Genomic DNA, 56,950 nt, shown 5'->3' with positions numbered 1-56,950 from the left:
ATCGGAATCTTCTCATCGACCGCTTCCTGCATGGTCGACCGGTTTCCCTTTTCGTCGAGAAGGTCGAGGATCAGACCATCGGGATGTGTCGCGATGGCGCGTTCGATGATGTCGTTCTGGGTCGAGACATCGGCGGTTTGCGGCGCGCGATATTCAACCGTGATGGTGCGTCCCGTGGACTTGCTCAGCAGGGCCGCGGCGGCTTGCGCGCCGTTATTGGCCTTGTCGAACCAAGGATGAACGGCTTTCGGTATCATGACAAACCGCATCGGCGCATTGTCCGCCGCCGCATGGGCGGCGAGCGGGGCGAAGAGCAGGGTTGCGGTGGCGAGCAGTGCTTTTTTCATGAGATCAGACCTTATGGTCGCGTTGACCCATTATTTGCAGGAATTTGGTGAATATTTACGATCGAGCGCATCGATACCATCGACATTGCGCGCCGAGGCGCTGGCCGGGTCGAATTTTTTGGAAAGGAACGAATCAACAATGGTCTTGGCGAGTTCAGCACCGACAACGCGCGCACCCAGTGTGATGATATGGGCGTTGTTGGACAGCGCTGCACGTTCCGCAGAGTAGCTGTCGTGCACCTGTGCTGCGCGGATGCCGGGGATCTTGTTGGCCGAAATCGCAACCCCGATGCCCGTGCCGCAGCACAGAATGCCGCGCTCATACTCTCCGGAAAGAATAGCAAGGCCGACGCGTTCGCTCAGCTCGGAGTAGAGCTCGCTCTTGTCATCTGCAGGGCGTGAGAGGTCGACTGCATCGAGCCCTTTTGCCTTGAGATGCGCCACGATCTGCTGGGCCAGACCCTCACCGGCGCTATCGCCACCAACTGCAATTTTCATGATCGTCTTCCTTTTATGGTGTTCTAGAGAGGGACGGTGCGCGAGGCGGGCGGCGTGTCGTCAAGTGGAGCGACATGCAGATTGATGCCCGCATCGAGCATGCGGTTCTTCTGACTTTCAGAGACGCCTGAATCGGTAATCACAACGTCAAAATCAGAGAGATTGGCCAGACGGTTCAACGCGGTGACGTCAAATTTCTGACTATCGATCATCAGGATACGACGGTCGACAATTTCCATGAGTGCCATCTTGCACTTCACGATCTCCTGCTCCTGATGATAGGCACCGAGATCGCGTACCGCAGAGACAGACATGAACAGCGTGTTTGCCCGAAGCGACTTCGTGCCCTGTTCGCAGAGAATGCCGAGAAACGCGTCGAACCGCGGGTGATATTTACCACCGAGGCAGATCAGACTGATATCGCGCATGCCTGCAAGCTGGGTAGCAATACCCATGCTGTTGGTCAGCACTGTCAGAGGCATACCCGAGGGAAGGTTTTCCGACAGAATGCGTGACGTGGTGGAATCATCGAGGGCGATGATATCGCCCGCCTTGATGAAGCTCGTCGCGACACGCGCAATGGCCTGTTTCTCACGAGAGGCACGACGCAGGCGATGGACGACGCTTGTTTCCATCACGCCGCTGGCCAGCATGGTCACGCCACCATGAACCTTGCGTACCAGTCCCTGCTCGGACAGCGCGTGCAGATCGCGATGGATCGTCATGCGACTGGTCGAGAAACGATCGACGAGCTCCTCGATCTGGGCACCCCCGTTTTCGAGCACGTAATCGAGAATTTCGCGACGCCGTGCCGAGACGGCCTTGCTCTCTACGCCGGTCGCGCCGCTCATGACACAACCGACTGGATGATGGCGGCAAGACCCGAAGGATCCCAGGCGGAACGACCGATGAACACGCCGTCGACATCGGCCAGCGCTGTATAGCGTGCTGCGTTTTCAAGCGAGACGCTGCCGCCATAGAGGATAGGCACACGGCGCGCAGTCGTTTCCCCGACCAAGTCGGCCAGGACGTGGCGCAGGCGTGTATGCGCGGTTCCGACGAAAGCGGGCTCGGCGGCCCTTCCCTTGGCGCCAATGGCCCATACGGGTTCATAGGCCAGCAGAACAGTTTCAATCTGATCCGACGTCAGCCCATGGAGGGCCATCTTGGTCTGACGGGCAAGTGTCTCATGCGTCACGCCGAACTCATATTCCTCAGCGCTGTCGCCGATGCAGATGAGCGGGCGCAAAGCGTAGCGTATGGCGGCCTTGACCTTGAGATTGACGGTGATGTCTGACTCGCCGAAATGCTCGCGACGCTCTGAATGGCCGAGTTCGACAATATCGGCACCGCATTCGCGTACCATATGGGGCGAGATTTCCCCGGTCCAAGCGCCCTCGTCTTCCCAGTGCATGTTCTGCGCACCCACGCTCCAGCGCGTATCTGCGAGGCGGGACGCAACCATTTCGAGCGATGTGAAAGGCGGAATGACGAATGGCGTCACGGAGGAGGGTACGGCTATGGACGCGATCTGCTCGGCCGCTTCCCGGGCGGCGGCTGGCCCCTTGTTCATCTTCCAGCTTGTTCCGATCCAGAGCGACTTTAAGGGCATCATGTTCTCTCTCTGTGACGCAGTGACGATAAGTGTAACGTCCTGATGTTGTGATAGGGATTTAAATAACATTAGGGTAGATAAAATATCACCTATAGCGTTCACATTGATATGATTTAGCGCTAGGAGAAGCTTGGTTTTTCAGAAAAACCGAACAAAAGCAAAGTTCTGGATTTTGTGCGATTTTGTTATCGGGCGATCACTAAATCCTGTGATCAGCAGACCTTGCCGAGCACCGTCGTGTAGCCCACCCCCAGCGCCTTACAAGCGCTGAGGCCCTTGTGACTGGTCTGCGCATTATCCTGCTTTGTCAGGACTCTCGCGCCCGCGTTTCAGCTTGCCGCGTTGCCTGCAGTGCTGTCAGAAACACCATGTTGCTCAACCGCAATTTTCCAGACGCTGTCGATTTCGGATGCGCAAATGGCCTCTGTCCAGCCAAGGGCTGGCGCCATGATCGCGCAAACCTCTTCGACCACAGCACGGCTGATCTTGCCCGAGAGCGCGATCGGTGTGCGCCGGAAAAGAAGATCGGCAGCTTTGCGCACGAGTTCTTCCTTCGTGAGATACTGGATCTCGTTCCTCGTATAACCGGGAAGAGACGTGAGTTCTTGATCGGGTGTGCGTGCACAGAAAGCAGCAACGCGCTCTGCAGTAGTGCCATAGCGCTCGAATAACAGGGTCGCACGTGCCAATGACAGATCCTGCATCTCGGCAAGGTGCCGGATATAGGCGTTTCGTGATTTCTGCCCCGGGTAACCGACCCCGCCCCCGATCGCCCTCTCCCGCGAAGAGCGCGTCCGTTTACGGTGGAGAAGCCCCAGCACCTTATCGGCAGTTTCTTCCGCGAGGCCACGGAATGTGGTCCACTTACCGCCAACCAGAGACAGGACTGGGGTCGTCCCGGCATAATCGGTGTGGATGATGTGGTCTCTGCTGATCTCGCCAGGGTCGTCCGTGCGCGTGGCAGGAAGCGGTCTTACGCCGCAATAGCGATAGACGACATCGCTGTCGCTGAAATGGAAACCGGGAAACAGCTCCTGAAGCATGGCCAGCATGTAGCTCTGTTCTTCCTGTGAACAGATTGCCTTGTCGGCGTCCTTGCATGGGATATCGGTCGAGCCGATCAGAACATGGTTCATGAACGGATAGGCAAGGCAGATGCGACCGTCTGCCGTGCCGAAATAGACCATCTGCCCGTTGAGTTCGCGCAGCAATTCGGGATGGCGCATAACGAGATGCGATCCTTTCGTGCCACCAATATAGCGTGTGGAAAGGCCAATCCCGGCATTGACCTGATCGATCCATGCTCCACCGGCATTGACGACCAGATCGGTGTGGACATGCTCAACCTGACCGGTGATATCATCACGCAGGGTCACGGCCCCCTCATGGAATGACGTCACTCTCGAATAGGTTCTCACTGCGCAGCCCAAAGACAGGCGAAGCGCATCCTCGACGCATTCGAAACCCAGTCTTTCAGGTTGGGTGATGGCAGCATCATAATATCGTCCGGTCGCGATGACCTTTCGTGTCATATGCGGCCAATCGCGCCTGACAGAGTGCCCGAAAGAAAAGGTGTGGCGAGGCATCACGCGTGCGCGGCGGCCGAGATAATCGTAGATCTGCATGCCGACTTCGGTAATCGCGACTCCCCGATCGGCAAGCTTTGTCTTTAGACCGCAGAACCGCTTGATCGAAGGCAGAATCCCGCCAAACCAGGAATGGATCGGTATGATTGTCGGAAGCGGCTTGACCACGTGCGGTGCGTTGCGCAGCAGCAGATTGCGCTCGAGGGTCGACTGCGCAACCAGACGAAACTCGCCGGTCTCGAGATATTTGATGCCGCCATGGATCAGTCTGGATGGGGCCGCTGAAGCACCAGTGCAGATATCACCCTTGTCGATCAGGAGAACATTGAGCCCCTGAAGCGCCAGTTCACGAAAGAGACCCACACCATTGATGCCTGCCCCGATGATCGTGACATCGAAATGGGCAGAGTCGATTTGTTTGGCGGAGTAGGTCATCGGGTATCTCGATTTGTGAAGCGGTTCTGAAACGGGTTAGCGACCGCGCAGGCCTCAGGCCGTGGCGGCGCGCAAAGACTGTTCATGAGGGACAGGTGCGCTGTGCAGGGATGGCCAGAAGGGCTCGAGAATCTGAGCCAGCGTCGTGTAACGCGTGTATATGGCGTCGTAATAACGTGAGAGCGCCGGGTCGGGGGCGAAGCGTGTATGCTGCATATCGAGCCCGGCAACGGCGTCCTCGAGTGTTGGATGATTGCCACAGGCAACGCTGGCCGTCAGTGCGGCCCCGAGAGCCCCTGCCTCACGCACCGGCGACGTCATGACAGGTCTGCCGAAGATATCTGCAAAGAGCTGGCCTATCTCAGGGCGGCGACTTCCGCCGCCTGAAACGCCGATGCTGTTGACCGGCCCCGTGCGCATCAGATCTTCGACATGATGACGGTGGTTGAAGATCGTGCCCTCTATCATCGCCTGAAACAGATCGGCGCGGTCATGCCAGGATTGCAGCCCCAGAAAAGAGGCCGTGGCCGGTGTCTCGAAAGGCGAGCCGAACAGATACGGATGATAAAGCGGGATCTGCCGTTCAACACGCCCCTGCTCGAACCTTGCTATGGAGGCCTCAATGAGATGGGCAGCCGCGTCGGGGTCGTCGGGCGCGATATAACGCGCCATCCACTCGAGATTGCTTGCAGAGGCCGGTGAAATTGCCATGCAATTCCACAGGCCTTTTCGATAACCGGCGCGACAGGCCCACTCTGCACCAGTCACCGGTCGATCACGCAGCACCTCATTGATCGAGAACGTTCCGGCTGTCACGGTCATGTCGCCCGCCCGCACCTGACCCAACCCGACAGAGGCGGCGATGACATCATGCAGCCCTGCGGAGACAGGTGTGCCCTGCAGCAGACCTGTCATGAGTGCCGCTTCAGCGCTGACATGGCCTGCCCGGTCGCAGGAGTTCAGCATTGGCGGCAGCGCGCTCGCAATTTCCTGCAGATCGAGCGTCTGAAGGATTTTCTGACTGTAACTCTGCGTATGAAGATCGGTGAACGCCGTGCTCGCTTCGGTCAGATCGGTCGCAATCCGGCCTGTCAGGCAGAAGCGAAGCCAGTCCTTGGCGAAAAAGACGGTGCCGATGGCCCCGTAACGCTCAGGCTCGAAACGCTTTATCCAGGCCAGTAACGTGGTTGCTGAGTAAGGATAGGGCCTCTGGCCGGCAACGGGCAGGAGGTGGTCGAGAAGCCCCGCCTCTTTCCACCCCTCGTGCACACCAAAGGCGCGGCTATCGAGGGACATGATACCTCTGCCAAGTGGTTCGGCGTGGTGGTCGAGCAGGAAAACACCATCGCCATGGGCGGTCATGCCTATGCCTGCGATATCTGCCCCCGTGCAGCCAGCATCAGCCAGCGCATCACGGATGGTTTCGGCAACGAGGAGCCACGTCGCCTTCATATCGCGCTCAACCTCCCGAGGTGTGCTCGTCACTTGGGGAACACGCGCCTGCCCTATACCGACAATGCGCCCGCCAGGTGTGAAGACGACAGATTTCGCAGTGGTCGAGCCGCAATCAACGCCCAAGACATAACCTGCACCCATGATCGCCTCTTCGCTCTTTCGGCTCGCTATCGGTGCTTGATGTTCTAAAGTTGGTTGTTGTGTTAACAAAATCACAAATTGGTGCTATATATGATATATATGGGCAGTTCCGCGGAGAAGAGCATCCTGCATAAGGTAAGCCCGAGTGCTTACGCCTGATGACAAAACCTTGATAAGGACGGCTTGTGAGGATGATATCTTTGTGATATTTTTGTTATCTTATTTTCTGCTACGCTTGGTCCCAACAAAAGCAAGCATATCTGTCAAAGGCAGTTTCAGACCATGAGTGATGACATCAAGTCAGCGCCCTCCCTGGATGGTTTTTCAGGGATCAAACGTCAGAATCTCAAATCACGTCAGCAGCAAATTCTTGATCTGCTCTTTGAGCAGGGCAATGCGAGCATCGAATTTCTGGCTGAACATTTCGATGTAAGCCGTATGACGATCCATCGCGATGCACATGCGCTGGCCAGCCAGGGGCTGATTGACAAGATTCATGGCGGCATCACTCTCAAGAACCGCGCACGTACGGAAAAGAACGTTGCCTATCGTCAGCACCGTGCAGCCAATCTGAAAAAGACGATCATCCAGCGTGCCGTCTCGATGATCGAACCCGGTCAGGTCATCATTCTTGATGATTCGACGACCGTTGCTGAAATGCTGCCGCTTCTGCCTGCCAGAGCGCCTCTTACCGTCATCACCAATGCGGTTGGTGTAGTACAGGCTCTTGCGCCCTTCCCCGGCATCAAGATCATCTGCCTTGGTGGAGATTACAGCAATTCACGCAACGCGTTTTTCGGGCTTGTCTGCGAGCAGGCAGCGCGATCGCTGCGGGCCAATGTCATGTTCATGTCCACCTCGGTGATTTCGGGTGACACGGCATTCCAGAATGACCAGGACGTGGTGAAGGTAAAGCGCGCGCTCATGGCCATTGCCGATGACAGCGTTTTGCTGGTCGACAGCACGAAATTCCGTCAGGGCGGGCTGCATCGCCTCACCTCCCTCTCGGAATTCTCACGCATCCTGACCGACAACCAGATCAAGCCTGAGACATTGTCCGAGCTTGAAACGGCCGGTATTCCGATCGAGATCTGCTGAGTTTTCACCCCCGGTAAAAGCCGGGAGTGAAAAGGCTCATACCTCGATCAGGCGGCGTTTTCGAGCGTCGCCATATCGATTACGAAGCGGTATTTCACGTCGGATTTCATCATACGTGAATATGCCGTCTCGATCTCGTCCATGGCGATCATCTCGATATCTGACGTGATGCCATGCTCACCGCAGAAATCGAGCATTTCCTGCGTTTCGGCGATACCGCCAATCAGCGAGCCGGCGAAGTTGCGACGCTTCATGATGAGGCTGAACACAGAAACAGGCAGCGGCTTTTCCGGAGCACCAACCTGAACCAGTGTGCCTTCACGCTTCAGCAGGTTGAGATAGGCATTGATGTCATGGTCGGCCGCAACCGCATCCAGAATGAAATCGAAGCTGGCAGTCTCCTTCGCCATGGCTTCCGGGTCTTTCGACAGCACGACTTCATGGGCACCGAGACGAAGACCGTCTTCCACCTTGCTCTGTGAAGTGGTGAAAAGCACCACCTGGGCACCGAAGGCGCGGGCGAACTTAACAGCCATATGGCCGAGGCCACCCAGACCCACCACACCAACACGCTGACCGGGGCCAACCTTCCAGTGACGCAGCGGCGAGTAGGTTGTGATGCCTGCGCAAAGCAGCGGCGCGACAGCCGCGAGATCGAGGTTCTCGGGGACTTTCAGCACAAAAGCCTGATCAACCACGATAGCCTTGGAGTAGCCACCATAGGTGTTGCCACGACCCTGACGGTCTTCACCGTTATAGGTGCCGACGAAGCCGTTTTCGCAATACTGCTCCAGACCTTCCTTGCAGCTCGGGCATTCGCGACAGGAATCGACCATGCAGCCAACGCCAGCAAGGTCACCCACCTTGAACTTGGTGACCGATGCGCCAACTTCGCTTACGCGGCCGACAATTTCATGACCGGGAACGCAGGGATAGACAGTGTTGTGCCACTCATTGCGCGCCTGATGAATGTCGGAGTGGCAGACACCGCAATAGAGAATGTCGATACGCACATCTTCAGGCCCCGTGTCGCGACGATCGAACTTGAAGGGGGCGAGACGGTCTGACGCTTTCTGTGCGCCATATCCAATGCAGGACAGCATGGGCTCTCTCCGGTTTCGTTATTCTGAATATTACGGAAAAAGGCGCTTGGACCCCTTGGGGTACGCGCCTGCGTCTTCCGTAACATATCGTCCTAACGCTGCCAGCCCCTCGGGGTTCGATTTACGAAACTATTCGGTTTTCTTTTCTGTTTTCACGAAATCGTGAGAGCTTGATATAGAGCGTCGGCAAGACCAGCAGGGTCAGAGCGGTACAGGAGATCAGCCCGCCAATGACCACGGTCGCCAGTGGTTTTTCTACCTCTGCGCCCTCACTCATAGAGAAAGCCATCGGAAAGAACCCGAGACAGGCGACGGTCGCTGTCGCCATGACAGGACGAAACCGCTCACGCGCCGAACTGACGGCGGCAGATACGGCATCGAACCCGGCCAGTCTCTTGTCACGTATGTAGGAAATCAGCACTACGCCGTTGAGCGTGGCGACACCGAAAAGGGCGATGAAGCCTATGCCCGCCGAGATGCTGAACGGCATGGCACGCAGCCAGAGAGCGATAATGCCACCTGTTGCGGCAAAAGGCAGGTTCACGAACACCAGACCGGCAAGCCAGACATCGCCAAGGGCCAAAATGAGCAGGCAGAAAATCAGCACGAGGGTGATCGGTACAACGATTTCGAGACGGGCAACAGCGGTCTGGAGATTACGAAACTGCCCGCTCCATTCGACGCGATAGCCCGGCGGCAGCTTAATCTGGGTTTTGACCGCCTTCTGCGCCTCCTGGACGAAGGAACTCAGATCGCGCCCGCGCACATTGGCCTGCACCATCATGCGTCGCTCACCCTGATTGCGTCTGATAGCAGCGGGGCCGTCACGCAAGGTGATATCGGCAACCTGGTCGAGACGCACCGTATGATCGTCGCGTGTCAGCACCGGCAGAAGCTTGATGTCGTCAAGGCTGTCGCGTGCCTGCGGCATGATACGGACCTCGGTCGGAATCAGCGCATCCTGCAAGGAGACGGGCGGGCCGACATGACCGCCGATGGACTCAACCACGTCGAGCACTTCTGACGTATCGACATTCAGGCGTGCTGCGGCCGTACGATCGGCATCGATATGCAGATAGGGAATGGTGCCTACATCCTGCGGCGCCACGTCTGCGGCACCCGGCACGTTGTCGACTACCTTGGCTATCTGGGCAGCCAGCTTCATGAGCTTGTCGATATCGGGGCCATAGATGCCAATCGCAATCTGTGACCGCACGCCGGATTGCAGATCATCCATACGCATCTGGATGGGCTGGCTCCAGGAGTAGAGAGACCCCGGATTGTTCTTTCGCAGCGCTGCGTCGAAGGCGCGGATGAGCCCTTCCTGCGTGTCGGCTGTCTTCCATTCGGAGCGCGGCTTGAGCAGCACATAGGTGTCTGATTGCTCGCCGCCCTGCGGGTCGGTCGGAATGGCCGAGGTGCCGCTATTGCTCACGAGCATACGAATATCGGGAAACTGCTTGAGCGTGCGCTCGATCTGCTGAATCGATCGCAAGGAGGCATCGAGCGATATGCCCGGCAGGCGTGTGGAGGTGACGATAAGATCGCCCTCCTGCAGCTGCGGAATGAATTCGCCACCAAGCCGCGTGGTCAACCCGACGGACAAGATCAGGATGACCATCGCGATACCCATCACCATTTTGCCGTGGGCCATGCACCATTGCGAGGCGGGGGCAAAACCGCGCCGCAGAAAGCGGATGAAGAACGTGTCGTGCTCAGTTCCGCGTGTTGCTTCCTCAACCCCACCATTACTGTCGGCATGGTGGCCGGGTCCGTGACCGGGCTTGATCCGCATGAGCAGTGCCGCAAAGGCAGGCACAGCTATCAGCGCATAAAGCAGCGATGCGATCAGGGCGAGAATGACCGTTTGGGCCATCGGGCGGAACATACGCCCCTCAACCCCTTCGAGCGTGAGGACCGGCAGATAGACAAGAATGATGATCAGAATGGCGAAGATCACCGGTCTTGCCACCGAGGCAACCGTCTCGGCGATGCGTCGCGTCAATGGCACATCACCGGGTGCCTGGCTGGAGAGCACACTCTCGACAATAACGAGCGCACTATCGACAACCATGCCGAAATCGATGGCACCCAGACTGAGCAGATTGGCCGAGATACCCAGATGCCGCATACCAACCATGGCTGCAACGAGCGAAAAGGGAATGACCGAAATGATCACGACCGAAGCGCGCCAGTCACCGATCACGATCAGAAGGACAATCAGAACGAGCAGGGCCCCGAGAAGGAGGTTTTCCTTGACGGTGTGGATGGTCACATCGGTCAGGGTGGCCCGGCTGTAATAGGGTTCGAGCGTGACGCCCTGCGGCAGGGTCGAGACGATTTTGGGCAAGGCCGCGTCGATACGCGCGAGCGTGGCCTTGGCATTGGCACCTTGTTGCAGCAGGATGACGGCATTAACGATCTCGCCCTCACCGTCGCGCGTGACACCTCCCAGACGAGGAAGCGTGCCCTCCTGGACCGTGCCGACATCACGCACATGCACCACGCCACCATTGGGCATGGAGCGCACCTGCACCTCACCCAGCTCATGCAGGCTGTCGATCAGGGAGCGTCCGACAATGATATGTTGCTCGTCATTATGCTCGATCCAGGCGCCACCGGCCGCCTCGTTATCGCGATCGACCGCGTTGAAAACATCGGAAACCGAGACCTGGAACTGTCGCAGCGCCATCGGGTTGAGCGCCACCTCATAGGTTTGTGAGGCGCCGCCATTGATGTTGACGTCAATGACACCCGGGATGAGGCGAAGCTTTGGCACCACATTCCACGTCATGATCCGGTTCAGAGCAGCCAGAGAGCGCCCCTCGCCGTGGATCTGGAGCTGCAGGATCTCTCCCATCCCCGTGGCCATTGGGCCCATCGTGATCGACAACCCGCGCACCGACACGGCAGCGCGTGCCTGCGGCAGGCGCTCGGCGATAAGCTGGCGGGCTCGATAAATATCGGTGCCGTCGTCGAATTGGAGATAGAGGACGGACACACCCGTGCGCGAGACAGAGCGCATGGAGTTGACGCCAACCACGCCCGACATCACCGTCTCGATCGGGAACGTAACGAGACGTTCCACCTCTTCCGTTGGTAAGCCGGGCGCGCGGACAGAGATCAGAACCTGTTTGGGCGAGATATCGGGTACCGGCTCGACCGACAGCGATCTGAGATCGGCAATGCCAGCGATCATGAGCAGCACGACCGCACCCAGAATGGCAGCGCGGCCCCGCAGCAGGGAAAGCATGAATCGCATGATCAGCGCCCGCCCTCTCCGTGATTGGGTTCTGGCGCCAGAAGTGCCTGCGATTTCAGGACGAAACTGCCAGCGGTCACGACGATCTCGCCGGGCTTGAGGCCTTTCGTCACCACGATCATGCCGTCGAGATCGGGGCCGGTGCTGACCTTACGCGCCTCATAATGCGTATCGTCCAGTCTGACGAACACACAACTCTGACTGCCGATAGTCTGGATCGCCGCCTCGGGAATGAGCGTGCCCTTTACAGTTTCCGATGCGAAAAGGCGTGTCTTGACCAGCATCTCGGGCCTCAGGAGGCGTTTCGTGTTCTCGACCAGACTGCGCACCAGAACATGGCGCGTCATCGGGTCGACGCTGCCCTCGATCAGATCGATATGCGAGACGATGGGTTTTGTGTCCGGTGTCGGCCAGGTGAGCTGACGCCCGCCCCGGCTCAACTGGACAGCCTGCTGTTCTCCTACCTGCGACACAACCCAGACCCTGCTCAGGTCATCGACTTCGACAGCAGGGGCGGTGCGATTGGAAACCTCTTCGCCCACCCCGACGGTGATCTTGTCGACGATACCATCAATCGGAGAGATCACCGCGGAATGGAGCCCCTCGGTACGCTCTGAAGAAGAGCTGAACCGGGCAAGCCGCTCGCGCTCGTTCTGCACAATGGCCCGGCTGCGTTGTACCGTGCCCTCGGCCTCTTTCAGACGCGAATAGCGCCGCTGTGCTTCACCTTGCGATACCGCACCGCCTTGCAGCGCCCGACCCCGGTCATAGGATAACCGCGCATCGTCGCGCAGCGCCTGAGCCTGCTGAAGCGAGGCCTCGGCGGAAAGCAGGCGCTGATGCGCATCACTCAGGCTGAAGTCGTCATAGGTGAACAGCACCTGGCCCTTTTTGACCTGCTCCCCAGGCGTGACCAGAATGCTCTGTACCCGCCCCTGCCCGACCGGATGAATGCGCGCGCTGCGCCTGTCATCCTGATCGATATAGGCAGGCACATCGATATGCGGCGGCAGCCCGCCGCTCTGGGCTTTTGCCGTATGAATACTTTCGCTTTTGAGGGCTTCCTTCGTGATGGCAATCGGGCGGCTTGGCCAGTCACTATCGGTCTGGGCCCAGGCGGCGGGGGCGCAAAGTGGAAGCGCGACCAAAAGCCGCAGACAGGAATATTTCATGGATAACGCCCCGCCATCAGGCTCATTCTGATCATCGCCGCATGCCAGATGACATCGGCCTCAGCACTTCTTTGTCCTGCATCGAGCGCAGCACGGCGCGCACGCAGATATTCGATGACCGGGGTCTCACCGACACTCCAGGCATGTTCGAGATCCTGCGCGCGCGCATCGAGCGCCTGTCGCGCGGAATTCGTATGGCGCATCATGCTCAGCGCAGAGCCGAGACTTGCCCGAGTGCGCCGGTATTCGGTCGTGACCTGACGCTGCGCCAGCACTGCATCGCGCTCGGCGGCCCCCATGGCCTTGACTTCCTTCATGATCATGGGGGTGTTGCGTGCCTCGCTTGGCAGGGCCATCGAAAACTGCACGCCGACCTGCGTATCCCAGGGGCTGCCAAACTGTCCCTGTTTGACCACCTGCACCCCAACCTGCGGTGCGGGCATGTAGGAATGGCGTGCCAGCGCATAAGAGGCCTTAGCGCTTTTGCTGACAGCTTGCGCCATCTGGATACGCGGGTCCTGAGACGGATCGAGCGTCAGCGTCTGGTTGCCCAGAATACGCCCGTCCAGCGAAAGAATATCAGGAATATCATCTGTGCCCGTCAGGGACTCGAGCTCGGCACGGGCGCTTTCGAGCGCCTGCTCCGACTGGGCAATCTGGGCGTCGATATCGCCTTGTTCACCGATGACAGCATCGAAATCGGCCGCAGCAATTTCACCGGCTCGGAGACCCTGATGCGAACTTTGAGCCACACGGCTCAACAAGGCACTGGTGGCGCGCAGATTACCGATTTTCTTCTGGAGCAGGGTCGCGTTGCTGGCGAGATCGAGTACGCGAACCGCGCTCAGCAAATGCTGCACCTTGATACGTGCCTTGGCGACGGCCTCGTCGGCCAAGGCGGTACGCATGGTGGCTGTGCCTTGCCCCGGAAGCCAGAGTGGCACGCTGATGCTGCCCTGATAGGTCGTGTAACCGAGATTGGAGCCGATGAAATGGTCATCGAGATATTGCCCGGCAACGATCGGCCCATCGGGAAACCAGGATTGCGCAGCACGAGCGTTTTTGGCGGAAGCCTTCGCATCAACGGCGAAGGATTGATTGGCCGGATCTCTGTCCCATGCCGACTGGATGGCTTCGTGAAAGCTCTCGGCCAGGCATGGTGGCGCCATCGCAAAGGCACCCACGACGAAGAGTGCCCCCCTCAGTCGGGAGCTCCTGAAAGAGAAGGAATGAGCCCGCGCCTTGATGCGCTGCCTGTGCGACCTGGAAATCACTGACATGATTCCCGATCTTACGCATTAACCGCGCGTAATCCGCGACAAAACTTGGCTGAATGATAAATTAAATAATAAAATCTGCGGTAACCGGGAATTCCGGTGGCGGCACGAGCGCATCAGGTGAAATCCGGGCCGTATTCCGAACGTTTCCACGATGCGCTCATGATGCAGCTTGTGTCAGTTATCCAGCGTCTGGACGTGAGAGACCTTGCCGAAGCGATCATAATAGATCACCGCATTGCCACGGCGCTGAGCGTAACCATCAGGTGTCCCGTCCGGACGCTTGAACAGGATGCGATTGGCATCCGGCTGTTCGATTACCTTGTCACCCTTGGGGCGGAACTTGAACATGCTGAAATCGGCCTCGGCTTTCGGCAGAGCCGAAGACCGGGCGAGCTGGTGCATGTCAGGCTTCTTCTTGCTGTCATCGTCATCCTGGGCCTGTGCCAGACCGGGGAGAATAAACGCCCCGGCCGTCATCATACCCAGAACAGCGCCGAACAGTTTTCCCTGTTTCATTCTGGTTTCCTGTCTCAACCTTTACGCGGTGCACCCGGCTGGGCGCTGGCAGCAGCAACATCTGCCGCACTCCAGCCGCCGCCAAGGGCCCGGTACAACGTTACCAGATTCTGGTAACGCGCGAGTTGCACGACTATGAGATTCTGCTGCGCATCGTAAAGGCTGCGCTGCTGGGTCAGGGTCGTGAGGTACGGGTCGATACCGGTGTTGTAGCGCATCATGGCAAGATCAAAGGCCTGCTGCGATGAGCCGACAAGCGCCTTGAGATGCGTGTCCTGGGCAAGATAGGTCTCACGCGCCGTCAGAGCGTCAGACACTTCCTTGAACGCCGTCTGGACAGTTTTCTCATAGGTCGCGATCTGGGACAGGCGACGTGCCTTCGAGACCTTAAGATTACCTTCGTTCTGACCCCAAGTGAAAATGGGCAGCTCGATATTGGGCGAAACAGACCAGGTCTGGGCGCCGGGCGTGAAGAGATGCCTGAACTGAAGCGAGCTGACACCTTCCTGTGCGGTCAGGGTGACCTTCGGGAAGAAGGCCGCGCGTGCCGCACCGATATTCGCATTGGCGCCGATCAGATTATGTTCCGCCGCCTGAATGTCGGGACGCTGGGCAATCAGGTCTGAAGGCAGACCTGCGGGCAGATCGGTGAGCAGGGTCTGCGCACCGAAAGGCTGCGGCGCCGGAAGCGTGTCAGGCAAAGGCACACCAACCAGCAACTGAAGCTGATGCTCGTCCTGCGCCATCTGGCGCTCATATTGCGCCTTGTTGCTCGCGGCCTGTTCTACCTGGGTCTGGGTCTGGGCCAGTGTCAGAGCGTCGGCCTCACCATGATCGTATTTGAGCTTGGTAAGGTTGAACGTGTTGGTCTGCGAGGTCAGGGTCTCGTTCGTGACACGCACGAGCTCCCTGTCCGCCAGCCAGGACAGATAGGTATTGGCCACCTGCGACACAGTGCTGATGAGCACCGATTGCGCACTCATGCGCGAGCCGAGCACTTCTTCAGCCTGCTGTCTGGACAGGTTGCGGATACGACCGAAAAGATCGATTTCGTAGGACGAAAACCCGATCCCCATACCGTAATAGCGTAGCATTGAAGTGCCACGACCAAGGCCCGGCGCAAAAGAGAAGCCCGCAGTCTCGGACGGTGCAAAATACTGCCCCTGCCCTGTCACGCCGATCGGCGGGAAGAGCGAGGCATGCTGCACTTCGTAGCTGCCCTGCGCCTCCATGATCGCCGCAGCCTGGCTGCGCAGATCACGGTTGTTCTTCAATGCCAGCTCGATCAGCGCGCGCAGGCGCGGATCGGTAAAGAAGTGCTTCCAGCCGATATCGGAGGCAGCCTGGCCGACAAGCGGCTGCGTCTTGCCGGAATCACTCGGGAAAGCGTTCTGCACCGGTTGCGTCGGGCGCTGATATTTCGGCGCCAGATCGCAGGAGGCGAGCATGGTGAACGCCATCAGGACGCTCACCGTCTTGAGTTTCGAAAACTGGCTCATGCGCCCTCTCCTCGAGCGGCTTCATTGCGGTGTTCGTACGGGTCAACGCGATCTTTCATGCGTGTCACCTTGAACAGACGCAGGATCACTACAAAGAAAACCGGAACGAAATACACGGCCAGCAGGGTTGCGGACAACATGCCGCCAACCACGCAGGTACCGATGGCCACACGTGCTGCCGAGCCGGCGCCCGTCGCAATGGCAAGCGGGAAAACGCCGCAGACGAAAGCGATGGACGTCATCAGGATCGGGCGAAGACGCTCGCGACCGGCCTTGAGCACGGCATCTTCAAGAGAGTCACCCTGCTCGAAAAACTCTTTCGCGAATTCGACAATCAAAATGGCGTTCTTGACCGAAAGGCCGACTGTGGTCAGCAGGCCCACCTGAAAATACACGTCGTTGTCCAGACCACGCCAGAGCGTGGCACCAATCGCGCCGAGCACACCAAGCGGCAACACCATCAGCACTGCAAGCGGAATGGCCCAGCTTTCATAAAGCGCCGCAAGGCAAAGCAGAATGACGATCGCTGCGAGTGCGTAGAGCGGGCCAGTCGAACCGCTGGATGCGACCTGTTCATAGGAAATGCCGGTCCACTCATACCCGATACCCTTGGGCAGATGAGTCAGGATCTTTTCCATCTCCTTCATGGCATCGCCCGAGCTTGTGCCTGGTGCGCCCTGCCCCTGCAATTCGAAGGAGTTCAGACCATTATAGTCTTCCACCTTCTGTGGGCCGACAATCCAGTTGCCCGTGGCAAAGGAGTTGAACGGCACCATATTGCCGGCAGTATTGCGCACATACCATTTATTGAGGTCCTCAGGCGTCATGCGCGCCCAGGCTTCACCTTCGATATAGACCTGTTTGACACGGTCGCTGCGCATGAACTGGTTGACGTAGATCGAGCCAAACGCCCCCTGGATGGTGGTATTGATCTCGGCATTCGTCACGCCCTGTGCGTTGGCACGCTCACGGTCGATATCCAGATGGAACTGGGGCTGGTCCTCGAGCCCCATCGGGCGCACAGCCATCAGGCGCGGGTTTTTGGCAGCCTCGGCCAGAACCTGGTTTCGGGCGGCAAGGAGGGCCTTGTGACCCAGATGCCCGTTATCCTCAAGCTCAAGATCGAAACCTGCCGCGTTGCCGAGCTCCATGACAGCAGGTGGATTGATGGCGAAGATGATCGCTTCCGGATCCATCCAGAAGTGCTTCATGATTTCGCCAGCCACCGACATAGTGGTGTTCTTGTAACCCGGGCGCTCATCCCACGGCTTGAGACGAATGAAGAAGGCACCAGCGCTCTGGCCCTGACCGGCAAAATTGAAGCCGTTCATGGCAAAGACCGACTGCGCGATATCACCGTATTTGTGCATCACGTAATCGGTGATCTTGCGGTTGACCGCCGCCGTCTGGGCATTATTGGCACCCGGACGCATCGTGACCTGACCGAAGATAATGCCCTGATCTTCTTCCGGCAGGAAGCCGCCCGGAACGCGAAGGAACAGGAAAACAGCACCGGCAGCAAAAACCGCGAAGATGAGCATGCTCACCAGACGGCTGCGCACCAAGCGTCGCACGCCCTTCAGGTAGCCGTTAGTCATGCGATCAAAGTTGCGGTTGAACCAGGCGATCGGTCCGGTTTTGTGCTCCTTGTGGGTAGGCTTGAGCATTGAGCCGCACAATGCGGGCGTCATGACCGTTGCAACCAGTACCGAGAGCCACATGGCCGCTACGATGGTGATCGAGAACTGACGGTAGATCACACCGGTCGAACCGCTGAAGGCGGCCATGGGCAGGAACACCGCCGTCAGAACGAGCACGATACCTACGAGGGCACCCGTGATTTCGTCCATCGACTGACGCGAGGCCTCCTTGGGGGACAAGCCCCTCTCGCTCATCACACGCTCGACGTTCTCAACCACCACGATCGCGTCATCGACGAGGAGACCGACGGCGAGCACCATGGCCAGCATGGTCAGTGTATTGATGGAAAAGCCCAGCGCTGCGAGCACACCGAATGTACCCAGCAGCACGACCGGCACGGCGATTGTCGGGATAAGCGTGGCACGGAAATTCTGCAGGAAGATCAGCATCACGACAAAGACGAGCGCGATGGCCTCGAGCAGCGTGATGACAACGTCCTGGATCGACAGGGTGATGAACGGCTCGGTATCGAGTGGGTAAACCGTCTTGAGGCCCTGCGGATAGAATTTCTCCAGCTCTGCAACCTTGGCGCGCACCGCCGTCTCGGTTGTCAGCTGGTTCGCACCCGGCGCGAGCTTGAGAGCCATACCGACCGTCGGAAGGTTGTTGTAGAACGAGGTCAGGTTATAGTTCTGAGCGCCCAGTTCGACACGGGCGACATCGCTGAGCAGAACCTGTGATCCATCCTGCTGCACCTTGAGCACGATCTTCTTGAACTGCTCAGGCTCACTGAGGCGGGTCGGCCCAATGATGGTGGCGTCAAAGCCGATCTCCTTGGTGGAAGGCAGACCGCCGAGTTCACCCGATGAAACCTGGATGTTCTGCTGCTGGATGGCTGTCTGAACATCGCTGACATTAAGCGAGTATTTATAAAGCTTGTTTGGGTCCATCCACACGCGCATAGCGTATTCAGAACCGAACAGCGTATGGTCACCTACACCGGAAACGCGTGAAAGCGGATCGGATACGTTCGAAGCCACATAGTCGGCAATATCCTGACCCGACATACTGCTGTCGGTCGAGATAAAGGCGAGCACGAGCATGAAGTTCTTCACGGCCTTGGTGACGCTCAGGCCCTGATTGACAACTTCTGTCGGCAGGCGCGGCTGCGCCAGCTGCAGTTTGTTCTGCACCTGCACCTGCGCGATGTCAGGATTTGTTCCCTGAGCAAAGGTCAGGTCGATTTCCATATGGCCAGAGCCATAGGACGATGCTGAAAGATATTCGAGGTGATCGAGGCCGAACATCTGCTGCAGGATCGGCCGGACGGTGGTGTTGTTCACCGTCTCGGCGGATGCCCCGGGATAGTCAACCGTGATCGCGATCTGTGGCGGAGCAATGGAGGGGTACTGGGCAATCGGCATGCTGAAAATGGCAACGCCGCCCACCAGCATGATGATCAGCCCTATAACCCAGGCGAAGATCGGTCTGTCGATAAAGAAACGAGACATGGACTACTCTTATCCTGCGTGCGCGGGCTGGGCGTCGGCTGGCTTGCCTTCCTTGGCCTTATCGTCAGCTGATTTTTCGATCGGCTTTACGACGGCACCTGGATGGGCCTTTTGCAATCCTTCGACGATGATGCGGTCGCCATCGTTCAGGCCACCCATCACGACCCAGTCGCCATCGAGGGCACGGTCGAGCTGAACAAAGCGCATGGTCACCTTGTTGTCGCCATCGAGCGCATAAACGAAGGGATCGCCCTTGGAGTCACGCTGCAACGCCGGCTGAGGAATGGTGATCGCCTTGGGATCGACACCCTCAGCAACTTCAGCATGAACATACATACCAGGCATCAGCAGACGGTCAGGGTTCGGGAACTCCGCGCGCACGATCATGGTGCCGGTGGCCGGATCGACTGTGACTTCGGTCAGACGCAGTTGACCCGCCTTGTCGTAATGGCTGCCATCTTCAAGCGTAAGCTCTACGGCCGCGGCATTGCCCGAGACCTTTTCCAGCTTGCCGCTGGCGAATTCGCGTCGCAGGCGCAGCATGTCAGAAGTGGCAAGGTTGACGTCCACATAGATCGGGTCCATGCGCGTGACCGTGGCAATGGCCGTGGTCTGGCCAGCGGTGACGAGTGTGCCGGGGGTCACGAGCATACGTCCGATGCGCCCATCGATGGGGGATCGCACCTGTGTCCAATCCAGATTGACGGCGGCACTATCAACATTGGCCTTGGCCTGCGCAATATCGGCTTCTGCCTGGCGTGCCGAGGAAAGTGTATTGTCGTAGTCCTGTTTACTGACAGCATGGGCCGCAGCAAGAGGGCGATAACGGTCGAGCTGGGCGCGAATGCTAAGGGCGGCAGCTTCGGCGTGCAGGAGCTGCGCCTTGGCTTGGTCATAGCTTGCTTTGAACGGTGCAGGATTGATGACATAAAGCAGTTGCCCTGCCTTGACGTCTGTTCCCTGTTCGAAGGTCCGCTTTAGAATCACACCACCGACCTGAGGACGCACCTGCGCCTGTTCAAAGGCCTCGACGCGGCCCGGCAGGGACGTGCTCGTCTTGAGGGGGTGCGGATGAACCGTGTAAATGCCAACTGTCTGCGGCGGCGGCTTGGGAGCTGCAGCCTTGTGTTTGCAGCCTGAAAGATCGAGCGTCAAAAGAGCCAGGGGAATAAGGCGCAGGGAAAGGCTTGTTGTGGTCTTCAGGGTCCACGGCGAACGTGGAGAGAGAGACGATAATACTCGCATAGTGGCGCTATCCAGAAATAACGATGGCCCCAAGAGTTGCCGCCAACCTCGCGCTTGCGCCAAAAAAGGTTTTCGGAAACCCTTGAGTTTCTCATGCATAGGGAACTATACGGTTTCCGAACCCCGGTCAACGGACCGGACGCTGCCCTGGAGTGGTTTTTCACAGCATTATGTCAGATCTGGCCTCACCCTCTTCCACCGCCCTGCGTGATGAAAACTCTCTTCAGGGAAGGCGTCAGTGCGGGCGTCCACCCGTCCTGTGCGAAACGGAAAGGCGCGATCGAATCCTTGATGCTGCCGAGCAGGTCCTGCAGGAGCACGGCTATTCCGGTGCGTCGATGGACCGGATCGCCCAGTGCTCGAATATGTCGAAAAAGACGCTCTACCACATGTTCAGCTCCAAACAGGAGATGGTTGAGCAGCTTCTGCACGATCGCCTTCTCCTGTCAGGTCTGCGCGATCTGGAACTCAAAGGTGAAACGGTCGAGGACCAACTCGTCTATGGTCTGCAGGCCCTTGGCGCCACGATGATGGAAGAGAAGCGGCTCAATCTGATCAGGGTCGTGATTTCGGAGGTCTCCCGCAATCCGGAAGCCAGCCGCTTTGTTCGTGAGTTTTTTTCGAGCCAGAACGGCCCCTTTCCGCTCAGACTCTGGCTTGAGCGCCTCTGTGATCGTGGACTGCTGAAGATCGATGATGTCGAAGAAGCATCAGACATGCTGTTTGGCAGCGCGCTGGCCACATTCATACTCTGCGAATTGAGCCATTGCCGCCCGAAACAGTACTGGCGGGACAACCCGGATTATCTCCACCGTGTGGTAGCCATGTTTCTCAAGGGACTAGACAACAAAAACGGGGCCTGAGCCCCGTTTTTTTATGCACTTCGAAAAATGAGGGCGTTTCAGGTCAGGCGACCAGACGCCCTTCCTTGTCGACCAGCTCGATGGGATAGTCGCCAGTAAAGCAGGCGTCGCAATAACGGCCTTCAGCCCCGGTGCGGTCATCGTGACCGAGGGCGCGGTACAGACCATCGAACGAGATGAAGGCAAGGCTGTCGACGCCGATAGCCTCCGCCATTTCCTCTATGCTGTGCGTTGCAGCCAGGAGCTGGCTCTCTTCGGGCGTGTCGATGCCATAAAAGCAGGGATGCTTTGTCGGTGGGCTGCTGATGCGCATATGCACCTCTGTAGCCCCTGCGGCGCGCACCATGTCGACAATCTTGCGCGACGTCGTGCCGCGCACGATCGAATCATCCACCAGGACCACGCGCTTGCCCTGCAGCACCGGCGTATTGGCCGAATGCTTCATGCGCACGCCCAGATTACGGATCTGATCGGTCGGCTCAATGAAGGTTCGTCCGACATAATGGTTGCGGATGATACCCATCTCGAAGGGAATGCCGCTTTCTGCGGCAAAGCCCATGGCTGACGGCACGCCTGAATCGGGAACAGGCACGATCACATCGGCTTCGACACCGCTTTCACGAGCAAGCTCAACGCCAATCTGCTTGCGTGCCTCGTAAACCGAGTGGTTTTCAAGGATGGAATCGGGCCGCGCGAAATAGATGTATTCGAACACGCAAAAGCGCGGGCTGGTCTGGGCGAAGGGGCGCATGGAGCGCACGCCGTCATTATCGATAATGACCATTTCGCCCGGCTCGACATTGCGCACGAACTCGGCCCCAACGATATCGAGCGCACAGGTCTCGCTTGCCAGCATCCAGCCGCCATCTGCCGTACGACCGAGGATCAGCGGGCGGACGCCAAGCGGGTCACGAAGCCCGACGAGGAATTCCGGTGCCAAAGCAAGGACCGAATAGGCACCCTTCACCTGCTTTGCCGCGTCGACGAGCCGCTCGAGCACAGTGGCGTAAAGCGAGATAGCGATCAGATGAACAAAGACTTCGGTGTCTGTCGTGGACTGGAACAGGCAGCCGCGCTTCACAAGCGCTCGCCTCAGCGTAGCCGCATTGGTCAGATTGCCGTTATGCGCCACGGCAAGGCCACCGAACTCAAAATCGGCGTAGAGCGGCTGGACATTGCGCAGCAGCGTACCGCCCGTCGTGGCATAGCGGTTATGCCCGATGGCGCTTTTGCCCTTGAGCGTCGCCATGACACGGGCATCGCTGAATACGTCACCAACGAGACCAAGCCCCTTGTGCTGGCAGAAGCGCTCGCTGTCATGGCTGACAATGCCAGCGGCTTCCTGACCACGATGCTGAAGCGCATGCAGACCGAGTGCTGCGAGCGCGGCCGCATCGGGGGCACCCCAGATACCTACGACGCCGCATTCCTCATAGGGACGGTTCGAAGTTTCGAGTGTGTCAGGAATCATAATCTGGCGGCGCTCCTTTGCACGGTCACGCATTGGCGGTCGAGGCTGGGTCGATCAGAAGGCTGCGTCATGGCCTTTTGCGGACGGCAAGGCAAGATGAAGTTGCGGGAAATATGGCGTCAGCTCTTGCAGCACCTTCACGCCACTCAGGATGTAGGGACCCGAGCAGGTGCCTGCAACGAGGGAACGGGCAGTAATTTCACCCACAAAGGAGACAACCCCGAGATACAACACCACAAGGATAAGGGCGCCGCGAACCAGCCCGAAGCCGCAGCCAAGCAGGCGATCGGTGCCGCCGACGAGGACACTGCGCAGCCCTGTGGCAAAACGCTGGGCAATGGTCGAGAGCACCAGAACCAGCACGATGAAAGAAATGACATAGGCCAGCGCGCCTGCGGCCATGCCATCACTGATCTTCTCGGACAGCCAGGGCAGAATGAGCGGTGCAGTCTGGCCTGCCAGCACGAACGCGCCCCCCCATGCGGCAAGGCTGAAGATCTCGCGCGCGAAACCACGCGTGAATCCCCAGAGCGCCGAAAGCCCCAGAATGACGAGGCAGACGATATCTGTAGTATTATCCATCAGGGCAGCTTGGTTGATGAGGGACGCCAGAATTTGCGGGCGGTCTCGGGGCTGTGGGGGATATCGCTGTTGATCTGCGTCAGAAGATTGCCCAGCTGAAGCCGGTGATCTATTTCACGCCAGACTTCTGTCGCGTCAATATTGCGCTCTCCCCATAGACGCATCACGGCTTCAAGAAAGGCAGCGCTGTGGGCCACCAGCTCCTCCGGTTGCTCCAGCATATAGAAGCTCGTGCATCTGACGATCGAATGCGCCAGATCACGTCGCAAGGCTTCATCAGGCAGCGTGATGACGTCTGGGCGTTGCGTCTCCCGCTTCTTGCGCCCCTTGCCCTTCTGCTGGGCGGCAGCTTTCACCGTCGCATCTCCTGTCGGAATGCGATGCGCTTCTACCAGCCTGTCGAGAATATGGGGGGGAACCATGCGCGCCTTCATACACCAGCCATATGAATTCGCCATGGCCAGCGTCAATCAAATGAATGTTTGCGCCGCAAAAATCACGCGGATTAATCCTTAGTGCCCCACAGATTTTGAAAACACGTTAACGACCACCACGCCGACGATGATAAGGCCAAGCCCTATCATCGCAGGTGCATCGAGCGCCTGCTTGAACTTGACCCAGCTGATGGCCGAGATCAGCACAATTCCCACACCCGACCAGATGGCATAGGCGATACCGGTAGGCATGGTACGAAGCGTGAACGAAAGCGCGTAGAACGAGATGCAATAACCGAAGACGCTCAGCATTCCCGGCAGGGGGCGGACAAAACTATCCGAAAGTTTCAGCATGGTCGTCGCGAAAACTTCGGAGCAAATGGCGACGAAAAGAAAGAGATAGGTCATGATGTGTCTCGTCAGGGCCAGGGTGACGGTTACCGAGGGAACGGACACCTCAATTCGGTTTTGTCTGATCCGGCACTTTCTCTAACAACCCCCCCTTTCCCTGTCACGCAGGAAGAAAACGCGCACGCCGAGCGATAGTGCCTCCCCGCATGAGCAATCGAGTACGGCCTGGCGGGATGTCGTGCCGCCAGGCCAGATGGTCCTTGTCTCAGACTTTTTCGGCTTCCTCTGTGGCGACGTAAAGCTTGTTGCCCCCGCTTCTGAACGCTTCCTTCATCTGTTCCATGCCCTGCTCACGCTCGGCGTTGCGCCGTATGTCATGGCTGATCTTCATCGAGCAGAATTTCGGCCCGCACATCGAGCAGAAGTGAGCTGTCTTATGCGCTTCCTTGGGCAAAGTCTCGTCATGGAAGCAGCGTGCCGTATCAGGGTCCAGGGCGAGATTGAACTGGTCCTGCCAGCGGAATTCGAAGCGCGCGCGCGAGATGGCGTCGTCGCGGATCTGCGCTGCCGGATGGCCCTTGGCAAGATCTGCGGCATGGGCTGCGATCTTGTAGGTGATCACACCGACCTTGACGTCGGAGCGGTCGGGCAGGCCGAGATGCTCCTTGGGTGTCACATAGCAAAGCATGGCACAGCCATACCAGCCGATCATCGCGGCCCCGATGCCTGACGTGATATGATCATAACCCGGCGCGATATCGGTGGTCAGCGGACCGAGCGTATAGAACGGGGCCTCACCGCACTCGCGCAGCTGCTTGGTCATATTGATCTTGATCTTGTGCATGGGCACATGGCCCGGTCCTTCGATCATGACCTGACATCCCTTAGCCCAGGCGATGCGGGCAAGTTCGCCAAGCGTTTCGAGCTCAGCAAATTGCGCGGCGTCATTGGCATCAGCAATCGAGCCAGGCCGCAGCCCGTCGCCAAGCGAAAACGAGATGTCATAGCGACGCATGATGTCGCAGATCTCATCGAAATGCTCGTAGAGGAAATTCTCGCGGTGATGGGCAAGGCACCAGGCTGCCATGATCGACCCGCCACGCGAAACGATGCCAGTGGTGCGTCCCGCTGTCAGTGGCACATGGGCAATGCGCACGCCTGCGTGGATGGTGAAGTAATCCACCCCCTGCTCTGCCTGCTCGATGAGGGTATCGCGATAGATCTCCCAGGTGAGATCCTCGGCGATACCGCCCACTTTTTCCAGCGCCTGATAAAGAGGCACCGTCCCAATCGGCACAGGCGAATTGCGCAGGATCCAGTCGCGGATGTTGTGAATATTACGCCCAGTCGAGAGATCCATGACCGTATCTGCCCCCCAGCGGATCGACCACACCATTTTCTCCACCTCTTCCGCGGCCGAAGAGGTCACGGCAGAATTACCGATATTGGCATTGATCTTGACCAGAAAATTACGCCCGATGATCATCGGTTCGAGTTCCGGATGATTGATATTGGCCGGAATGATGGCGCGACCGGCAGCAATCTCGGAGCGCACGAATTCCGGCGTGATGAAAGCCGGAATCTCGGCCCCGAAATCCTCGCCATCGGCCCGTCGCTCTTCCGCCCCCTCAACCATGCTGGCACGGCCCAAATTTTCACGATGGGCGACAAAGATCATCTCTTCGGTGATGATTCCGGCGCGGGCAAACTCGTATTGCGTGACATAAGGCGCATCGACGCCATCGAATACCTTATGGGCGGCGGGACAATGAGGCACAGCCTGGGCGCCATTGGCAAAGCCATTATCCTCTGGCTTGATCGCCCGTGTTTCCGTCACGGCGGTCAGGCCGCGCCTGGTGAGCCAGGGTGCGCGCAAGGCAGGGAGCCCGAGCGCGACATCGGCGTGATAGGCCGGGTTGGTATAGGGGCCGGACGTGTCATAAACGCGTACAGGCGCCTCGTTGGCGCTCGGGTCGAGATCGATCTCGCGAAACGGCACGGTGATGTCCGATCGGCCATCCGGACTCGAGAAAATCTTGCGCGAGCCGGAAATCGGGCCTGTCGTCACCTTGCCATGAGCAGGCGCCTGATCGCGCGCAGCGACCTTGTTCTGGGTGGGAAGCGTTGAGTCGTCCATTTTCTGTCCCCTTGCGGTGTGGGGTTATGTCCGACAGCGCAAGAGCAGGATGAACGGGGTCGCAAGACGAGACTGGCCGCTCACACCAATCCCTACGCCGGTACGAACCGGATCAGGTTCTTCGCTCACATGCCGGAGCGAAAGGGTCGCTGCGCTGCGGTAAACCGCCAGCAGCCTCTCAGCCTCTTGTCGAGGCACCCCCTGGTATGGCGCGGAGTGTGACGTTGTCCGCAGGGTTCTGTCAACCGAATTAGATTGCCTGACCGTAAGGAAAGGCGTGACCTGCCTGCCGAAACCCGGCAGAAGGCGTTTTTTCAGGCACGCACGCGAGACGCACGCGCGCTCATGGGTTTGAGCTGACCGATTTCCTGGTCATGGCGACTGAGACCGGCGGGTGTGATGTAGAAGCGACCATCTGCGCCCAAGGTCACGAATCCCATCGCCTGAAGCCGCTCGAGGCAGGGCTGATCTCGCAACGCCTGGGGACGACCTATGCCTTCGCAAAGCAGCGCACGATGCAGTGTCGAGCGACAGCAGGTCTCCAGATAGGGTTCATCCCACATGATGGCATCTCCACGACAGACAGCAAGGCGGTGTCTTCACGACCGGGTGACCTCTTTCCATGAATGCCCCCGCCCCGCAACTGCTTTGCGCATGACAGGCGGAGGTTTGAAGCCAGACACCGCATCAGGGCTTATTGTTGAACGACGCATGTTCAGGGGTTAGCCCCGGCGCCCTGGCGGGCTATAGAACAGCCACGACGCTCTCAAGCTCAGGATGACACATGGCCCCCTCACCTTTTTCGCGCCTTGCGACGAAGCTCTTTCATGGTCTTGACCCGGAGGCTGCCCATGAGGCGGCAATCGAGACACTCGCTTTGGGTCTGGGTCCGACTGCGCCAAAGGACGTCCCTGCGCTCAGCACACGCTGCATGGGGCTGCGCTTTCCCAATCCTGTCGGCCTTGCCGCCGGGTTTGACAAGAACGCGCGCGCGCCGATGGGACTGGCCCGCATGGGATTTGGCCATGTAGAATGCGGAACCGTCACCCCGCGCCCGCAGGAGGGTAACCCCAAGCCCCGTCTGTTCCGCCTGACGGAAGATGCCGCCATCATCAACCGTATGGGGTTCAATGGCTGCGGTATCGAAAGTTTCACCCGGCGTATGGAGCGTTTCAGAACGCTTCAGGCCGGGCGTAACGCGGCGCTTCGCAGCGTGCCGGTCGGTGCCAATCTCGGCATCAACAAGATCGGCGCCCGCCCGCTGGAAGATTACCCGTATCTGGCGTCACGCGTCGCCCCTCTGGCCGACTACATCACCATCAATCTTTCCTCGCCCAACACGCCCGGCCTGCGAGACCTGCAAAGCGCATCAACGCTGAGGGACATCCTGCAGGCGATCACACGTGCCAATGCCAGTCTGCCCCCGCTTCTGGTCAAGCTGGCGCCGGATCTCGACCCCGATGCGCTGCCTGAGATCGTTGAAGCTGCCGTCGAGGGTGGAGCTGCCGGGCTGATTGTCAACAACACGACCATCAGCCGCCCTCACTCGTTGCGTTCACCCCTGGCAACCGAGACCGGAGGCCTTTCCGGGCGTCCCCTCGCCCAGCTTTCACTCCAGACGCTCAAGCGCGTCGTCCCGCTGGTTCAGGGACGGCTGGCCGTCATTTCCTGTGGGGGGATCGAGACGGGCTTTGATGTCTTCGAGCGGCTGCGGTCAGGTGCGGATATGGTGCAGATCTATACCGCGCTCATCTATCACGGCCCGGCGCTGGTCACGCGCATCAAGGCCGAGCTGCTGCAGGAAATCTACAAGGCCGGTTTTGACTCCGTCGACGACCTGAAATCTGCCAGGCACTGAGCGACTGCACGGCGTGTTGGAAAACCATGGGGCGGAAACACCGTTTCCATTCCCAGAACCAGAATTACAAAGAGAGGCGATCATCGGAATGTCAGCTTTGAAGAGGCAGCCAGCCCTCACTCTCATCTACGGGCTCTTCCTTATCCTCGCCCTTTCGATATCGTCAAAACCCTCTCTCGCGGCGCCACCCGGCAGCGCGGGCAGTAACACCCTCGTTCCGACTGCCGCCGATGGCTATGGCTGGACGACCGTCTCTGCAACGCTCAACCGGCAGATCACTTCGGCCCAGAACCGCCTGAAATATATCTACGGTCAGCTCAACAGAACGGACATCGCGCTGGGCAATGAAACATTGTCTTCCCTGTCCGATCAGATCGATGAGATCAGCGGCATCGCCCAGTCGATACAGACCCAGGCGGCGTCCTATCAGACCGTCTATCAAAGCTATCTCGAAATTATAGGGGCAAAGGTCGACGGAGAGAGCGCAACGATCGTCTCCCAGCGCAGCCGCCTTGAGGCCGTGCTTCAGGATATCAAATCCACAGTGACCCAGGGCAAGCTGCTCGGACTTCAGGCCAAGCAGGTACAGCTTGAAGTGCAGCGTCGCGGCACCGTCAGCCAGCAGGCCCTTCTCTCCGAGCGCATTGCCTCACCGCTTTCTCTCGGTTTCTGGCGCGACCTTGCGGATGAAGGCCCCGATCTGGCGCTTACCTTCGCCCCGCCAGTGAATAACGGATATGCGGGAGTTCTCTACAACTGGCCTGCCACGCTGTTTTCCCTGATCGGCGTTTTCGTCCTCACCGCATTGCTGGCGCGCCCTACCTTCTGGCTGTTCCGGCAGGCTGAGGGCAATATCGTACGACGCTTTACGGGCGACGTGCTTCCTGAGAACCACATTTCGTTTATTCCGGTCGCGCTCAGCGGTCTGATCTGTGGCATCATCATGTTCGTGGTCTGGGAGATCATCTCGAACGTCTTTTCGCTCGATGTCGGTCGCAGCCCCGTATTCGCCCATGGCATTGCCGGGATCATGCCTCTTTGCGGGTTCATTCTCGGGGCCGGTCTGCCCGCCCTGAGCCGCGCCACGGCTGTTGACGGTGCTGCTCAACGCTCAGCGCGTGCCCTGTGGGGTGTCGACTGGTGCGTTTCGATTTTTGTTCTGCTGCAGACTCTGTTCGTCATTGTCGGCTTCGAGAACGCATTTCCTGTCACGGCGCGCCGTCTGATTGAGGCTATCTTCACCCTTCTGGTGGAAATTCTCTTCGTCTGGATGTGCAAGCGCCTGACACAACGGACCGATGCGCGCCTGGCCCCGGCCATTTATGGCATCGGCTGGCTTCTTCTGGTCATCAGTTCGGCAGCGATAGCGCTTGGGTATCTCGCCTTTGCCTTCGCCTTGGCCGTATGGGCCATTGCGCTGTCGGTCAGCTTCGCCTCTCTGATGCTTCTGTCGATCGCGATGAAGGAATTTACGTCGCGTACCTTCTCGGTGGGATCACTGATCTCGCGACGCCTCTCCCATCTGGGCGTGCATTCCAATCGTGTCGCACAATTCGGCGTGCTGCTTTCCGGCATCGTGAATATCGGGCTGATCATCATTTTTGCGGCCATCTGTCTTTCGGATGGCAGCCTGTGCATTCCGGTTGTCGCGGACCGCGTCCAGAGCCTGTTCGTCGGTCAGACCATTAACGGTGTGCAGTTTTCGCTCAATACGGCTGTCTACTGCATCATCATTCTCATCATCGCTTATTACGCGATCGGTGCGTTTACCCAGTGGCTTGAGAGGCGCCTCTTCCCGACGACAAATCTCGATATCGGCGCCCGCACCTCAATCCTGAATATCTTCAACTATGTTGCCTGGATTGCCGTTCTCCTTCTGGTGCTGTCGGAAGCAGGTGTGACGGTCAAGAACCTGACCTGGGTTGTCAGTGCGCTCTCGGTCGGTATCGGTTTTGGTCTCCAGGCAATTGTTCAGAACTTCGTGTCCGGCGTGATCCTGCTTGCAGAGCGCCCCATACGTGTCGGTGATCTGATCGAACTGGGTGGCATCAAGGGCGACGTAAAGCGCATCAGTGTGCGCTCTACAGAGATCGGTCTCGGTGACGGCTCGACGATGATCGTGCCGAACTCGCAGTTCATCACTTCGGCGGTGCGTAACGCCACGCTGGGCACCTCGCTGAGTGCTGCCTCGGCAACCGTCACCATTTCGCCGCGCGCCGATGCCACGAAGGCTCAGCTTGCTCTCATGGACATGATGACCAAGCGACAGGACATTCTGCAGAATCCGCCGCCGGGGGTGGCCATTTCCGCGATCACCGAAACGGGTATTACGCTTGCCCTGTCGGCCAAGGTTTCGTCTGTTCGTGATGTGGGTGGCGTCACAAATGCCATCATGCTGGATGCCTACCGCGTTCTGCAGGAAGCCGGGCTCGAACTCGGGAAACCGTCCTGAAGCGTTAGGCGATAAAAAAGGGGGAGGAGCTCCGGCTCCTCCCCCTTTTTTTGACTAAACCACAGGATATGAAAACACTATCAGGCGGCGTGGTCGCGATCCATCAGGAAGCCGGTCACCAGTGATTTGAGCGGCGTCAGCTTTTCGGCAATTGCCAGCCCTGCCTTGCGCAGCGCCAGGGAAGGCTTTGCGTCATGGGTATAGAGCGACGCGATACCGTTAGTCGCAGCGAAAAGGGGTGCCGTTGCGCGCCGATGACGCTTTTCGAAGCCGCGCAGCACGCTCGCAGCACCGGGATCGCCCTCACCTCTGGCGATCTCCTCACAGAGTATTTCCTGCCCTCTCAGCCCAAGGTTGAAGCCGTGCGCCGTGATCGGGTGCATCCCGACAGCCGCATCGCCAATCAAAGCCAGACGGGTAGTCTCGAAGCGATGGGCGAAAACCGTCTTGAGAGGATAGGTGCACCGTGCGCTCTCGAGGTTCATGCTGCCCAGACGGCTCTGCGTCCGGCGCGTGATGTCTGCATCGAACGCCTCTTTACCCATCGCCTTGAGTATCCCGATTTCTTCGGGGTCGAGCGTCAGCACGAGAGAGGAAAGGTGCCCTGGCAATCCGTCATCGGCTACCGGAAGCAACGCGATTGTCTGACCTTCGTCGAACCATTGCAGGGCGACGCCGTCATGTGGCTCTGGATGACGCATGCGGCAGACAAGGATCTCCTTGCCAAAATCATGCACGATTGCCCCGATACCACGCATCTGCCTGATACGGGAGAAACGACCATCAGCAGCAACAAGCAGGCTTGAACTGATCAGCCTGCCGTCATCCAGAAGAGTGATCGCCTCATCCCTGTTGCCTGAACTCGCGACGACGCCCTTGCCCGAAAGAATCGTGATCCGGTTTTCTTCGCGCACGGTTTCATACAATGCCGTGCGGATAAGGTGATTGGGCACGAGATAACCGAGCGCGTCAGACTTCTCCTGCGGTGCCCTGAAAAGCAGGGCCGCCGAGTTGTTAGCGGGGGCTTCCTGCCCGGTTTCGATCCGTGCGGTTATGAGCGGAGAAACGGACCCTGAGGGGATGCGGTCCCATACGGCATTCTGTTCCAGCCAGTCGCGTGAATGATGCGTAAGGGCGATTTCGCGCCCATCGAAGGAGGGGGAAGCAAGAACGGTTTCAGGCGCCGGATCGATAACGGCTACGCGCCAGCCAGCCTTGGCAAGGGAGAGAGCGCAGGCAAGACCCGCCGGCCCTGCACCGGCGACGGTAACGTCGTATTTCTCTGTCACTGATCTGCCCCGAATTTAACCGGCTCACCCTTATAGAAGCCCATATAATCCTCGATATCCGGTCGCTTGCTGCCCTGTACCGGCTTGTCTGGCGTACCAACGAACAGGAAGCCGGCAAGACGCTGGGAGTCCGTCAGCCCAAGGGCCTCACGGAAGCAGGGCTGACCGGCGAAATCGCTCGACACCCAGAATCCGCCAAAACCCTCCATATGGAGCGCATTGAGGACATTCATCACGCCCGCGCCAACGGACAATTCCTGCTCCTGGAGCGGGATCTTGCTCTCGGGATCAAGCGCCATCACGAGGCCAATCGTCATGGGCATCTCGGAAAAACGCTGGCGACGTTTGGCGATCTTCTTCTCAGGCACCTTGGGATCGGCGGAGATCATGGCCTTGATCACCTGCTCGGCAAATTCGACGCGATGTTTGCCCTTGATCACGATGTAGCGCCACGGCCTTATCTTGCCGTGATCGGGTGCCCTCAGTCCCGCCGAGAGAATGCGAGCAATCTGCGCCTTGTCTGGCGCAGGCGCGCTGAGATGATCAGTCGAGGCCCTGCTCAGCAGGACGTCAAGGGCGGAGGGGGATGCGTGCGCGCTGCTCATGGGCGATAGATGGCAAGTTCCCCTCCTCTCGCCAAGAGGCCATCGCGTATTCGCTTCGAATAGTTTATGGAAGAGATCATGACAGACGCCAGACAGTCCCGCATTCACCGCAAGACCGGTGAGACCGATATCTCCGTTTCCATCAATCTGGATGGCAGCGGCCAGGCCGAGCTCGATAGCGGGATAGGCTTTTTCGATCACATGCTGACGGCACTGGCCAAGCATGGCGGCTTCGATCTCGAAGTGCGCTGCCATGGCGACCTGCATGTCGATGGTCATCATACGGTGGAAGATATCGGCATTGCGCTTGGCAAGGCCTTTGCTCAGGCCCTTGGCGACAAGCGTGGCATCACCCGTTTTGGCCATGCTCTTGTGCCACTCGATGAAGCACTTTGCGAAGTCGTGGTCGATATTTCCGGACGTCCCTATCTGGCATGGAACGTCAGTTTCGTGCGCGAGCGTATCGGCGAGATGGATACAGATCTCTTCGAGGAATTCTACCGCGCCTTTGCCATGGCAGCGTCCATCGCCCTGCATGTCACCTGCAAGGCTGGGCGCAATGCGCATCACATCGCCGAGAGTGGATTTAAGGCCTTTGCCCGTGCCCTGCGCATGGCTGTCGCACTTGATCCGCGTGTCGCCGGAAGCGTGCCTTCAACCAAGGGGGTCTTGTGAATTATTATCAGGCCTATCGCGCACAGAATGAGGCTGTTCCGTCCATGGTACGTCAGGGCTTCTACTGGCGGCTCATGATCCTGGGGCCTGTGGGGCTGCTTTTTTCGAGATGCTGGATCTCGTTTGCGCTGACAGCCTGCCTCAATGTGCTTCTCGTCCATTTTGGCGGCCCCTATGGCTGGCCTGCAGCCATAGGTGTTAATCTCGCTCTGGCGCTTTTCGGTGCAGAACTGATCGGCTGGGAAAAACGCCTCAAAGGCAGCGCCTCGGCTGGACTCTGGCTCGGTCGGTCTGAGGCTGACGCGCAACTGCGCTTCGCAGACAAGATGCAGGCGTCATCATGAGAAAAATAGTCGTCATCGATTATGACGGGGGCAATCTGGCCTCGGCAGCACAAACCGCCCGTCACGTCGTCACGGAAAAAGGCCTCTCAGCCGAGGTCATCATCACCGGCAATCCTGAGACGGTACTGAGCGCCGATCATATCATCCTGCCCGGTCAGGGTGCCTTTGCTCATTGCGCCTCCGGCCTGCAAGGCGGCTTGCGAGAGGCGCTTGTCGAAGCGACGGACCGTGGAACGCCCTTCCTGGGTATCTGCGTGGGCATGCAGCTCATGGCGGAGTGGGGGCTAGAGCATGGCCGCACCGCCGGGCTCGGCTGGATCAAGGGCGAGATTTCGAGAATGGATTTCGCGCTGGAAGCCGGGCTGCGCCTGCCGCATATGGGCTGGAATGTGCTCGAGTTCGAGCCGGGCGCCCACCATCTCACGGCTGGGCTGGAAAAGGGTGACCACGGCTATTTCGTCCATTCCTATGCGCTTACAGGTTGGGACGAGTCCGATATCGTGGCGACAGCAGACTATGGCGGCTCCGTTCCTGCCATCGTGGCGCGCGGCAATCGCTGCGGCACACAGTTCCATGTCGAGAAGAGCCAGAAGACCGGGCTAACGATCATGGCCAATTTTCTGAGCTGGACCCCGTGACACGCATCGCAGAACGCCTCTCGCGCATCGATGACACCGATATGGCAGCGTTGTGCGAAATCACAACGGCGGCCATCATCGACGGGGGCGGCCTTGGCTGGCTGACACCGCCAGGTCGCGCTGTGCTGGAACGCTATTTCAACGGACTTCTGCTCGTGCCGGAAACCCGTTTTTTTGTCGTTCGTGACGAGAGCGGGCAGATACAGGGCTGCGCCCAGCTTCTGCGCCCCTCGCGCAACAATGAGGCGCAGGCCCAGACGGCCCAGATAAGGGGCTATTTCGTCGCCCCCTATATGCGCGGCCGCGGACTTGGCTTCGTTCTGGCTGATGCTGTGATCGCAGCGGCACGCGCCATGGGCTGTCGTGTTCTGAACTGCGAAGTGCCCGAAACCCAGTCCTCTGCTCTGGCCATGTTTCGCTCGCTGGGGTTCGAGCATTGGGGCACCCACCCTTATTACGCGCGAAGCCATGAAGGCACGATCAAGGGCCTGTTCATGACCAAGATCCTCGATCGGGTCGGCGCGGCGGCGAGACACAAGACACCCACTGAGAAGGAAAGCAGCGTGGCGACCACCGACGCGAAACCGAACCGTCACCTGACCCTGTATCCCGCCATCGACCTCAAGGACGGTGCCTGCGTTAGACTGCGGCGCGGCGAGATGGATGACGCGACCGTCTATTCTGACAATCCGGCGGCGCAGGCCCTCGAATTCGCCCGCGCCGGATGCTCGCGCCTGCATGTGGTCGATCTCAACGGTGCCTTTGCCGGGCGCTCCGCTAATGGGGCGGCGGTCGAGGCGATCATTGCAGCGACTGATCTACCGGTTCAGCTGGGCGGCGGCATTCGCGATATGGCCGGCATCACGCGCTGGCTCGAGGCGGGGCTCGACCGTGTCATTCTTGGCTCGGTAGCCGTCAAGAACCCCGAACTGGTGCGCGAGGCTTGCAAGGCTTTCCCGGGTCGGATCGTGGCTGGCATCGACGCAAGACAAGGCCGTGTCGCAACGGAAGGCTGGGCAGAAGTGTCCGAGCTTAACGCACGTGATCTCGCGTTGCGTATGCAGGATGTCGGTGTCGCTGCGGTGATCTTTACCGAGATCACACGCGACGGCATGCTTGAAGGACTCGACCTCGAGCAGACGGCCGATCTGGCGCGCAGGCTCTCCATCCCTGTTATCGCGAGCGGTGGCGTTGGCTCGGCGCAGCATCTGCGCGATTTCCGCCAGGTCGCTCAGGATGTACCTGGCCTTGAAGGCGTTATCGTTGGTCGTGCCCTCTATGACGGGCGGGTTTCTCTGGCTGAGGCGCTCAGCATTCTCGAGGGGGTCTGATGCTCAAGCTGAGAGTAATCCCCTGCCTCGATGTGAAGGACGGACGCGTCGTCAAAGGGGTGAATTTCGTCTCTTTGCGGGACGCAGGCGATCCGGTCGAACAGGCTATCGTTTATGATGCCGCAGGCGCAGACGAACTGACCTTTCTCGATATCACCGCAAGCGTCGAAAATCGCGATACCATCTATGATGTCGTGCGGCGCACGGCAGAACGGGTTTTTCTTCCCCTGACGGTGGGGGGCGGCGTTCGAGCACCCGAAGATATGCGGCGCCTTCTGCTTGCTGGAGCCGATAAATGTGCAGTCAATTCCGCAGCTGTTGTTAATCCCGATCTGATTAATGAGTCTGCCAATCGCTTCGGCAGTCAATGTGTGGTCGTGGCCATTGATGCGCGCTCTGACGGCAAGGGCGGCTGGGAGGTCTACACGAAAGGTGGCAGGCAGCCGACCGGAATCGATGCCGTTGCTTGGGCCAAGGACGCTCAGGCGCGTGGCGCAGGTGAAATCCTGCTGACGAGCATGGATCGCGACGGCACCGGCAAGGGGTTTGATCTGGATCTGCTGCGACGCGTCTGCGGTGAAATCACCATTCCCGTCGTCGCTTCAGGTGGCGTCGGCGCCCTCGATCATTTCGTCGCAGGTGCAAAGGCGGGTGCCAGCGGCCTTCTTGCCGCCAGCGTTTTTCATTTCGGCACGTTTGGCATAGCAGGCGTCAAGGCAGCGCTCGAGAACGCAGGCCTGCCAGTGCGACCGAGCAACTGACGACACAAGCATATCATTCGGAACAAGAGACGGATCACGATCATGGCGCTGGCAACAAAACGCACGACACGCAAGACTGACGAAAGCGCAGGCAAAAAGAGCGGCGCAAAGCGGTCGGAAACCAAGGCTGCGGCAAAAAAGTCACCCGCCAAAAAATCGTCTGGCAAGAAAGACGCCATCAAGCTTGATGCCGTCGAAAGCACAACGGTAGATGCCCATGTGCTAGATCGTCTTTTCGAGACTGTGGAGTCACGTCGTGGCACCAATCCAGCTCTGAGCCACTCCGCCCGCCTTCTCTCTCGCGGAAGAAAGAAGATCGCGCAGAAATTTGGAGAAGAAGCGGTCGAATGCCTGATTGAGGCCGTTGCGGGAAAGCAGTCCGAGTTCATCAGTGAAAGTGCGGATGTGCTGTATCACCTGATCGTCATGTGGGTCGATGCAGGCGTGACGCCACAGGAAGTATGGCAGGAACTGCGCCGCCGTGAAGCGATGAGCGGTGTTGAGGAGAAAGCCTCGCGCCCAACGCAGGAAGGAGCCTGATCCATGACGGTCGACCTGCAAGCGCCTTATGATGTGAACAATATTTTCGCCAGGATTCTGCGCCGCGAGATCCCTGTCGAGATTATCTATGAAGACGATTATGCCCTCGCCTTCCCTGATATCGCGCCTCAGGCGCCCATCCACGTCTTGATCATCCCTAAAGGCGCCTATGTGTCCTCAGCCGATTTCGGCGCGTCTGCAAGCGATGCAGAGATTGCCGGTCTGGCACGCGCTATCACGAAAGTCGCTGAAAACCTCGGGCTGTCGCATTCCGGATATCGCCTGATTTCCAACACCGGCCCCGATGCTGGCCAGGAAGTGCCGCATTATCACGTGCACCTCCTCGCTGGCGCGAAGCTCAGCGCAAAACTGATTAAAAAAACTTCCGAATAACCCCTTGCCGGGTGCGTATAAATGTCATAGAACGCACCTCGCCTCGTCCCATTCGTCTAGAGGCCTAGGACACCGCCCTCTCACGGCGGCAACAGGGGTTCGAATCCCCTATGGGACGCCATTTGATTTTCCGCAGTTTTCTGCGGGTTCTTATGGTTAAAGAGCAAAATCCTGATTTACCATATCGTTGATTTTGAGCCATTCCTGAGCCAATCAGGAAATTATGGCTCTTTGGTATCAGGGGCTTCGCATGAGCGAATCAGAAAGATCAGGCATCGATCCGGCCACAGGTAAACCACTCCCCAAGGGCGTATGGTTCCGCGGCGCAGGTCAGTATCAGGCCCGCAAGATGGTCGATGGCCAACGCCTGAGAAAGACCTTCGCATCCTCAGCACTGGCTCGTCGCTGGCTCACTGAAAAACGCGCTGAAGTCGATCTGCGTCAGTTCAAGGACACATCGTCCCTCGACAGGACGCCTCTCAGACGACTGGTGGAACGCTACCGCGACGAATGCATGGCTCATCGCCAGGCGGACCGCACTGGCCACATCCCTGCCCTGCTTGATGACCCTGTCGTCAATGCCATGGTGAGTAGATGGCAGCCCGCTGACGTCCGGGCTTTTCGTGATCGTATGCTTGCGGATGGCTATGCGCCAGCAACCGTGGTCAAGCGGCTCAATCTCCTCGCCAGCATCGTCCAGCACGCGATCAGTGAATGGGATATCCACACGGTCAATCATGCTTCGGGCAGGGTTGTTAAACGGCCGCAAGGTGCTGACAGGAAGCGTAACAGGCGATTGGCCATGCTCGACAATGACGACACTTACCAGAGTGAATATGACCGCCTGGTAGATGTTGTTTCAGCCTCTGAGCATGCGGATGATGTATGGCTCGTCAAATGGTCAATCGAACAAGCCTGCCGTTTATCGGAGTCCGTCTCCCTCTGCTGGAAAGACATCGACTTCCGCAGTCGCACGCTTTCGCTTGCCCGAGTGAAAAGCGCGCGACACAGGGAGGAGCTCGGCCCTGAGAAACGCCCGCTGACACCTCTCGAGCAGATGCCGCGCAGGCCAGAGCCGCATGATAAGATTTTCGATATCGGCAATGAGAAGGCGTTCTCTGTCCGCTTTGGCCGGATGACAAAACGCGCGGGCCTGACCAATCTCACCTTTCATGATCTTCGTCATGAGGCGACGTCGCGTCTCGCGCGCTATCTTGCAAACCCCCTAGATCTGATGCGGGTCACCGGACATCGCGATCTGAAATCGCTCGATCGATACTACCAGCCCATCATGCAGGAACTCGCGGACAAGATTGAGGCTAATGAGTCAACGCCTATGAAATAGTCGACTAAATTTCCCTACTTCCGATAATTCTTATTATCGGAAGTAGGGGGGGCGAGGGGGTTATAAGGCCTAAGATCCCCTCCTCAGAGGCATGTCTCCACCCTGGTGCGTAACCGTCAGAATTTTGCCGACATAGTATTATTACGCGTCGTGAGGCGAGCCACGCTCAACTACGCGTGCCGACGAGTGACTCTATCAGGGGAAGACGATATAAGACTAAGCTATGCGGATTTTGGTTCACGCCTGCTACGATTCAGTATGTTCGCGGAGCCGCTTCCGATATCGATCATCCTTTTCCCAGACTGCTACCGCCGTCGATGAAAAGCGACTGGCCTGTGATGAAGCTGGCAAGGTCTGAGCAGAAGAAAGAAATCGCTGCTGCGATTTCTTCGGGGCGGCCAAACCGTCCAACAGGCACACCTGCAAGATATCGCGCCCCGCCGTCGCTACCAGGCTGATTATTTGCGCGAAAGAGCTCCGTCTCCGTTGGGTCCGGGGCGACGACGTTCGCCGTGATGCCATATGCAGCGTATTCAATCGCGATTGTCCGCGTGAGGCTCTCGAGTGCAGACTTTGCAGCCGCATATCCGGCACGATACGGCAATCCGCGAGTTGTGAGACTGCCAACATTTACCACGCGTTCAAACTTGGCATCGCGCATGCCTGGAAGCAAAGCCTGCGTAATCTGTAACGCCGGACGGAGGTTGGACCCAAGCAGCGCCATGAAGTCTACGTCCGTGACGCCCTCAAAGCGCTCATGTCTCGCAATACCGAAATTATTGACGACGCCCAGCACGTTACTGCGGCTGGCGATATTTCTGGCCAGCTTCCGGATCGCGTTGCTATCAGTCAGATCACACGAGATGAACTCGCCCGGAAATTTTCCCGCAATCGAACGGGCTACGCCGATAACATGCCAGCTCGCGTCAGCAAGCGCCTGCGCTGCCGCCCGCCCGCCCGATGCCTTTCGACGCGCTTGTGATGAGAATGGACTTATCCAATGGAAGCCCCCCCCGATAAACAAATTTGAGGTTCAGCCGATGAGCGCGGGGGCGTATCAAGACACCCCACGACACCTCGACCGAGGAACTTCCCTCGACCGTTTGCCAAAATGTGCTGTGTTCAGTCTGCTACACGCAGTTTGCCCGGGGCGGTCCATTCGGCACCCGCCATGAAGCTGTCCAAAGGTGTATGGGCGAGGTGGTTGGTATAATTCGAGATCAGCTTGGTGGCTGCAAGTACCAGTACGTCGAGTACGGACTGATTAGTGTAGCCAGCAGCCTTGAATGCGTCGACATCAGCTTCGCTCAGGACGCCACGACTGCGTGTCACCAGCGCCGCGAATTTGCGCAAGGCTTCAAGCTTGGGGTCGGCAAGGGCCTTCCCCTCACGGATCGCCCCGATTGACGCATCGTCGACTTTTGCCATGCGCGAAAGGTTGGTGTGACCTGCCATGCAATAGGTGCACTCGTTTTCATAGATGATCGACAGATAGGCAATATTCCGCTCGACGGGAGAGAAGCTCGTTTTTTCAGCAATCCCCCACAAGGCAGCGTATGCCTCAAGCGCCGCAGGGCTCTCGGCTAGAACGCGATGCAAGTTGGGGATAAAGCCCCAGGCCTGCTGTACCCCGTTGAGAATGTCTGCTGATGCCTTCGGTGCATTTTCGATATCATGCAGCTTGAACGCATTGGTCGTCATCATGAAAACTCCTGTATCCTTGCTTGCCAATATGACAATCAGGAAACGGAGATTTCGTATTTTCCTCTCGCTTGGGGAGCGGGGTAACAGCAATAACGCTTGTTCTTGAATGGAATGGCCGGGCCCGATCGTAGTGGATCGATGAGAGCAATATATCAAGTCAGGTGCCACCCGTCATTGACCTGTCGATGTCGAACTCCGCCTCAACGTCTCAGCACAGCTGGCACACTTTCAGGGCTGCGTGCTCATCTCCACACTGATCCGTCCAGTTATTTCAGTATACTTATGGGTCTCACGAGAGTGATTTTGCTTCGCAGATTGTCAGAGTATGGCCCGTAACACCGAACGCTGCGCGGCCGCCAAAACCAGAGACTTCGACTGGAGGTAAACATCGGTGGGGAATGGTTGGGTGAGATCTCAAGGCCGCTTCGACAAATGGGGAATGTCGGGACAGCGGTATTCTTCGCGTATGGATGACTGCAATAAGTGCATAAGATACAGTTATCTCTCGTAGTCTTCCTACTTTTCGAAAGGCTGCTTTGCTGAGCGCGTCGCATGTCGCAGACGGAAAACCAAATCGATCAGAGGCAGAGCCGCCCCCGGAGATTCATCAGAAGCCTGCTTTGCTAGCATAGCTTATCCAAGGCGATCGCAATGCCAACCCATGTCTTTCTGAATATCGCAATAGGCCGTATGCGCACCAAGCGGCGGCACCCTGCCTTCATTCCATCAAGCCCTGAACAAAATCTGCAAATTGCCTTGCCTTTGCGGTCATCATTCTCCCCGTAGGGAAGACAGCCCACAGGTCGATATCAGGCAAAGACCATGCCGGAAGCAGGTGCGTTACGGCGCCGCTCTCCAGTTCAGGGGCAAACATCCAGTCCGAGGTGATGGTCAGGCCCATATCAGCGAGTATGGCTGCCCGCAGGCCTTCGGCAGCGCTGACCCTGAGACGCCCCGCAACGGACACCGAGACAGCCGAGCCATCCCTGTGAAATGACCAGACATTGGGGAGCTGACTGTAAACGATCGCGTTGTGATCAGCCAGATCAGCAGGGACCAACGGCATGCCCGCACGCGCCAGATAGGCTGGTGTGGCCAGCACCGAACGTTTTCCTGTCGCCAGCTTGCGTGCGACCGCCGAAGAGTCGGCCAAAGCCCCCATACGCAACGAGATATCAACCCCCTCGGCCACGAGATCGATCATCCGGTCATCAAGCAGAATATCCACATCGAGCTGCGGATGCGCATCGAGAAATGCTGGCAGCCGCGGTATGATGTGCAGTCGCGCAAATGTTGTCGCCGCCGATACACGCAGGCGCCCGGACAGGCCGCTCCCCGCACCACGCGCGGCCAGCTCCGCTTCGTCGGCCTCCTGAAGCGCATTGCGTGCGCGTTCATAATATGCCTGCCCCGCTTCGGTAGGTGTAAGGCCATGAGTGGAGCGTATGAGCAGGCTGACCTGTAGCCTCGCTTCGAGCTGTGCCACGATTTTCGACACAGCGGGCTGACCAACATGAAGCTGCCGTGCCGCTGCTGAGAATGAACCCGTTTCGACCACACGCACGAACGTGGTCATCGCCTGATATCGGTCCATCCTATTCCTCCGGGGAATGATGCTTATCGCATCGAGCCATCTGCCATGCCCAGTGAAACAGAGGCAAACCAGACCTGCAACCCGGTCAGCGTCGGGGAAGGATGGAGCAGGCTTCAGGATGATCGTTCATTTCACCAACGCCGTGTCAACACGACCGGTGTCGCATTTCATCTCGGCCTATCAGCTCACGGGTGACCTGCCACAAGCCATGGTCGCTGCCCTTCTCCCGGCGCTCTCCGCTCTCCTTGCAAAACCTGATGGAGGAACCGCTCATGATTGAGGTCTACGCTTTCGCGACGCCCAACAGCGTCAAGGTCACCATCGCGCTGGAAGAGCTCGATCTCGCCTATGCGCTACACGGCATCAATATCCGGCAAGGCGAACAGGGTACCACGGCCTTTACGACGCTCAATCCCAACCAGAAGGTTCCGGTACTGGTTGATCACGACGCGAGGGATGAGAAGCTCGTCCTCACAGAGTCTGCAGCCATACTCGTGTACCTGGCTGAAAAAACCGGCCGCCTCCTCCCTGCAACCGGGGCCGAACGGGCGCGCGTTTTCGAACAGCTTTTCTTTCACGCCTCTGCCCTGAGCCCCGCCTTCGGCCAATCGGGTTTCTTCCAGCGTTTCGCCAGCGAGAAACTGCCTCTCGCGATCGAGCGCTTCGACAAAGAGGCAAAACGCGTCCTGCATGTGCTCGACACCTTGCTGGCGCACCGGGATTTCGTGGCAGGCGATCATTTTACTATCGCCGATATTGCCCATTTCGGTTGGCTCTGGCGGCGCAGTTTCCCCGGCCTCACCCTCGATGACACCCCTCATATCGCCCGCTGGTACGAGCGGATTGCGGCCAGACCTGGCGTTCAGCGCGGTATCGCCCGGGTTGAGACGCTCGCCGCCCCAAACTGATCCTTTTCTGATCGCTCCGAGGTTATTCTCATGAACAAACTTTTTACGCCCTTCAATGCCGGGGCGCTGTCGCTCGGCCACAGAATCGTCATGGCACCCCTTACGCGCATGCGGTCGGACCATACTGGCAAGGCCAATGCCCTCATGGCGCTGTATTACAGCCAGCGCAGCTCACCCGGCGGTCTTATCATCTCAGAGGCAACACCCGTCGCGCTCGAAGGATACGGCTATGCCGGCGCGCCGGGCATCTATGACGACTCCCAGATAGACGGGTGGCGCAAGGTGACCGGGGCTGTTCATGCACGCGGTGGCAAAATTGTCATGCAGTTGTGGCACGTAGGGCGACAGTCGCATCCTGATCTGCAGCCAGGTGGTGCAGCCCCGGTCGCGCCCTCTGCTATCCAGGCAGAAGGTGACGCCTATACGCCCAATGGCCCTGTCCCGTTTTCCATGCCGCGTGCCCTCTCGCTGGAGGAAATTCCCGCGGTGATCGAGCAGTTCAGGGAAGGTGCCGCAAGGGCAAAGCAGGCAGGTTTTGATGGCGTGGAAATTCATGGCGCCAATGGCTATCTGCCAGACCAGTTCCTGCAGGACGGTACGAACCACCGCACCGATGAGTATGGCGGCCAGATCGAGAACCGCGCCCGCTTTCTGTTGGAAGTGACCCAGGCAGTCATATCCGTCTGGGGGGCAGACCGCGTGGGTGTTCGCCTGAGCCCAAGTGGCACCTACGGCTCGATGTCAGACAGCAACCCCCAAGAAACCTTCGGTTATGTGGCGGAGCAGCTGGACAGGCTCGGCATCGCCTATCTGCATGTGGTTGAACCCCGCATCAAGGGCACGGAACTCATCGCCGAGAGCGAACCTGTGGCCGCGCGTGATCTGCGCGAAAGATTTCGGGGCACGCTGATCGCGGCAGGTGGGTTCGACAAAAACAGTGCCGCAGCCGTGCTCGCATCCAGTGATGCCGATGCCGTCGCCTTCGGCCGGCATTTCATCAGCAATCCCGATCTGCCTGAGCGCCTGCGCGGGGACCTTGCTCTGACAAATTACGACCGCTCGACCTTCTACGGCGGCGATGCTCGTGGCTACACCGATTATCCCTTCTTCGACGCCTCGACACCAGAGCAATAACCACCGCGGTTATTCCACCAGGGAATGACCATTAGTCGTACCTGCCATCATCCCTCCGGTACGGCGACCTCCTATCGTCAGATCCGTCACCAGATTTCAAGGAAACGAACCCATGACACTTCAGGCAAAGCTCGACGCCTTCAAGACCGATTTCGAAGCCGGAAAGCCCCCCTATAACGTTCCGCATAGCGTCATCGAAACCATGCACCGTGCCACCGCCGAGCTGGTTGCGTCCGGCGCTGCGGAAAAAGCCCTCAAAGCCGGAGACAAGGCACCCGTTTTTACGCTGAACGACCCCGAGGGTAACACTGTCTCTTCTGCTGATCTTCTGGCCAAGGGGCCTTTGGTCATCAGCTTTTATCGCGGTGTGTGGTGCCCTTACTGCAACATGGAATTGCAGGCTCTCGAAGCGGCACTTCCCTCATTTCGTGAGCTTGGCGCCCATCTGATCGCGATCTCCCCGCAAACTGCGGTAAACAGCCGAAAATCAGTCCGCCAGAATGAACTGCAATTTCCGATCCTGTCTGACACGCATAATGACGTCGCCGCGCAGTTTGGCCTTCGCTTCACCCTGCCTGATTATCTGATTGAGCTTTACAAGAATCTCAAGAACGATCTGCCCGGTTTCAATGGTGACGACAGCTGGACGCTGCCTATGCCTGGCCGCTTCGTCATTGGTCAGGACGGCGTCATTCTCTATGCCGAGGTCAATCCGGATTATACGCGTCGCCCGGAACCTGCCGACATGCTTCCTGCCCTGCGCCACGCGACCCAGTCGGCCGACTGATTACTCCATCCATACCGCCCCGGCTCGCGCAGGGGCGGAATTTTTCACTAAGGATACGGAGAGAAATATGCGCTCCAATGACATGGGCAATAGCTTCACTCGCCATTTGATGGGTGACGAACAGTCCGCCAAGCTCATCGCGGCATCACAGTCAGGCACATTTGGCGCAGCCATAGCCGGGTATGCAGTCGATCATGTTTTCGAGGACATCTGGACACGTGAAGGGCTCGATCAGGCGCGTCGAAGTCTCATCACCATGACCGTCATGGTTGCGCTGCGCCAGCCTCATGAATTCGGCCTCCATATGGGTTTTGCGCTCGATCACGGTATGAAGCTGAAGGAAATAGAGGAGGCTCTGATACAGATGCTCCCTTATGTCGGCTTCCCCGCCATTTCCGGTGTCATGCCTGTCGCTGCGAAGATCATTGCTGAGCGTGGACTCGACAAAAGCGAAGAGTATGAAGGCCATCGCGGTCTGCTCTGAGCCCTCACCCAAGTACTGTACCCTGCCGGTAGAACGGGCCTCGTCTCGCGCTCCCGATGACATCCAGCCTGCGGCGTTCACGAATCTCTCTGCGCCCCTCTCGCGCTTCGTGAGTACTTCACGGCAATCTGCCTTCGAAAAGGAACAGTTATGACGAAACTGCATCGAAAAACGGCCCTTGTGACCGGAGGAAGCAGCGGGCTCGGGCTTGCAATCGCAACGCGTTTCATCGCTGAAGGCGCATTTGTCTATATCACCGGTCGGCGACAGGCCGAGCTTGAGCGGGCTGTAGCGGCATTGGACAGTCAGGCCGCCTCTATACAGGCCGATGTCAGTCTCCCCGGCGATATCGAACGCATGGTGGAAACGATACGGCGTGAACGTTGGGCTATCGATATCCTGGTCGCCAATGCCGGTATCGTTCTGCCTCAAACACTCGAACAGGCAACACAAGCCAATTACGATCGGACGTTCGATATCAACGTGAAAGGCCTGTCTTTCACGATCAGCAAGGCACTTGGCCTGTTGCGGTCTGGCAGCTCAGTCATCCTTGTCTCATCCATCGCTGCCAATAAGGGTGTGCCTGGCTATGGCACATACAGCTCAAGCAAGGCTGCAATACGCAGCCTGTCCAGAACCTGGACGGCCGAACTGATCGAACGCGGCATAGGGATCAATACCCTCAGCCCCGGACCGTTCGACACACCAATCATGGACAGTCAGGCCGATACGCCGGAAGGTGCCGAAGCCGTCAAGCGTCAATGGGCTGCAGCCGAGCCCATGAAGCGATTGGGGCAGCCAGAGGAACTTGCTGCGGCCGCGCTCTTTCTGGCTTCTGATGAAAGCAGTTATGTTGCAGGCATTGACCTCATTGTCGACGGTGGTGCGGCCGCGGTCTAGGGCTCCGTGATCACCACAGGATTGCGATCACCAGTACGGTGGAGCGTCAGCAGGACCCGCCCATACTGCCAATCAGACTGACATGGTTTCGCAAGGGTGAGCTATCATGATCCGTTTTTATTTCCATCCCACGCCCAACCCGGCGAAAATCGCCCTCATGCTCGAGGAAACCGGTTTGCCCTATGAGGCCATACCGGTCGATACCCGCAAGGGTGATCAGCATGACCCGGCGTTTCTCGCGATCAACCCCAATGGCAAAGTGCCTGCCATTATCGACACCGAAGGTCCTGCGGGCCCGGCAACACGCGTGTTCGATTCCAATGCAATACTGCTCTATCTTGCTGAAAAGACCGGGCAATATCTTGGGACCCCCGCGGACCGGCCTGAATTGCTGTCATGGTTGATGTTTATCGCATCCGGACTCGGGCCTTTTTCCGGTCAGGCCGTGCATTTTCAGCATGCAGCGCCCGCCGGGCTGGACTACGCCGTCAATCGGTACAGGCGCGAGGTCGAACGACATTACACAGTTCTCGACCAGCACCTCACGGACCGCCGTTACATCGTGGGCGATACTTTCACGATTGCCGATATGTCTGCCTGGGGTTGGCTGGAGCGTGCGCCCCGTGTGCTCAAGGAAGATTATCCGCTCGAGCGCTGGCCTGCACTTGCTCGCTTCATGCACGACATCAACGCCCGCCCGGCCGTGTCGCGCGTGCAGGCGCTCATGAAGAGGCACGCATTCAAGACAGATATGGACGATCAGGCACAACGGGCCCTCTTCCCATCCAATTTCCCTATCCACAGTCGGGAGCAGCGCTCATGACCGCTTCGGAAAACTATACACCGCCCAGCGTCTGGACATGGGACAAACAGAATGGTGGCAAATTTGCCAGCACCAATCGCCCTGTCGCCGGGCCGACGCATGAAAAGAACCTCCCCGTAGGGCGTCACCCGCTCCAGCTGTACTCACTGGGTACGCCCAATGGGGTAAAGGTGACGATCATGCTGGAGGAACTCCTGGCCCTGGGACATGAGGGGGCGGAATATGATGCCTGGCTGATCAATATAGGGGATGGCGATCAGTTCGGATCGGGCTTTACAGCCATCAACCCGAATTCCAAGATCCCGGCGCTGGTTGACCAAAGCGGGGGCACCCCCCTGCCCGTCTTCGAATCAGGATCGATCCTGCTTTATCTCGCCGAGAAATTCGCGGCTTTTCTGCCTCGGGATGTTCCATCGCGTACGGCCTGTCTGAACTGGCTTCTCTGGCAGGTCGGCAGCGCACCCTATCTCGGCGGCGGCTTTGGCCATTTCTATGCCTACGCCCCTGAGAAGATCGAATATGCAATCAACCGGTTTGCCATGGAGACCAAACGCCAGCTGGACGTTCTCGACCGGCAGCTTGCCAGGCATGAATATATAGCAGGCGACGCCTATACAATTGCCGATATGGCGATCTTTCCCTGGTATGGCGGCCTTGTTGAAGGCTGGCTCTATAATGATGCTGCACAGTTTCTGAGCGTTCAGGAGTATTCCCATGTGCAGGCGTGGTCAGCCCGGTTGCTCGAACGCCCTGCTGTCCAGCGGGGCCGGATGGTGAACAGGCTCTCAGGCCCGCTCTCTTCCCAGCTTCGCGAACGCCATGACAGCTCGGATTTCGAGCTTAGAACGCAGGACAAATTGCCGAAAGACAGCGCGATCTGATCGCTTCCACCCCGCCGCATCGGGCGATGCACCCCGCATCGCCCGGAACTACCAGCGTATCAACCACGGCAATACCAGACGCGTGCTGCAGGCCACCAGTGCACAGGCCAATGAATACCAGACGACGAGATAAAGCGGGTCATCAAAGGGGCAGGCCAAAGTAAAGACGAGCGCACCAAAAGCCGCGCCGGCAATGCCAGTGACCCACGCCGTTCCGCGCACATCAACCGGTGCGCCGCGGCGCACGATAACACCCAGCGCGAGGACAGCGGGCAGAGCAAGCTCTACGATCTTGCGTGCACAGACCATGCCGTGCGCCGGATCAAGCCTGAGCCATAAAACCTCTGGCCCAGCCTGAAGCGCATCCACAAGCCAGCCAAGGGCAAAAAGAACAAGAGCGGTCACGCCCAGCCAACGCAGCCCCTGCCGGGGCGAACGCGTCGGGTCGAGCGAGACCAGCGCCGAAGCGCCGCCCAGCCCGACGATCAGCAGCAGTCCGATTGCCTTCCACCAGAAGCTCATCATGTGCATGGCATGGGGCATGTCAGGGCGCATCAGGCCAAACCCGAGCACTGCACCAATCTCGACCCCGGCGAGAACCGCGAGGGTCAAGGCATCGCGCCAGAGCGAGCGCCTCCGGACGGGGCGAAGATCGGTTACAAATTGCTCGATCAGGGGATCATTCACCATCATTGCCTCCCATCACCAGAGTGCTCATGCGACTCAACCCACGATGGATATTGACCTTCACCAGCGTCGCGGATTGCCCTGTGCGACGTGCAGCCTCCTCTATGCTCAAACCCTGCAACTTCACCAACCTGATCGCTTCTGCTGGCCCCGGCTTCAACTGCGCCAGAAGCTTTTCCAGTGCATGAGCCGTGGTCACCTGTTCCTCGTGATCGCCCACAGCCACCGTCTCATCAAGCAGGGTCGTTTGTGTACGCCTGGCGGCCCGGAGGCGATCAATCCATTTGTAACGCGCAATCGCCGCAATCCACGGGCCGAATTTCTGGGAAGGATCGAAGGTGTGACGCTTCTCATGCACCGCCATAAGGGTGTCCTGCACGGCGTCATCGACCATTGAGGGCGGCAGGCGTTTGAGGAAAAAACGGCGCAACCATGCCTGTGCCTCGCCCAGCACCAGGCGATAAGCCTGTGCATCTCCTGCCTGCGCGGCCTCCATCCAACGGCTCCAATCCGCTTCTGTCAAAAATCTGCTGCCTTCATGCGTGACCGGAGATCATTTCCTACCGCTATCATTTGACATACGTAAAGACCCGGGCGCCGTAGAAAGTGCGAGGACTGGCTCTGTCCGCCAGCTTGCCGGGAAGCTGGCACGCAGTGCGTCCAGTCGCGGGGCATCATAGGTCTCGATGTAGATATTATGCGGATAACGCGCCGCAAAATTCTGATGCTCTCTTTCCGCCCCGCTAAACGCCTTGTCAGGCTGAACATGCGTTGCAATGGGCTGGGCAAAGATGTGGGCGGCATCGAGTTGCGCGATATAGGCCTCTGCCACGCGCGCCTGTTGCGCTGTGCGCGTGAAGATGACGGAACGGTATTGTGGCCCCGTATCGGGGAATTGCTGGTCGATCTGCGTCGGGTCCAGTGCCACGGTGAAGAATATCCGCATCAGCGTGCCAAAGCTGACGAGGGTAGGATCATACTCAACCTCGACCGATTCCGCATGACCGGTATCGCCTTCGCTGACGCGTTCATACTGGGCCGTGTCGCGCGCTCCACCGTCATATCCGGCTCGGGTAGCTGTGACGCCTCGCACATGCTGGAATATGCTCTGCACCCCCCAGAAACACCCTCCCGCAAAAACGACGCTGGATGGGGTCATCCCCGGACGGGAATCATCGGGGGGTGCCGTCATCTGCCCGATGGGTTTGTCGTTACCAGTCTTTGCCACGATAACGGGCTCAGGCAAGGTCGGATAGGCAGACGCCCTTGAGGTGACCTGGTGCAGAATGCCATAAAGGCTGAATGTGGCGAGCGCGACGCCAAGCACGTTTTTTCTGATCATCATGCGAACTTTCAGACTGGCCTGAAGGTAAAGGCTGCACCGTTCATGCAGTAGCGCAATCCGGTCGGTTGGGGACCGTCATCAAAGACATGGCCAAGATGACCACCGCATGTCGCGCACCGTACCTCCGTGCGCTCCATGCCAAGACTGTCATCCCCACGCTCCTGAACAGCATGGGGCAGCGCTGCCGTGAAACTTGGCCAGCCCGTCCCGCTTTCGAACTTGCTGCGTGAGTCAAATGCCGGTGTTGCGCAGCCTGCGCAGGCAAAACGCCCCTGTCGGTGTTCGTTCACGAGCGGGCTGGACCAGGGTGCCTCTGTGCCAGCCTCGCGCAGAATCTCGAATTGCTCCGGTGTGAGCAGGTGCCGCCATTCAGCAGCACTATGCGTCACGGGATAAGGTTCTGCGCCCCAGGCGCGGCCCGTCAGAGCCAGACAGACTGAAGCAAGGCAGAATTGTCGACGCGATGTCATGAACTTCGCCCTTTTGCTGAATTTCACTCCATCCTTCGTGCTGCACCGTGCAGAGGTTACGGGCAGCCACACTGTTTTTTTTCGTTCCGTGCCGTAACTTTTAGGGGCCTGCGCACGAAGGAAGCTCTGCCAGCCTCCAGAAGACTCAGGGAACGAACTGCCATGTCACGATCGCGACGCGCGCCCGCACCGATCATACGCCTCACCCATTGGGCAGGCGCGCTTGCCATGCTCGTCATGATCGGTAGTGGCTGGCAGATCTACAACGCCTCCCCTATCCTGCCTTTCGAATTCCCCGCTGCCATCACTCTTGGAGGCTGGCTTGGCGGCGGCATTGCCTGGCATTTTGCTGCCATGTGGGTGCTGATGGGGGCGGGGCTGGTTTACGTCGTGTATGGCGTCGCAAGCGGGCATTTTCGCAATGACCTGCGCCCTGCAGGACCGCGATCTGTGATGAGGGATATAGGGCAGGCCGTGCGCCTGAAGCTCTCCCACAAGGCCGGTCACTACAACGCCGTGCAACGTGCGCTCTACACGGGCGTGCTTGTGGTGGCTGTGCTGACGGTCACGACGGGCCTCTCGATCTGGAAACCCGTGCAACTTGGATGGCTGACCTGGTCGTTCGGAGGGTACGACATTGCCCGGTGCATCCATTTTGCCATGATGAGCCTGATTGTGGGCTTTCTTCTACTTCATGTCGCGCTTGCCCTGATGGTGCCTGCCACCTTGTGGGGCATGGTGTTCGGGCGACGCATGCCAGATAGCGACAAGGAGAGCGCATCATGAGCCCGCCGAAAATAGACCGCGCCGGTGTCGCGCCCGAATTGCGCAAGCTCGAACGCAGGCTCTTCCTGCGGAGCAGCCTTTCGCTTGGTGGGCTTTCCCTGCTGTCAGGCTGCGCACTGGACGATAACGCGTCGGTGGAACACGCACTCAGCCTGATGTCACGTTTCACCGACCGGATGCAGGCGCTTCTTTTCAGCCGTCAGCGCCTCGCAAGGGAATTTGACCCGTCACGCATCACACATCCCTTTCCATTCAATGCCTATTATGACGAGAGCGACGTAAGGCTCGTCGAGACTTCATCCTGGCGGCTGGAGGTGAGCGGGCTTGTTTCAGACAAGAGCCCTTGGTCGGTCGCCCGGTTTCGTACCCTGCCGCAGAAAAGGCAGATCACGCGACATATCTGCGTGGAGGGGTGGAGCGCTATCGGAGATTGGTCCGGGGTTCCGCTCTCTGTATTCCTGCAACATGTCGGGGCCGATCTGCGGGCAAGATATGTGAATTTCCGCTGTTTTGATGATTACAGCACGAGTATAGATATGGCGACGGCACTTCATCCGCAGACAATCATGGCGCTGGATTTCGGCGGGAACCCTCTCCCACCCGCCTATGGCGCCCCGATGAAGATCCGCATCCCTACAAAACTCGGCTACAAAAACCCGAAATATCTCGCCTCTATCGAGGTCACAAACCATTTCCCGGGCGGATATTGGGAAGACCAGGGGTATGACTGGTTCGGCGGTTCATAAAAAAGCACACAGGCATGTAACCTGCGGCAAGGCTGAGGCGAAAGAAAAGATATCGGAAGCTGGCGCGTCCATTTTCCGATCCTTTGAACCGATCCAGGAATGTAATCATGTCTTTTCGTACACTCGCACTTGCCTGTGCCTTTTCTTCGACAATGCTGCTGGGAGCCCCTGCCTTCGCTCAGGACACCATGTCACATGGGACGATGTCGCAGGGCGCTATGGCCCATGACAGCATGTCCCACGGTGACATGTCCTCCGACAGCATGAAGAAGCATGCCATGACGAAGGACGAAATGGCGCCCCACGGGGTGTCGAAGCAGTCCATGAGCAAGCATGGCAGCATGATGAAGTCAGAGGGTATGGAAAAGAAGAACAAAATGGGCAATGCGATGAAACACGACCCGATGGAACATGACGCGATGAGCAATGATTCGAAAGGCGACATGGCAAAGCCGAACTAAGGGCCAGACGCCTGTGGCCAAAAGCCACAGGTCGTCCCTTTGGGGCGTAATCGAGTTCTGGTCCTAGGCTCAGGACTCATAGCCAGAACATGACGGTTGCGGCGAGGCATATGGCTGAGAAGAAGAAGGTCGGGCATCTGTCGTAGCGGGTTGCGACCCGCCGCCAGCCCTTGAGACGGCCGAACATGATCTCGATGCGGTTGCGTCTTTTGTATTTTCGTTTGTCATATCTGACGGGTTTCCCGCGGGATTTTCGTCCTGGAATGCAGGGTTTGATCCCTTTTCCCTCCAACGCATCCCGAAACCAGTCAGCATCATAACCTCGGTCTGCCAGCATCCACTGTGCCATAGGAAGACTGTCCAGCAGAGCAGCGGCACCGGTATAATCGCTGATCTGCCCCGCCGTCATGAAGAAGCTCAGCGGTCGTCCGTTATGATCGGTGACCGCATGCAGCTTCGTATTCATGCCACCTTTTGTCCGTCCGATCAGGCGGCCTGGGTCCCCTTTTTCAGCCGCAGGCTCGAAGCCGTGCGGTGCGCCTTGAGATACGTCGCATCAATCATAATCGTCTGAAGCTTGGCTTGCGTAGCAGACATGCCATCCATCATCCGCATGAAAATGCCCATGTCGCCCCAACGCTTCCAGCGATTGTACAGCGTCTTGTGTGGACAATATTCCCGCGGCGCATCGCGCCAGCGCAGACCATTGCGGTTCACAAAAATGATCCCGCTCAGCACACGACGGTCATCAACGCGAGGTTTGCCATGGCTCTTGGGAAAGAATGGCCGCAGACGCTCCATTTGTTCGTCCGTCAGCCAAAACAGATCGCTCATCTTCAGTCTCCTCAAGGAGCCTGAATCAAAATTCCCTTCAAAAATCAACGGGTCCTGAGCCTAGTCATACGCTCTCTTGATCTGCTCCATCTGAGCTGCACCAGTGTCGTACGAAATGGCTAAATACAGCTCCCGGCTTTTTACATCCTCCAGAGGAACCGGCGCCGGTGATGTCACGTTGACTGCGGCATAATAAGTGCTGATGATGAGAGCGTCATCTGTGAGCTACAAACAGCACCGTTTTCTGGGTGAGTTGATAGCGCATGCGGTGTGGCCATACTTCCGCTTCCCACCGAGCTTTCATCTTGTGGAAGAGATGCTGCACGAGCGGGGGATCGGGGTCCCGTATGAGACGATCCGACGATAGAGCCTGAAATTTGGTGTGGCCTATGCCCGCTCTCTGCAACGCACGAAGGCCCGGCCTGGTGATCTCTGGCGTCTGGACGAGGTGCGGATCGCGATCCGTGGCAAGCCCCATTGGCTGTAGCGGGCTGTCGATCATGAGGGCATTATTCTCGATGAGATCCTGCAGACCCGCCGGAACATCAAAGCAGCCAGACGTCTGTTAACCTGGCTTTTGAAACGGTAGGAAGTACGCCCCTGTTACATGATAACTGACATGCTGAAATCCTATGGAGCAGCAAGACGCAGACTTGGTCTCGCGATCCGGCATCTCTCGCTTAAGGGCTGAACAGCAGGGCGCAGAACAGTCATCTTCCCTTGCGAAAACGCGAACGCATTATGCAGAAATTCCGCTCGCCGGGCGGATGTCCGCGCTTCGTCTCTGTCTTTTCAGCCATCCGAAATCTCTTCGTCCCACCCGCCTCCATCACCACCGCTCTTTACCGGCATATCCATCGCCTCAGGGCTCTCGCCCAATGGAGCAACGTGACCGCTCTCAGAATCTGGACACCTGTTCCCCGGGACTCGCTTATCTCACGCCACTTAACGTGAGATCACCACTCAATATATACAGAACGGGTCAAAAAAACCGGTCCGGATGACTCAATAACCACCTATGATTTTACGTGGATGTGGCACAAACTGGGGCTAATCGAACTCCGCCGGTAACCAGCGTCACGACAATGTTCTCACATGACGTTGTTTAGCGTACCATACACGCGATGTCCTCAGATCCTATAAATCTTTGTCAACGTGACCTAACCGCGAATTTCGTAGAAATTTACTATCGGTCCATAATTACTCTCATCATCTATATAATTAACAACGAAATTTCGGTCTGGGAATGTTTTTTTCAAGGACAAATCCCAAGAAAATGCAATTATTTTACCAATATCTTTAGCAATATCATCATCTACACGAATTTTGTTTCCATCAAATAATTCAAATATATAAATTTGGTTAAAACTTTCTTCGTCGAATTTTTTATTTTTACTGTCTTCCATTCCTTTTTTTGCAGCTTCTGGACTAATGGCAACTCGCGCAAATACATAATCGTTTAATAAGAAAAATTCAGGGAAAAGAACTTTAGAGAACACAATGCAGTCAGAAGGATTGCAATTATAACTCATGTAAAAAACTAACGGAGATTCAGAATCATTTATGCAAGGACCAAGCCAATTGGTATATTTGATTGGATCTTTAATGTTGGGTATTGTATCTATTTTTTTCAAGGTATTTCATCCACTCTTGCTTCTCTGGGCTTTGATCCTTTAGGCTTCTGCGCTTTAATGGAACCATCTGGCAGAGTATTCCTACCATATTCAAGCACATGCGGGGTTTCTACCCCGGCATGGGCTCTCCCTCTAACGTCAACTCTTTTCAAGATGATTCCGTCCTTATCATATGTCGCGTAAACAGTGATATTTCCTTGGTTATCCGCTCTATAAACAGTCCCGTTTTTGGGTCCGCCCTCCGTTGGCACGTCACCTCGCCATTTGATTGCGTTTTCGAGCGGACCTCCTCGCAAATCTCTCTCGTTTCTAGGCTCTGGATAAGATGGTTTTCCCTCGTTGTTAGGCGGCGGAACGTCGTTTTCGTCGTCAGGTGGTGGGTTTTCTTCATCTCTATCATCTGTGTCCGGCTTACGCTCCCCAGACGTTTCACCGCCTCCTTCGCCCTCATCTCTCGTGGCCTCTCTCATTTTCCTCAGGCGGGAAAGGGCTAAAAGAACTTTTGGGTTGAAACCGTCAATGACCGTTGCTCCCGCAAAACCCAGAGTAAGTGCCGCCTCTTTTTTATCTCCATCCATGTACTGCTTGGCAGCTAGCCCAGTTCCAAATCCCGCACCAAGAATGGTCGGCAGGTTACTGCCACCAGTTAGTAGTGCGTTACCAACTTCTGAGGCGGTTATGCCGTAGCGGAAATCAAGGCCAGGAGCCATGTGATGCCGGGGGGCAGTAACTGTAAGAGTGTCATTGCCATGATTATCACTATAGGCGCTAATCTTCTGACCGTCTGTCCGTGTGCCACTCTGATCGGGGTCTGTGAGATCATAAGAGGCGAGCCCATGGGCATAGTAATGTTCGCCCGTCAGAGTTTGATCACCCGAGAGGCTGGATCCGGCATTTCCGGATGACGTATTCGCGTTTCCGTCTTGGCCCCGTTTCGCTGCGACAGCAGAATTAGCCTGCGCTGCTTTGGTATCCGCAATGCTTTTATGCACCGCAGCCGAAGCCTGATCTGCCTGATATTTGTCGTAAGCGGCGGCGCCGATTTCGACTGCGCTTTCTGCTAGCGTCTGGCCTGCAGTCTGGATCTGAAGCGTCGTGTTCAGCTTCTTAGCGTCAAAATCATTATCCAGATGTCCATTCGCGCCAGCAAGATCGGTGCTGTAATGCCCCGTCGTGCTGCCGCTCTGCACATCGATATTACCTGTGATGACCGATTGCGTGACGCTGCTCTCGCTGTGGTCCTCATGGCCCACCGCAAACGTGCCCGTCTTGAGCACATCTTCCGGCGCCTCGTCTTTCGAATATCCGTCTCCTGCCGAGACGCTCGTGCCGCTTCAGCGCGAAATGTTCTCCGGGCTCTCCGCCGTCAGGCTGCCTGTGCTGAAATGGTTGCGCGCCGCCTCAGCCGTGCTGCTGATTACGCCGCCGGTCAGATGCGTGTTGCCGGACACCTCGACATCAAGACCGTCGTCACCCGCATAAAGGCCCGACTGGTCCTTTCCGGTCGAACGGTATTCGTCCGTGATCGACGTGTGCGCCATGCTCGCGCCACCGTCCGCAGGGCCAAGCCCCGCTCCCGGTATGAGAACCGTGATACTTGCCCCGCCCGATGTCGCGTTGCTCTTGTAATGCGCCTCGTCCTGCGGGCTCTTGATGACCAGATTACCCGTCTGCACACCGATATGACCGCCAGAGACCAAAGCCCCATCAAGCGTCGTCGTGCCCGGCGTGACTATGGTGACACTGTTCATGCCAGTCACTGTCGTCACAACATGTATCGTGCTGTCAGACTGGCTGTGCTGCGTCGAACCACCCGCTGACGCCGACACGCTGGCACCCGTGCCTTTCATGCCGACACTGCCACGCACCCCGACCGAGATGCCAAAGGAACTGCTCGATCCTTCCGTCTCGCCTTTCTCGACGCCCAATTGCAGCATGATGTCCTTGCTGGCAGCCAGCACCACATCCTTGCCCGATAGCTGACCCGCCGTGACACTGATCGCACCGTTCTGCGCATCCGCAGCATTGTCACCACGCGCCACCATGGCAAGCGTGCCGCCTGCGCTGGCAGACGAGCCCTGCAGTGTCGTCTGGCTCTGACTGGAGGCCGTCTTGCTGGTCGAGAAACCCACACTCGCCTGCACGCCGATGATGTCGTTCTTCCACGCGCCACTCGGATAGGCTCCTGCCTCACCCACCGCCGTCTGAAGGCCGCCAAGCACCCCGAGCACACCGTTTTCCTGCTTCGATGCCGCAAGCGCGCCATTGACCGCCTGCCCAATCATAGAGCCCGGTGAGG

At 58.0% G+C, this 56,950-nt stretch carries 56 protein-coding genes and 1 tRNA gene (1 of these 57 only partly in view); 24 read left to right on the top strand and 33 right to left on the bottom strand.

What is annotated here, in order from left to right:
- The 6 genes from IEV53_RS09330 to IEV53_RS09305 form a co-directional block, all read right to left on the bottom strand.
- Window positions 1-347, bottom strand: partial view of a substrate-binding domain-containing protein gene (locus tag IEV53_RS09330; RefSeq protein ID WP_188426505.1) — the beginning only. The gene continues 580 nt to the left of window position 1, outside the view; only the first 347 of its 927 coding nucleotides appear in the window; it begins with the start codon at window positions 345-347; the stop codon falls past the left edge of the window.
- 30 nt (window positions 348-377) lie between these two features.
- Window positions 378-845, bottom strand: a complete 468-nt coding sequence (locus IEV53_RS09325; RefSeq protein WP_188426504.1) for an RpiB/LacA/LacB family sugar-phosphate isomerase — start codon at window positions 843-845, stop codon at window positions 378-380.
- Between the two features lie 23 nt (window positions 846-868).
- Complete coding sequence (locus IEV53_RS09320) at window positions 869-1,696, bottom strand: DeoR/GlpR family DNA-binding transcription regulator (RefSeq protein ID WP_188426503.1); 828 nt, start codon at window positions 1,694-1,696, stop codon at window positions 869-871.
- Window positions 1,693-2,460 carry a triose-phosphate isomerase gene (locus IEV53_RS09315; protein ID WP_188426502.1) on the bottom strand — a complete coding sequence of 256 codons (768 nt, stop codon included), beginning with the start codon at window positions 2,458-2,460 and terminating at the stop codon, window positions 1,693-1,695. Before IEV53_RS09315 ends, IEV53_RS09320 begins: the two co-directional genes overlap by 4 nt.
- Window positions 2,461-2,789: 329 nt before the next feature.
- Window positions 2,790-4,481, bottom strand: a complete 1,692-nt coding sequence (locus IEV53_RS09310) for a glycerol-3-phosphate dehydrogenase/oxidase (RefSeq protein WP_188426501.1) — start codon at window positions 4,479-4,481, stop codon at window positions 2,790-2,792.
- 54 nt (window positions 4,482-4,535) lie between these two features.
- Window positions 4,536-6,077 carry an FGGY-family carbohydrate kinase gene (locus IEV53_RS09305; protein WP_188426500.1) on the bottom strand — a complete coding sequence of 514 codons (1,542 nt, stop codon included), beginning with the start codon at window positions 6,075-6,077 and terminating at the stop codon, window positions 4,536-4,538.
- A 282-nt stretch (window positions 6,078-6,359) separates the two neighbouring features.
- On the opposite strand from IEV53_RS09305, the gene IEV53_RS09300 reads away from it, so the two are divergent.
- A complete protein-coding gene (locus IEV53_RS09300; protein WP_188426499.1) occupies window positions 6,360-7,175 on the top strand; it encodes a DeoR/GlpR family DNA-binding transcription regulator in 816 nt (271 codons plus the stop codon).
- A gap of 47 nt (window positions 7,176-7,222) precedes the next feature.
- Here the strand turns inward: IEV53_RS09300 and IEV53_RS09295 are convergent, their stop codons facing one another.
- The 8 genes from IEV53_RS09295 to IEV53_RS09260 all read right to left on the bottom strand — a co-directional run bounded on the left by IEV53_RS09295 (window position 7,223) and on the right by IEV53_RS09260 (window position 20,404).
- Window positions 7,223-8,278: an NAD(P)-dependent alcohol dehydrogenase gene (locus IEV53_RS09295; RefSeq protein ID WP_188426498.1), complete on the bottom strand. Its 1,056-nt coding sequence runs from the start codon at window positions 8,276-8,278 to the stop codon at window positions 7,223-7,225.
- 121 nt (window positions 8,279-8,399) lie between these two features.
- Window positions 8,400-11,540, bottom strand: a complete 3,141-nt coding sequence (locus IEV53_RS09290) for an efflux RND transporter permease subunit (RefSeq protein ID WP_188426497.1) — start codon at window positions 11,538-11,540, stop codon at window positions 8,400-8,402.
- Window positions 11,541-11,542: 2 nt separating this feature from the next.
- Complete coding sequence (locus IEV53_RS09285; protein ID WP_188426496.1) at window positions 11,543-12,712, bottom strand: efflux RND transporter periplasmic adaptor subunit; 1,170 nt, start codon at window positions 12,710-12,712, stop codon at window positions 11,543-11,545.
- Window positions 12,709-13,992, bottom strand: a complete 1,284-nt coding sequence (locus IEV53_RS09280) for a TolC family protein (protein WP_188426495.1) — start codon at window positions 13,990-13,992, stop codon at window positions 12,709-12,711. Before IEV53_RS09280 ends, IEV53_RS09285 begins: the two co-directional genes overlap by 4 nt.
- 174 nt (window positions 13,993-14,166) lie before the next feature.
- Window positions 14,167-14,508, bottom strand: coding sequence for a hypothetical protein (locus IEV53_RS09275; RefSeq protein ID WP_229719798.1), 342 nt, complete (start codon window positions 14,506-14,508; stop codon window positions 14,167-14,169).
- Window positions 14,509-14,522: 14 nt separating this feature from the next.
- Entirely contained in the window at window positions 14,523-16,007 is a 1,485-nt protein-coding gene (locus IEV53_RS09270; protein WP_188426494.1) for an efflux transporter outer membrane subunit, read from the bottom strand.
- On the bottom strand, window positions 16,004-19,159 hold the full coding sequence (locus tag IEV53_RS09265) for an efflux RND transporter permease subunit (protein WP_188426493.1): 3,156 nt from the start codon (window positions 19,157-19,159) through the stop codon (window positions 16,004-16,006). The genes IEV53_RS09270 and IEV53_RS09265 overlap by 4 nt, the downstream gene beginning before the upstream one ends.
- 9 nt (window positions 19,160-19,168) lie before the next feature.
- Entirely contained in the window at window positions 19,169-20,404 is a 1,236-nt protein-coding gene (locus IEV53_RS09260) for an efflux RND transporter periplasmic adaptor subunit (protein ID WP_188426492.1), read from the bottom strand.
- A gap of 170 nt (window positions 20,405-20,574) precedes the next feature.
- Here IEV53_RS09260 and IEV53_RS09255 point away from each other — a divergent pair, with 170 nt between their 5' ends.
- Window positions 20,575-21,267, top strand: coding sequence for a TetR/AcrR family transcriptional regulator (locus IEV53_RS09255; protein ID WP_188426491.1), 693 nt, complete (start codon window positions 20,575-20,577; stop codon window positions 21,265-21,267).
- Between the two features lie 43 nt (window positions 21,268-21,310).
- Here IEV53_RS09255 and purF read toward each other — a convergent pair whose 3' ends face one another.
- The 6 genes from purF to IEV53_RS09225 all read right to left on the bottom strand — a co-directional run bounded on the left by purF (window position 21,311) and on the right by IEV53_RS09225 (window position 26,805).
- Window positions 21,311-22,738: an amidophosphoribosyltransferase gene (purF, locus tag IEV53_RS09250; protein WP_229719797.1), complete on the bottom strand. Its 1,428-nt coding sequence runs from the start codon at window positions 22,736-22,738 to the stop codon at window positions 21,311-21,313.
- A gap of 54 nt (window positions 22,739-22,792) precedes the next feature.
- The gene (locus IEV53_RS09245; RefSeq protein WP_188426489.1) at window positions 22,793-23,320 is read right to left on the bottom strand and encodes a CvpA family protein; all 528 of its coding nucleotides are present in this window, start codon (window positions 23,318-23,320) and stop codon (window positions 22,793-22,795) included.
- Window positions 23,320-23,778, bottom strand: coding sequence for a hypothetical protein (locus IEV53_RS09240; RefSeq protein ID WP_229719796.1), 459 nt, complete (start codon window positions 23,776-23,778; stop codon window positions 23,320-23,322). The genes IEV53_RS09245 and IEV53_RS09240 overlap by 1 nt, the downstream gene beginning before the upstream one ends.
- A gap of 54 nt (window positions 23,779-23,832) precedes the next feature.
- Complete coding sequence (locus IEV53_RS09235; protein WP_229719795.1) at window positions 23,833-24,162, bottom strand: DMT family transporter; 330 nt, start codon at window positions 24,160-24,162, stop codon at window positions 23,833-23,835.
- A 208-nt stretch (window positions 24,163-24,370) separates the two neighbouring features.
- Window positions 24,371-26,242 (bottom strand): phosphomethylpyrimidine synthase ThiC, encoded by a 1,872-nt coding sequence (gene thiC, locus IEV53_RS09230; RefSeq protein WP_188426487.1) that lies wholly within the window; start codon window positions 26,240-26,242, stop codon window positions 24,371-24,373.
- 314 nt (window positions 26,243-26,556) lie between these two features.
- Window positions 26,557-26,805: a hypothetical protein gene (locus IEV53_RS09225; RefSeq protein ID WP_188426486.1), complete on the bottom strand. Its 249-nt coding sequence runs from the start codon at window positions 26,803-26,805 to the stop codon at window positions 26,557-26,559.
- 221 nt (window positions 26,806-27,026) lie between these two features.
- Between IEV53_RS09225 and IEV53_RS09220 the strand changes: the two genes are divergently transcribed.
- Window positions 27,027-28,100, top strand: a complete 1,074-nt coding sequence (locus tag IEV53_RS09220; RefSeq protein ID WP_188426485.1) for a quinone-dependent dihydroorotate dehydrogenase — start codon at window positions 27,027-27,029, stop codon at window positions 28,098-28,100.
- 88 nt (window positions 28,101-28,188) lie between these two features.
- Window positions 28,189-30,552, top strand: a complete 2,364-nt coding sequence (locus tag IEV53_RS09215) for a mechanosensitive ion channel domain-containing protein (protein WP_188426484.1) — start codon at window positions 28,189-28,191, stop codon at window positions 30,550-30,552.
- 80 nt (window positions 30,553-30,632) lie between these two features.
- On the opposite strand, the gene ubiM is transcribed toward IEV53_RS09215, so the two are convergent.
- Both ubiM and IEV53_RS09205 read right to left on the bottom strand, forming a co-directional pair.
- Window positions 30,633-31,841, bottom strand: coding sequence for a 5-demethoxyubiquinol-8 5-hydroxylase UbiM (ubiM, locus tag IEV53_RS09210; protein ID WP_188426483.1), 1,209 nt, complete (start codon window positions 31,839-31,841; stop codon window positions 30,633-30,635).
- Entirely contained in the window at window positions 31,838-32,446 is a 609-nt protein-coding gene (locus IEV53_RS09205; RefSeq protein WP_188426482.1) for a nitroreductase family protein, read from the bottom strand. The genes ubiM and IEV53_RS09205 overlap by 4 nt, the downstream gene beginning before the upstream one ends.
- A gap of 78 nt (window positions 32,447-32,524) precedes the next feature.
- Here IEV53_RS09205 and hisB point away from each other — a divergent pair, with 78 nt between their 5' ends.
- The 9 genes from hisB (at window position 32,525) to IEV53_RS09160 (ending at window position 38,473) form a co-directional block, all read left to right on the top strand.
- Complete coding sequence (gene hisB, locus IEV53_RS09200; RefSeq protein ID WP_188426481.1) at window positions 32,525-33,121, top strand: imidazoleglycerol-phosphate dehydratase HisB; 597 nt, start codon at window positions 32,525-32,527, stop codon at window positions 33,119-33,121.
- Window positions 33,118-33,465 (top strand): hypothetical protein, encoded by a 348-nt coding sequence (locus IEV53_RS09195; protein ID WP_188426480.1) that lies wholly within the window; start codon window positions 33,118-33,120, stop codon window positions 33,463-33,465. The genes hisB and IEV53_RS09195 overlap by 4 nt, the downstream gene beginning before the upstream one ends.
- Window positions 33,462-34,103, top strand: coding sequence for an imidazole glycerol phosphate synthase subunit HisH (hisH, locus tag IEV53_RS09190; protein ID WP_188426479.1), 642 nt, complete (start codon window positions 33,462-33,464; stop codon window positions 34,101-34,103). Before IEV53_RS09195 ends, hisH begins: the two co-directional genes overlap by 4 nt.
- Before the next feature lie 41 nt (window positions 34,104-34,144).
- Window positions 34,145-35,434, top strand: coding sequence for a 1-(5-phosphoribosyl)-5-[(5-phosphoribosylamino)methylideneamino]imidazole-4-carboxamide isomerase (gene hisA / locus IEV53_RS09185; RefSeq protein WP_188426557.1), 1,290 nt, complete (start codon window positions 34,145-34,147; stop codon window positions 35,432-35,434).
- The gene (gene hisF, locus IEV53_RS09180; protein ID WP_188426478.1) at window positions 35,434-36,195 is read left to right on the top strand and encodes an imidazole glycerol phosphate synthase subunit HisF; all 762 of its coding nucleotides are present in this window, start codon (window positions 35,434-35,436) and stop codon (window positions 36,193-36,195) included. The genes hisA and hisF overlap by 1 nt, the downstream gene beginning before the upstream one ends.
- Window positions 36,196-36,237: 42 nt before the next feature.
- On the top strand, window positions 36,238-36,735 hold the full coding sequence (locus IEV53_RS09175) for a phosphoribosyl-ATP diphosphatase (RefSeq protein WP_188426477.1): 498 nt from the start codon (window positions 36,238-36,240) through the stop codon (window positions 36,733-36,735).
- Window positions 36,736-36,738: 3 nt separating this feature from the next.
- Window positions 36,739-37,128, top strand: a complete 390-nt coding sequence (locus IEV53_RS09170; protein WP_188426476.1) for a histidine triad nucleotide-binding protein — start codon at window positions 36,739-36,741, stop codon at window positions 37,126-37,128.
- A 45-nt stretch (window positions 37,129-37,173) separates the two neighbouring features.
- A tRNA-Glu gene (locus IEV53_RS09165) sits at window positions 37,174-37,249 on the top strand.
- Between the two features lie 129 nt (window positions 37,250-37,378).
- Window positions 37,379-38,473, top strand: a complete 1,095-nt coding sequence (locus tag IEV53_RS09160) for a tyrosine-type recombinase/integrase (protein ID WP_188426475.1) — start codon at window positions 37,379-37,381, stop codon at window positions 38,471-38,473.
- A gap of 286 nt (window positions 38,474-38,759) precedes the next feature.
- Here IEV53_RS09160 and IEV53_RS09155 read toward each other — a convergent pair whose 3' ends face one another.
- From IEV53_RS09155 to IEV53_RS09145, 3 genes are all read right to left on the bottom strand, one after another.
- The gene (locus IEV53_RS09155) at window positions 38,760-39,497 is read right to left on the bottom strand and encodes an SDR family oxidoreductase (protein WP_229719794.1); all 738 of its coding nucleotides are present in this window, start codon (window positions 39,495-39,497) and stop codon (window positions 38,760-38,762) included.
- 98 nt (window positions 39,498-39,595) lie between these two features.
- The gene (locus IEV53_RS09150) at window positions 39,596-40,177 is read right to left on the bottom strand and encodes a carboxymuconolactone decarboxylase family protein (RefSeq protein WP_229719793.1); all 582 of its coding nucleotides are present in this window, start codon (window positions 40,175-40,177) and stop codon (window positions 39,596-39,598) included.
- 718 nt (window positions 40,178-40,895) lie between these two features.
- Window positions 40,896-41,771: a LysR family transcriptional regulator gene (locus tag IEV53_RS09145; RefSeq protein WP_188426474.1), complete on the bottom strand. Its 876-nt coding sequence runs from the start codon at window positions 41,769-41,771 to the stop codon at window positions 40,896-40,898.
- A gap of 118 nt (window positions 41,772-41,889) precedes the next feature.
- Between IEV53_RS09145 and IEV53_RS09140 the strand changes: the two genes are divergently transcribed.
- The 8 genes from IEV53_RS09140 to yghU all read left to right on the top strand — a co-directional run bounded on the left by IEV53_RS09140 (window position 41,890) and on the right by yghU (window position 47,688).
- Window positions 41,890-42,051, top strand: a complete 162-nt coding sequence (locus IEV53_RS09140; RefSeq protein ID WP_158625400.1) for a hypothetical protein — start codon at window positions 41,890-41,892, stop codon at window positions 42,049-42,051.
- Window positions 42,044-42,679 (top strand): glutathione S-transferase family protein, encoded by a 636-nt coding sequence (locus IEV53_RS09135; RefSeq protein ID WP_188426473.1) that lies wholly within the window; start codon window positions 42,044-42,046, stop codon window positions 42,677-42,679. Before IEV53_RS09140 ends, IEV53_RS09135 begins: the two co-directional genes overlap by 8 nt.
- A gap of 30 nt (window positions 42,680-42,709) precedes the next feature.
- Window positions 42,710-43,813, top strand: a complete 1,104-nt coding sequence (locus tag IEV53_RS09130) for an alkene reductase (protein ID WP_304500708.1) — start codon at window positions 42,710-42,712, stop codon at window positions 43,811-43,813.
- A gap of 112 nt (window positions 43,814-43,925) precedes the next feature.
- Window positions 43,926-44,600 carry a peroxiredoxin-like family protein gene (locus IEV53_RS09125; protein WP_188426472.1) on the top strand — a complete coding sequence of 225 codons (675 nt, stop codon included), beginning with the start codon at window positions 43,926-43,928 and terminating at the stop codon, window positions 44,598-44,600.
- 67 nt (window positions 44,601-44,667) lie between these two features.
- On the top strand, window positions 44,668-45,084 hold the full coding sequence (locus IEV53_RS09120; RefSeq protein WP_186807680.1) for a carboxymuconolactone decarboxylase family protein: 417 nt from the start codon (window positions 44,668-44,670) through the stop codon (window positions 45,082-45,084).
- Window positions 45,085-45,234: 150 nt separating this feature from the next.
- Window positions 45,235-45,984 (top strand): SDR family NAD(P)-dependent oxidoreductase, encoded by a 750-nt coding sequence (locus IEV53_RS09115; protein WP_188426471.1) that lies wholly within the window; start codon window positions 45,235-45,237, stop codon window positions 45,982-45,984.
- Window positions 45,985-46,090: 106 nt separating this feature from the next.
- Window positions 46,091-46,807 carry a glutathione S-transferase family protein gene (locus tag IEV53_RS09110; RefSeq protein WP_188426470.1) on the top strand — a complete coding sequence of 239 codons (717 nt, stop codon included), beginning with the start codon at window positions 46,091-46,093 and terminating at the stop codon, window positions 46,805-46,807.
- Window positions 46,804-47,688: a glutathione-dependent disulfide-bond oxidoreductase gene (gene yghU / locus IEV53_RS09105; protein WP_188426469.1), complete on the top strand. Its 885-nt coding sequence runs from the start codon at window positions 46,804-46,806 to the stop codon at window positions 47,686-47,688. Before IEV53_RS09110 ends, yghU begins: the two co-directional genes overlap by 4 nt.
- A 48-nt stretch (window positions 47,689-47,736) precedes the next feature.
- On the opposite strand, the gene IEV53_RS09100 is transcribed toward yghU, so the two are convergent.
- Genes IEV53_RS09100 through msrB form a run of 4 tightly spaced genes read right to left on the bottom strand, consistent with a single transcriptional unit; the run spans window position 47,737 to window position 50,190 of the window.
- Complete coding sequence (locus IEV53_RS09100; RefSeq protein WP_229719792.1) at window positions 47,737-48,381, bottom strand: NrsF family protein; 645 nt, start codon at window positions 48,379-48,381, stop codon at window positions 47,737-47,739.
- Complete coding sequence (locus tag IEV53_RS09095; RefSeq protein WP_255424179.1) at window positions 48,368-48,898, bottom strand: sigma-70 family RNA polymerase sigma factor; 531 nt, start codon at window positions 48,896-48,898, stop codon at window positions 48,368-48,370. The genes IEV53_RS09100 and IEV53_RS09095 overlap by 14 nt, the downstream gene beginning before the upstream one ends.
- 30 nt (window positions 48,899-48,928) lie before the next feature.
- On the bottom strand, window positions 48,929-49,720 hold the full coding sequence (gene msrA, locus IEV53_RS09090; protein WP_229719791.1) for a peptide-methionine (S)-S-oxide reductase MsrA: 792 nt from the start codon (window positions 49,718-49,720) through the stop codon (window positions 48,929-48,931).
- An 8-nt stretch (window positions 49,721-49,728) separates the two neighbouring features.
- Window positions 49,729-50,190, bottom strand: a complete 462-nt coding sequence (gene msrB / locus IEV53_RS09085) for a peptide-methionine (R)-S-oxide reductase MsrB (RefSeq protein ID WP_188426467.1) — start codon at window positions 50,188-50,190, stop codon at window positions 49,729-49,731.
- A 162-nt stretch (window positions 50,191-50,352) separates the two neighbouring features.
- Between msrB and IEV53_RS09080 the strand changes: the two genes are divergently transcribed.
- From IEV53_RS09080 to IEV53_RS09070, 3 genes are all read left to right on the top strand, one after another.
- Window positions 50,353-50,976, top strand: coding sequence for a cytochrome b/b6 domain-containing protein (locus IEV53_RS09080; RefSeq protein ID WP_188426466.1), 624 nt, complete (start codon window positions 50,353-50,355; stop codon window positions 50,974-50,976).
- Window positions 50,973-51,722 carry a molybdopterin-dependent oxidoreductase gene (locus IEV53_RS09075; protein WP_188426465.1) on the top strand — a complete coding sequence of 250 codons (750 nt, stop codon included), beginning with the start codon at window positions 50,973-50,975 and terminating at the stop codon, window positions 51,720-51,722. Before IEV53_RS09080 ends, IEV53_RS09075 begins: the two co-directional genes overlap by 4 nt.
- A 107-nt stretch (window positions 51,723-51,829) precedes the next feature.
- Window positions 51,830-52,183 (top strand): pentapeptide MXKDX repeat protein, encoded by a 354-nt coding sequence (locus IEV53_RS09070; protein ID WP_188426464.1) that lies wholly within the window; start codon window positions 51,830-51,832, stop codon window positions 52,181-52,183.
- A gap of 76 nt (window positions 52,184-52,259) precedes the next feature.
- Here IEV53_RS09070 and IEV53_RS09065 read toward each other — a convergent pair.
- The 4 genes from IEV53_RS09065 to IEV53_RS09050 all read right to left on the bottom strand — a co-directional run.
- Window positions 52,260-53,017 (bottom strand): IS5 family transposase gene (locus IEV53_RS09065; RefSeq protein ID WP_188426463.1). Its coding sequence is split into 2 segments (ribosomal slippage): window positions 52,260-52,684 and window positions 52,684-53,017, totalling 759 coding nucleotides; the frame shifts between segments, so codons are not numbered across the junction.
- A 1,160-nt stretch (window positions 53,018-54,177) separates the two neighbouring features.
- Window positions 54,178-54,651, bottom strand: a complete 474-nt coding sequence (locus tag IEV53_RS09060) for a hypothetical protein (RefSeq protein ID WP_188426462.1) — start codon at window positions 54,649-54,651, stop codon at window positions 54,178-54,180.
- Window positions 54,648-55,928, bottom strand: a complete 1,281-nt coding sequence (locus IEV53_RS09055; protein WP_188426461.1) for a polymorphic toxin type 24 domain-containing protein — start codon at window positions 55,926-55,928, stop codon at window positions 54,648-54,650. The genes IEV53_RS09060 and IEV53_RS09055 overlap by 4 nt, the downstream gene beginning before the upstream one ends.
- 57 nt (window positions 55,929-55,985) lie before the next feature.
- A partial coding sequence (locus IEV53_RS09050) for a hemagglutinin repeat-containing protein (RefSeq protein ID WP_188426460.1) occupies window positions 55,986-56,950 on the bottom strand: 965 nt, incomplete at its 5' end.

The organism is Asaia siamensis (assembly GCF_014635085.1).
Lineage (GTDB): Bacteria > Pseudomonadota > Alphaproteobacteria > Acetobacterales > Acetobacteraceae > Asaia > Asaia siamensis.
Note: the sequence above shows the minus strand (reverse complement) of the source record. Positions and strands in the feature narration are given on the sequence as shown.

Bases quoted from the DNA above. Each gene is read 5' to 3' on its own strand.
- IEV53_RS09325 (WP_188426504.1), bottom strand. From the start codon at position 845: ATGAAAATTGCAGTTGGTGGCGATAGCGCCGGTGAGGGTCTGGCCCAG.
- IEV53_RS09320 (WP_188426503.1), bottom strand. From the start codon at position 1,696: ATGAGCGGCGCGACCGGCGTAGAGAGCAAGGCCGTCTCGGCACGGCGT.
- IEV53_RS09315 (WP_188426502.1), bottom strand. From the start codon at position 2,460: ATGATGCCCTTAAAGTCGCTCTGGATCGGAACAAGCTGGAAGATGAAC.
- IEV53_RS09310 (WP_188426501.1), bottom strand. From the start codon at position 4,481: ATGACCTACTCCGCCAAACAAATCGACTCTGCCCATTTCGATGTCACG.
- IEV53_RS09305 (WP_188426500.1), bottom strand. From the start codon at position 6,077: ATGGGTGCAGGTTATGTCTTGGGCGTTGATTGCGGCTCGACCACTGCG.
- IEV53_RS09300 (WP_188426499.1), top strand. From the start codon at position 6,360: ATGAGTGATGACATCAAGTCAGCGCCCTCCCTGGATGGTTTTTCAGGG.
- IEV53_RS09295 (WP_188426498.1), bottom strand. From the start codon at position 8,278: ATGCTGTCCTGCATTGGATATGGCGCACAGAAAGCGTCAGACCGTCTC.
- IEV53_RS09290 (WP_188426497.1), bottom strand. From the start codon at position 11,540: ATGCGATTCATGCTTTCCCTGCTGCGGGGCCGCGCTGCCATTCTGGGT.
- IEV53_RS09285 (WP_188426496.1), bottom strand. From the start codon at position 12,712: ATGAAATATTCCTGTCTGCGGCTTTTGGTCGCGCTTCCACTTTGCGCC.
- IEV53_RS09280 (WP_188426495.1), bottom strand. From the start codon at position 13,992: ATGTCAGTGATTTCCAGGTCGCACAGGCAGCGCATCAAGGCGCGGGCT.
- IEV53_RS09275 (WP_229719798.1), bottom strand. From the start codon at position 14,508: ATGAAACAGGGAAAACTGTTCGGCGCTGTTCTGGGTATGATGACGGCC.
- IEV53_RS09270 (WP_188426494.1), bottom strand. From the start codon at position 16,007: ATGAGCCAGTTTTCGAAACTCAAGACGGTGAGCGTCCTGATGGCGTTC.
- IEV53_RS09265 (WP_188426493.1), bottom strand. From the start codon at position 19,159: ATGTCTCGTTTCTTTATCGACAGACCGATCTTCGCCTGGGTTATAGGG.
- IEV53_RS09260 (WP_188426492.1), bottom strand. From the start codon at position 20,404: ATGCGAGTATTATCGTCTCTCTCTCCACGTTCGCCGTGGACCCTGAAG.
- IEV53_RS09255 (WP_188426491.1), top strand. From the start codon at position 20,575: ATGTCAGATCTGGCCTCACCCTCTTCCACCGCCCTGCGTGATGAAAAC.
- purF (WP_229719797.1), bottom strand. From the start codon at position 22,738: ATGATTCCTGACACACTCGAAACTTCGAACCGTCCCTATGAGGAATGC.
- IEV53_RS09245 (WP_188426489.1), bottom strand. From the start codon at position 23,320: ATGGATAATACTACAGATATCGTCTGCCTCGTCATTCTGGGGCTTTCG.
- IEV53_RS09240 (WP_229719796.1), bottom strand. From the start codon at position 23,778: ATGGCGAATTCATATGGCTGGTGTATGAAGGCGCGCATGGTTCCCCCC.
- IEV53_RS09235 (WP_229719795.1), bottom strand. From the start codon at position 24,162: ATGACCTATCTCTTTCTTTTCGTCGCCATTTGCTCCGAAGTTTTCGCG.
- thiC (WP_188426487.1), bottom strand. From the start codon at position 26,242: ATGGACGACTCAACGCTTCCCACCCAGAACAAGGTCGCTGCGCGCGAT.
- IEV53_RS09225 (WP_188426486.1), bottom strand. From the start codon at position 26,805: ATGTGGGATGAACCCTATCTGGAGACCTGCTGTCGCTCGACACTGCAT.
- IEV53_RS09220 (WP_188426485.1), top strand. From the start codon at position 27,027: ATGGCCCCCTCACCTTTTTCGCGCCTTGCGACGAAGCTCTTTCATGGT.
- IEV53_RS09215 (WP_188426484.1), top strand. From the start codon at position 28,189: ATGTCAGCTTTGAAGAGGCAGCCAGCCCTCACTCTCATCTACGGGCTC.
- IEV53_RS09205 (WP_188426482.1), bottom strand. From the start codon at position 32,446: ATGAGCAGCGCGCACGCATCCCCCTCCGCCCTTGACGTCCTGCTGAGC.
- hisB (WP_188426481.1), top strand. From the start codon at position 32,525: ATGACAGACGCCAGACAGTCCCGCATTCACCGCAAGACCGGTGAGACC.
- hisH (WP_188426479.1), top strand. From the start codon at position 33,462: ATGAGAAAAATAGTCGTCATCGATTATGACGGGGGCAATCTGGCCTCG.
- hisA (WP_188426557.1), top strand. From the start codon at position 34,145: ATGGCAGCGTTGTGCGAAATCACAACGGCGGCCATCATCGACGGGGGC.
- hisF (WP_188426478.1), top strand. From the start codon at position 35,434: ATGCTCAAGCTGAGAGTAATCCCCTGCCTCGATGTGAAGGACGGACGC.
- IEV53_RS09175 (WP_188426477.1), top strand. From the start codon at position 36,238: ATGGCGCTGGCAACAAAACGCACGACACGCAAGACTGACGAAAGCGCA.
- IEV53_RS09170 (WP_188426476.1), top strand. From the start codon at position 36,739: ATGACGGTCGACCTGCAAGCGCCTTATGATGTGAACAATATTTTCGCC.
- IEV53_RS09160 (WP_188426475.1), top strand. From the start codon at position 37,379: ATGAGCGAATCAGAAAGATCAGGCATCGATCCGGCCACAGGTAAACCA.
- IEV53_RS09150 (WP_229719793.1), bottom strand. From the start codon at position 40,177: ATGATGACGACCAATGCGTTCAAGCTGCATGATATCGAAAATGCACCG.
- IEV53_RS09145 (WP_188426474.1), bottom strand. From the start codon at position 41,771: ATGGACCGATATCAGGCGATGACCACGTTCGTGCGTGTGGTCGAAACG.
- IEV53_RS09140 (WP_158625400.1), top strand. From the start codon at position 41,890: ATGATCGTTCATTTCACCAACGCCGTGTCAACACGACCGGTGTCGCAT.
- IEV53_RS09135 (WP_188426473.1), top strand. From the start codon at position 42,044: ATGATTGAGGTCTACGCTTTCGCGACGCCCAACAGCGTCAAGGTCACC.
- IEV53_RS09130 (WP_304500708.1), top strand. From the start codon at position 42,710: ATGAACAAACTTTTTACGCCCTTCAATGCCGGGGCGCTGTCGCTCGGC.
- IEV53_RS09125 (WP_188426472.1), top strand. From the start codon at position 43,926: ATGACACTTCAGGCAAAGCTCGACGCCTTCAAGACCGATTTCGAAGCC.
- IEV53_RS09120 (WP_186807680.1), top strand. From the start codon at position 44,668: ATGCGCTCCAATGACATGGGCAATAGCTTCACTCGCCATTTGATGGGT.
- IEV53_RS09115 (WP_188426471.1), top strand. From the start codon at position 45,235: ATGACGAAACTGCATCGAAAAACGGCCCTTGTGACCGGAGGAAGCAGC.
- IEV53_RS09110 (WP_188426470.1), top strand. From the start codon at position 46,091: ATGATCCGTTTTTATTTCCATCCCACGCCCAACCCGGCGAAAATCGCC.
- yghU (WP_188426469.1), top strand. From the start codon at position 46,804: ATGACCGCTTCGGAAAACTATACACCGCCCAGCGTCTGGACATGGGAC.
- IEV53_RS09100 (WP_229719792.1), bottom strand. From the start codon at position 48,381: ATGATGGTGAATGATCCCCTGATCGAGCAATTTGTAACCGATCTTCGC.
- msrA (WP_229719791.1), bottom strand. From the start codon at position 49,720: ATGATGATCAGAAAAAACGTGCTTGGCGTCGCGCTCGCCACATTCAGC.
- msrB (WP_188426467.1), bottom strand. From the start codon at position 50,190: ATGACATCGCGTCGACAATTCTGCCTTGCTTCAGTCTGTCTGGCTCTG.
- IEV53_RS09080 (WP_188426466.1), top strand. From the start codon at position 50,353: ATGTCACGATCGCGACGCGCGCCCGCACCGATCATACGCCTCACCCAT.
- IEV53_RS09075 (WP_188426465.1), top strand. From the start codon at position 50,973: ATGAGCCCGCCGAAAATAGACCGCGCCGGTGTCGCGCCCGAATTGCGC.
- IEV53_RS09070 (WP_188426464.1), top strand. From the start codon at position 51,830: ATGTCTTTTCGTACACTCGCACTTGCCTGTGCCTTTTCTTCGACAATG.